Annotated in this window: 44 protein-coding genes and 1 riboswitch (2 of these 45 running past the window's edge); of the genes, 22 read left to right on the top strand and 22 right to left on the bottom strand. The window is 33.4% G+C overall.

The window, feature by feature from the left end; genetic code table 11:
• The 3 genes from ACIDC4_RS13810 to ACIDC4_RS13800 form a co-directional block, all read left to right on the top strand.
• Positions 1–1,465: the 3' portion of a TonB-dependent receptor plug domain-containing protein gene (locus ACIDC4_RS13810; RefSeq protein ID WP_412043083.1), read on the top strand. It extends 542 nt beyond the left edge of the window; 1,465 of the gene's 2,007 nt are visible here — the last part of the coding sequence; its start codon lies beyond the left edge, outside the window; its stop codon occupies positions 1,463–1,465.
• A 52-nt stretch (positions 1,466–1,517) separates the two neighbouring features.
• Complete coding sequence (locus ACIDC4_RS13805) at positions 1,518–1,859, top strand: heavy-metal-associated domain-containing protein (protein WP_412043084.1); 342 nt, start codon at positions 1,518–1,520, stop codon at positions 1,857–1,859.
• Between the two features lie 130 nt (positions 1,860–1,989).
• A complete protein-coding gene (locus tag ACIDC4_RS13800) occupies positions 1,990–2,670 on the top strand; it encodes a DedA family protein (protein WP_065449250.1) in 681 nt (226 codons plus the stop codon).
• A gap of 324 nt (positions 2,671–2,994) precedes the next feature.
• Here the strand turns inward: ACIDC4_RS13800 and rodA are convergent, their stop codons facing one another.
• The 6 genes from rodA to purH form a co-directional block, all read right to left on the bottom strand.
• Complete coding sequence (gene rodA, locus ACIDC4_RS13795; protein WP_412043085.1) at positions 2,995–4,230, bottom strand: rod shape-determining protein RodA; 1,236 nt, start codon at positions 4,228–4,230, stop codon at positions 2,995–2,997.
• Positions 4,231–4,244: 14 nt separating this feature from the next.
• Positions 4,245–6,197, bottom strand: coding sequence for a penicillin-binding protein 2 (gene mrdA / locus ACIDC4_RS13790; protein WP_412043086.1), 1,953 nt, complete (start codon positions 6,195–6,197; stop codon positions 4,245–4,247).
• Positions 6,194–6,700, bottom strand: coding sequence for a rod shape-determining protein MreD (locus tag ACIDC4_RS13785; RefSeq protein WP_412043087.1), 507 nt, complete (start codon positions 6,698–6,700; stop codon positions 6,194–6,196). Before ACIDC4_RS13785 ends, mrdA begins: the two co-directional genes overlap by 4 nt.
• Positions 6,693–7,517, bottom strand: coding sequence for a rod shape-determining protein MreC (mreC, locus tag ACIDC4_RS13780; protein WP_412043088.1), 825 nt, complete (start codon positions 7,515–7,517; stop codon positions 6,693–6,695). The genes ACIDC4_RS13785 and mreC overlap by 8 nt, the downstream gene beginning before the upstream one ends.
• A gap of 108 nt (positions 7,518–7,625) precedes the next feature.
• Positions 7,626–8,654, bottom strand: a complete 1,029-nt coding sequence (locus ACIDC4_RS13775; RefSeq protein WP_007804822.1) for a rod shape-determining protein — start codon at positions 8,652–8,654, stop codon at positions 7,626–7,628.
• 54 nt (positions 8,655–8,708) lie between these two features.
• The gene (purH, locus tag ACIDC4_RS13770; protein WP_412043089.1) at positions 8,709–10,235 is read right to left on the bottom strand and encodes a bifunctional phosphoribosylaminoimidazolecarboxamide formyltransferase/IMP cyclohydrolase; all 1,527 of its coding nucleotides are present in this window, start codon (positions 10,233–10,235) and stop codon (positions 8,709–8,711) included.
• A gap of 165 nt (positions 10,236–10,400) precedes the next feature.
• On the opposite strand from purH, the gene ACIDC4_RS13765 reads away from it, so the two are divergent.
• Entirely contained in the window at positions 10,401–11,648 is a 1,248-nt protein-coding gene (locus tag ACIDC4_RS13765) for an ABC transporter permease (protein WP_230034873.1), read from the top strand.
• A gap of 295 nt (positions 11,649–11,943) precedes the next feature.
• On the opposite strand, the gene ACIDC4_RS13760 is transcribed toward ACIDC4_RS13765, so the two are convergent.
• The 4 genes from ACIDC4_RS13760 to tamL all read right to left on the bottom strand — a co-directional run bounded on the left by ACIDC4_RS13760 (position 11,944) and on the right by tamL (position 17,318).
• On the bottom strand, positions 11,944–12,588 hold the full coding sequence (locus tag ACIDC4_RS13760) for a hypothetical protein (RefSeq protein ID WP_412043090.1): 645 nt from the start codon (positions 12,586–12,588) through the stop codon (positions 11,944–11,946).
• An 83-nt stretch (positions 12,589–12,671) separates the two neighbouring features.
• Positions 12,672–13,526, bottom strand: coding sequence for an acetyl-CoA carboxylase, carboxyltransferase subunit beta (gene accD / locus ACIDC4_RS13755; protein ID WP_056190173.1), 855 nt, complete (start codon positions 13,524–13,526; stop codon positions 12,672–12,674).
• Between the two features lie 110 nt (positions 13,527–13,636).
• Positions 13,637–14,704 (bottom strand): class II fructose-bisphosphate aldolase, encoded by a 1,068-nt coding sequence (fbaA, locus tag ACIDC4_RS13750; RefSeq protein WP_230034877.1) that lies wholly within the window; start codon positions 14,702–14,704, stop codon positions 13,637–13,639.
• 58 nt (positions 14,705–14,762) lie between these two features.
• Positions 14,763–17,318, bottom strand: a complete 2,556-nt coding sequence (gene tamL, locus ACIDC4_RS13745) for a translocation and assembly module lipoprotein TamL (protein ID WP_412043091.1) — start codon at positions 17,316–17,318, stop codon at positions 14,763–14,765.
• A gap of 37 nt (positions 17,319–17,355) precedes the next feature.
• On the opposite strand from tamL, the gene ACIDC4_RS13740 reads away from it, so the two are divergent.
• Positions 17,356–18,084 (top strand): TrmH family RNA methyltransferase, encoded by a 729-nt coding sequence (locus ACIDC4_RS13740; RefSeq protein WP_412043092.1) that lies wholly within the window; start codon positions 17,356–17,358, stop codon positions 18,082–18,084.
• 9 nt (positions 18,085–18,093) lie between these two features.
• Here the strand turns inward: ACIDC4_RS13740 and porT are convergent, their stop codons facing one another.
• The 4 genes from porT to ACIDC4_RS13720 all read right to left on the bottom strand — a co-directional run bounded on the left by porT (position 18,094) and on the right by ACIDC4_RS13720 (position 20,962).
• Positions 18,094–18,804: a type IX secretion/gliding motility protein PorT/SprT gene (gene porT / locus ACIDC4_RS13735; protein WP_230034883.1), complete on the bottom strand. Its 711-nt coding sequence runs from the start codon at positions 18,802–18,804 to the stop codon at positions 18,094–18,096.
• 1 nt (position 18,805) lies between these two features.
• On the bottom strand, positions 18,806–19,537 hold the full coding sequence (gene ubiE, locus ACIDC4_RS13730; RefSeq protein WP_412043093.1) for a bifunctional demethylmenaquinone methyltransferase/2-methoxy-6-polyprenyl-1,4-benzoquinol methylase UbiE: 732 nt from the start codon (positions 19,535–19,537) through the stop codon (positions 18,806–18,808).
• 584 nt (positions 19,538–20,121) lie between these two features.
• A complete protein-coding gene (locus ACIDC4_RS13725) occupies positions 20,122–20,604 on the bottom strand; it encodes a dihydrofolate reductase (RefSeq protein WP_412043094.1) in 483 nt (160 codons plus the stop codon).
• 13 nt (positions 20,605–20,617) lie between these two features.
• Entirely contained in the window at positions 20,618–20,962 is a 345-nt protein-coding gene (locus ACIDC4_RS13720; protein WP_230034886.1) for a 2TM domain-containing protein, read from the bottom strand.
• Between the two features lie 236 nt (positions 20,963–21,198).
• Between ACIDC4_RS13720 and ACIDC4_RS13715 the strand changes: the two genes are divergently transcribed.
• A complete protein-coding gene (locus tag ACIDC4_RS13715) occupies positions 21,199–21,495 on the top strand; it encodes an isoamylase early set domain-containing protein (protein WP_173970880.1) in 297 nt (98 codons plus the stop codon).
• Between the two features lie 191 nt (positions 21,496–21,686).
• Here ACIDC4_RS13715 and ACIDC4_RS13710 read toward each other — a convergent pair whose 3' ends face one another.
• The 4 genes from ACIDC4_RS13710 to ACIDC4_RS13695 form a co-directional block, all read right to left on the bottom strand.
• Entirely contained in the window at positions 21,687–22,538 is an 852-nt protein-coding gene (locus ACIDC4_RS13710) for a thymidylate synthase (RefSeq protein ID WP_412043095.1), read from the bottom strand.
• 74 nt (positions 22,539–22,612) lie between these two features.
• On the bottom strand, positions 22,613–23,236 hold the full coding sequence (locus ACIDC4_RS13705) for a bifunctional nuclease family protein (protein ID WP_042566126.1): 624 nt from the start codon (positions 23,234–23,236) through the stop codon (positions 22,613–22,615).
• Between the two features lie 165 nt (positions 23,237–23,401).
• Positions 23,402–24,370, bottom strand: a complete 969-nt coding sequence (locus tag ACIDC4_RS13700; RefSeq protein ID WP_412043096.1) for an electron transfer flavoprotein subunit alpha/FixB family protein — start codon at positions 24,368–24,370, stop codon at positions 23,402–23,404.
• A gap of 132 nt (positions 24,371–24,502) precedes the next feature.
• Positions 24,503–25,249 carry an electron transfer flavoprotein subunit beta/FixA family protein gene (locus tag ACIDC4_RS13695; protein ID WP_412043097.1) on the bottom strand — a complete coding sequence of 249 codons (747 nt, stop codon included), beginning with the start codon at positions 25,247–25,249 and terminating at the stop codon, positions 24,503–24,505.
• A 491-nt stretch (positions 25,250–25,740) separates the two neighbouring features.
• On the opposite strand from ACIDC4_RS13695, the gene ACIDC4_RS13690 reads away from it, so the two are divergent.
• The 5 genes from ACIDC4_RS13690 (at position 25,741) to ACIDC4_RS13670 (ending at position 33,424) form a co-directional block, all read left to right on the top strand.
• Positions 25,741–26,718 (top strand): pyruvate dehydrogenase complex E1 component subunit beta, encoded by a 978-nt coding sequence (locus ACIDC4_RS13690; RefSeq protein WP_072954767.1) that lies wholly within the window; start codon positions 25,741–25,743, stop codon positions 26,716–26,718.
• 72 nt (positions 26,719–26,790) lie between these two features.
• Entirely contained in the window at positions 26,791–29,292 is a 2,502-nt protein-coding gene (locus tag ACIDC4_RS13685) for a DUF5686 and carboxypeptidase-like regulatory domain-containing protein (protein WP_412043098.1), read from the top strand.
• A gap of 227 nt (positions 29,293–29,519) precedes the next feature.
• Positions 29,520–30,119: a DNA-3-methyladenine glycosylase family protein gene (locus ACIDC4_RS13680; RefSeq protein ID WP_412043099.1), complete on the top strand. Its 600-nt coding sequence runs from the start codon at positions 29,520–29,522 to the stop codon at positions 30,117–30,119.
• Positions 30,120–30,229: 110 nt separating this feature from the next.
• A complete protein-coding gene (locus ACIDC4_RS13675; RefSeq protein ID WP_065449271.1) occupies positions 30,230–30,760 on the top strand; it encodes an inorganic diphosphatase in 531 nt (176 codons plus the stop codon).
• A gap of 114 nt (positions 30,761–30,874) precedes the next feature.
• Complete coding sequence (locus tag ACIDC4_RS13670) at positions 30,875–33,424, top strand: sodium-translocating pyrophosphatase (protein ID WP_412043100.1); 2,550 nt, start codon at positions 30,875–30,877, stop codon at positions 33,422–33,424.
• Positions 33,425–33,628: 204 nt separating this feature from the next.
• On the opposite strand, the gene ACIDC4_RS13665 is transcribed toward ACIDC4_RS13670, so the two are convergent.
• Positions 33,629–34,243, bottom strand: coding sequence for a deoxynucleoside kinase (locus ACIDC4_RS13665; RefSeq protein WP_072954754.1), 615 nt, complete (start codon positions 34,241–34,243; stop codon positions 33,629–33,631).
• Positions 34,243–35,058 (bottom strand): hypothetical protein, encoded by an 816-nt coding sequence (locus ACIDC4_RS13660; protein ID WP_412043101.1) that lies wholly within the window; start codon positions 35,056–35,058, stop codon positions 34,243–34,245. The genes ACIDC4_RS13665 and ACIDC4_RS13660 overlap by 1 nt, the downstream gene beginning before the upstream one ends.
• A 222-nt stretch (positions 35,059–35,280) precedes the next feature.
• Here ACIDC4_RS13660 and ACIDC4_RS13655 point away from each other — a divergent pair, with 222 nt between their 5' ends.
• The 4 genes from ACIDC4_RS13655 (at position 35,281) to ACIDC4_RS13640 (ending at position 43,588) form a co-directional block, all read left to right on the top strand.
• Positions 35,281–36,168 (top strand): GLPGLI family protein, encoded by an 888-nt coding sequence (locus ACIDC4_RS13655; RefSeq protein WP_412043102.1) that lies wholly within the window; start codon positions 35,281–35,283, stop codon positions 36,166–36,168.
• Between the two features lie 47 nt (positions 36,169–36,215).
• Positions 36,216–38,903: a carboxypeptidase-like regulatory domain-containing protein gene (locus ACIDC4_RS13650; protein WP_412043103.1), complete on the top strand. Its 2,688-nt coding sequence runs from the start codon at positions 36,216–36,218 to the stop codon at positions 38,901–38,903.
• 92 nt (positions 38,904–38,995) lie between these two features.
• Positions 38,996–41,230 carry a hypothetical protein gene (locus tag ACIDC4_RS13645; protein WP_412043104.1) on the top strand — a complete coding sequence of 745 codons (2,235 nt, stop codon included), beginning with the start codon at positions 38,996–38,998 and terminating at the stop codon, positions 41,228–41,230.
• Between the two features lie 150 nt (positions 41,231–41,380).
• Positions 41,381–43,588 carry a hypothetical protein gene (locus ACIDC4_RS13640; protein ID WP_412043105.1) on the top strand — a complete coding sequence of 736 codons (2,208 nt, stop codon included), beginning with the start codon at positions 41,381–41,383 and terminating at the stop codon, positions 43,586–43,588.
• A 65-nt stretch (positions 43,589–43,653) separates the two neighbouring features.
• Here the strand turns inward: ACIDC4_RS13640 and ACIDC4_RS13635 are convergent, their stop codons facing one another.
• Positions 43,654–45,426 (bottom strand): DUF4153 domain-containing protein, encoded by a 1,773-nt coding sequence (locus ACIDC4_RS13635; RefSeq protein ID WP_412043106.1) that lies wholly within the window; start codon positions 45,424–45,426, stop codon positions 43,654–43,656.
• Between the two features lie 181 nt (positions 45,427–45,607).
• On the opposite strand from ACIDC4_RS13635, the gene ACIDC4_RS13630 reads away from it, so the two are divergent.
• Positions 45,608–47,074, top strand: coding sequence for a M28 family peptidase (locus ACIDC4_RS13630; RefSeq protein ID WP_412043107.1), 1,467 nt, complete (start codon positions 45,608–45,610; stop codon positions 47,072–47,074).
• 375 nt (positions 47,075–47,449) lie between these two features.
• On the opposite strand, the gene metK is transcribed toward ACIDC4_RS13630, so the two are convergent.
• A complete protein-coding gene (metK, locus tag ACIDC4_RS13625; protein WP_194615930.1) occupies positions 47,450–48,700 on the bottom strand; it encodes a methionine adenosyltransferase in 1,251 nt (416 codons plus the stop codon).
• Between the two features lie 531 nt (positions 48,701–49,231).
• Here metK and ACIDC4_RS13620 point away from each other — a divergent pair.
• The 6 genes from ACIDC4_RS13620 to ACIDC4_RS13595 form a co-directional block, all read left to right on the top strand.
• Positions 49,232–52,078, top strand: coding sequence for a TonB-dependent receptor plug domain-containing protein (locus ACIDC4_RS13620; protein ID WP_412043108.1), 2,847 nt, complete (start codon positions 49,232–49,234; stop codon positions 52,076–52,078).
• A gap of 573 nt (positions 52,079–52,651) precedes the next feature.
• Complete coding sequence (locus tag ACIDC4_RS13615; protein WP_412043109.1) at positions 52,652–52,846, top strand: hypothetical protein; 195 nt, start codon at positions 52,652–52,654, stop codon at positions 52,844–52,846.
• A gap of 121 nt (positions 52,847–52,967) precedes the next feature.
• A complete protein-coding gene (locus ACIDC4_RS13610) occupies positions 52,968–54,272 on the top strand; it encodes an O-acetylhomoserine aminocarboxypropyltransferase/cysteine synthase family protein (protein ID WP_412043110.1) in 1,305 nt (434 codons plus the stop codon).
• Positions 54,273–54,437: 165 nt separating this feature from the next.
• Positions 54,438–55,526 carry a homoserine dehydrogenase family protein gene (locus ACIDC4_RS13605; protein ID WP_230034926.1) on the top strand — a complete coding sequence of 363 codons (1,089 nt, stop codon included), beginning with the start codon at positions 54,438–54,440 and terminating at the stop codon, positions 55,524–55,526.
• 614 nt (positions 55,527–56,140) lie between these two features.
• A complete protein-coding gene (locus tag ACIDC4_RS13600; RefSeq protein WP_230034927.1) occupies positions 56,141–56,341 on the top strand; it encodes a hypothetical protein in 201 nt (66 codons plus the stop codon).
• Positions 56,342–56,530: 189 nt separating this feature from the next.
• Positions 56,531–56,639, top strand: a riboswitch (SAM riboswitch).
• A 77-nt stretch (positions 56,640–56,716) separates the two neighbouring features.
• Positions 56,717–57,671 carry the 5' portion of an alpha/beta fold hydrolase gene (locus ACIDC4_RS13595; RefSeq protein ID WP_412043111.1) on the top strand. Its footprint extends 29 nt past the window's final position, so the window shows 955 of its 984 coding nt (coding positions 1–955); it begins with the start codon at positions 56,717–56,719; the stop codon falls past the right edge of the window.

Below are 57,671 nucleotides of genomic sequence, written 5' to 3'. Positions count from 1 at the left end.
TGACAAGTGGGCGACAAGTTTATTTGTACACGGAAATGCGCGTGTGGCAAAAAATGACATGAATGATGATGGTTTTCTGGATAATCCTCTAGGAAAACAAATCAATGTTTTAAATCGTTATCAATATTATAATCCCGAAAGTGGTTTGGTTAGTTTTATCAATTTCAGGTATATGAATGATAAAAAACAAACCGGAGAAGTTGATTTCGATAAAGACAGAGATCGCGGAACTACAAACTATTGGGGATCAGAAATCAATACAGAACGTTTTGATGTTTCTACCAAGATTGGTTATGTTTTTAAAGATATGCCTTATCAGAGTATTGGCTTTCAGAATGCTTTTAACAGTCACAATCAAAACTCTTATTTTGGTTTGAATTTGTATGATATTAAGCAGAATAGTTTTTATTCGAATTTAATTTTCAATTCGATTATCAATAATACGATGCATAAGTTCTCAACCGGTTTAAATTTTACTTATGATCAGTATCAGGAATTTGTAAATGTAAATGACTACAGCAGAATCGATAATTCGGTAGGAGCGTTCTTTGAGTATACTTATGATAATGCAGATAATTTTAGTCTTATTTTAGGAGGAAGGGTAGACAATCATAATCGTTTAGGATTTTTTGTAACGCCTCGTTTGCATATGAGATACAATCCGTGGAAAGATGGTGTAATTCGTTTTTCTGCAGGAAGAGGAAAACGTTCAGCGAATATTTTTGCAGAGAATCAGCAGCTTTTTGCTAGTTCAAGAACGTTTTCGATTTTAGATACAAACGGAAAAATTTATGGTTTGAATCCTGAAATTGCCTGGAACTATGGAGTGAGTTTTTCTCAGAAATTTAAACTTTTTAATAAAAATGCCGAAGCCGGGTTTGATTTCTATCGTACCGATTTTCAAAATCAGGCAGTTGTAGATTTAATGCAAAGCCCGCAAGAAGTTTCTTTTTATAATTTAAAAGGAAACTCATTTGCGAATAGCTTTCAATTTGAGTTTAATTATGAGTTAATTCATAATTTGAATCTTAGAACGGCATATAAATATTATGACATTCAAACCGATTATTTAACGGGAACTTTTCAGCGTCCGTTGCAGGCAAAACACCGTTTTTTGGGAAATCTGGAATATGAAACAAACTTAAATGATGGTAAGCAGTGGAAGTTTGATTATACTTTTAACTGGTCAGGAAAACAGCAATTGCCTTACACGGCATCGAATCCTGTAGAAGATCAGTTTCCTGACTTTTCACCTTCATATGCTGTTATGAATGTTCAGGTTACAAGAGTTATTTCTCCGGTTTTAGAAGTATATGTTGGAGGAGAAAACATAGGGAACTATAAACAGCAAAAAGCAATTTTAGGTGCCGAAGATCCTTTTGGTCCTAACTTTGATGCTTCTATAGCATATGCTCCAATTTTTGGGCAAATGTATTATGCAGGATTACGATTTAAAATAAAATAAATTCAATATCAATTTCAAAAACAATTTCAATAACAGATAAATAATAAACAATATGAAAAATATAATTTTAATTGCAATGATCACTTTTTTAGGATTTTCGGCTCAGGCTCAAACTAAAAAAAATAAGAATTTAAAATATACTACAGAGGTAAACGGTAATTGTGAGCAATGTAAAAAACGAATCGAAAAAGCAGCTTTTGCTGTTCCCGGCGTTAAGTCGGCAACCTGGGATATTAGTTCACATCAGCTTGCAGTAATTTTAAATGAAGAAAAGTCATCTCCTGAAGATTTGAATAAAGCTATTGCTAAAGTAGGGCATGATACTAAGGATGTTAAAGCAACAGATGCAGATTATGAAAATTTACATTCTTGCTGTAAGTATGTAAGAGAATAATTATCTTACCGGCCCAAGTGTAAACTTGGGCTTTTAAATAGTTAATTTATCTTTAAAATATAGCAATTTATTGGTGTTGAAGCAAATTATTGTTAATTTCACGAACTTATAAATATAACCAAACGCATTTATGAATAATTTTGATTGGAGTCAATTAATTAACCCTGAATTTTATATTACATTAAGCATCGGAGGTGTTCAAATTGGTTTATTTATTGTCTTGTTTATAGTTTTTGCTGAAACAGGACTTTTTGCAGGTTTCTTCCTTCCGGGAGACAGTTTACTTTTCTTGGCGGGTATTTACAGCCGCGACTTAATGCTAAATGTAGTTGATATTCCGGCTGACTTTATAAATGTATTTGTACTTTCAACTCTTGTTGCTATAATGGGGGTTTTAGGAAATATGACAGGATATTGGTTTGGAGCCAAAAGTGGATATTATTTGTTTAAAAAAGAAGATTCATTTTGGTTTAAGAAAAAATACCTTTTGCAATCTAAAGATTTCTTCGAAAAGTATGGTGGAAAAGCTATTATCTATGCGCGTTTCCTTCCAATTTTCAGAACATTTGCACCAATCATTGCGGGTATTGTTTCTATGGATAAAAAGAAATTCATGTTCTATAATGTACTGAGTTCTTTCTTATGGTCATTTATCCTGATCTTTGCAGGGCATTATTTATACGGAGTGTTCTTGAAACAAGGAATTGATTTAAAACACCATATTGAATATATCATCATTATAATTGTTATCATCTCTACGTTCCCGGTTTTAGTAAAGCTTTTAAAGAAAAGACCAAGCGAAAAGATATAATTAAAATATAAAATACAAAAAAGTCCGAAGTTCTAAACTTCGGACTTTTTTTATGCCTGAATATTATTTTGTAAACATTGGCAACATTTAATGTTGAACACAATATTGTTTTATTATGATACGTATCTCAATTGAAGGGATATAGTTGTATGTTGAGATTATCCTTTAATTGAAGTTATTATGCCTTTTTAGCAAAGATTATATCGAAGCTGATCGAACGGCTTAACTTTAAAGATCTAAGGCCTCTGTTTGATAATCCAGCGAATTAACTAAGTTTAGAATTGGAATTTGGAATTTTTTATATTTGGAATTTGTCTCAAAAGCCTACCATTCATTTACCTTATTAGCATCCATTTTTAAGAAGATAAACAGCAAAATAGTGAATCCCCAAAGTCCGGAACCTCCATAAGAAAAGAAAGGAAGTGGAACCCCAATGGTTGGAAAAATCCCGATAACCATTGCAATGTTTACAAAAAAGTGAGTAAACAAGATTCCGGCAACACAATAGCCATAAACCCTGCTGAATTTTGTTTTTTGTCTTTCGGCTAAATAAATTACTCTTAATAGTAAGCCCACGAAAAGTGCAATCACTACTACTGATCCTGCAAAACCCCATTCTTCACCAACAGTTGTAAAAATGTAATCGGTATGTTGCTCAGGAACGAATCCTCCTTTGGTTTGAGTTCCTTCTAAGAAACCTTTTCCAATCCAGCCTCCTGATCCAATAGCAATTTCTGATTGGTTGGTGTTGTATCCAATACCTTTCATGTCGACAGTTTTTCCTAGTAATATATTAAAACGGTCACGGTGGTGCTGTTTAAAAATATTATCAAAAACATAATCTACAGATAAAACAAAAGCTGAGATAACAGCGAGTAAAATAGCACTTAAAAGAATATTTCTGTCAACAGCCCTGCCTTTAAAATGTATAATAATTAATACTCCTAAAGCAATTAAAATAACCGCGTAAGGTTCTAAAACAAGGGTTAAAACGAATAGTAAAATAGTAATAAAGCCAGTCCAGACATACCATGATGGTAGTCCTTCTCTGTAAAGAACCACAATAAAAATACTGTAGATCAAAGCACTTCCTGGATCGGGTTGAGGTAAGATCAATAATACCGGTAGAAAGACAATAGCCAAAGCCTGAACCTGTCTGTTTACCTCTTTCAGGTTAATCTGTGTATCACTTAAATATTTTGCTAATGCTAATGCTGTAGCAGCTTTTGCAAACTCAGAAGGCTGTATTGTAAAACTTCCAATCGCATACCAACATCTTTGGCCGGCAATGGTTTTTCCAAAAAGAAACAAACCGGCTAACGAAAGTAAAGAAACCCCAAAAATGATACTGGCATATTTTTCATAAAACTTTCCGTCAACAAAAAGTACGATGAAAATCAAAGGAATGGTACAGCCAATAAAAATTAACTGTTTTTGATAGGTTCCGTCGGTAGATAATAATGAAGAGGAATAAATGTTTAGCCACCCCAGTATTACCAACGCAGTGTAAATAAAAACACTTATCCAGTCAATGTTATTTTTTATACTTTGGTTTTTCATTTGAAATAATTGTATTAATTTTCTTGGGTGGTGTCTAAAGGTACTTTCTTAACTTCTACTTTGGGCAGCTTTGCTATTTTTGCGCTCATAACGGAGTCTTTCGGAGTAGATTCAATAGCGCTCGCTGCAGTCATTCCTCCTAATTTTGCATATTCACTTACAAGACTTTTGTTTAATACCCGAATTTCTAAATCAGTTCTTGTGATTTTTTTTCTTAAATATTTTTCGATCATCAAACTAGCAATTGGTCCTGCAACTGTAGCACCAAAACCTCCATTTTCAATCATAATCGCAATAGCAATTTTAGGGTTGTCTTTTGGTGCAAAAGCAACAAATATAGAGTGGTCTTTAAGCTGAGTTCTTTTTCCGTTAATTTTGGCAAAGTTTTCTGCCGTACCTGTTTTTCCGCAAATATCAATTCCATTTACCCTAAGTGAAGCAGCTGTTCCTTTATTGTATACATCAAATAAACCACTTATGACCGGTGGGAAATATTTTTGATCAATTGTAGTTACGTGTTTTGTTGTAAACTTAGCATCGATTTTTTTTCCTTCAATTTTCTTAATGATATGAGGCGTATAATAATACCCTTGATTGGCAACAGTTGCCATCATATTAGCAAGCTGAATAGGAGTCATTAAAACCTCACCCTGACCAATAGCGTTGGATACAATCGTTGAGCTTCTCCAGCCTCCGTTAGGATAGATTTTTTTGTATGTTTTAGAAGTTGGAATATTTCCTCTTTTACCAGTTGGTAAATCATAACCCATAAATTGGCCTAATCCAAAACTTTTTACGTGATCACTCCAAACATCTACTGCCTTACCCGGGTCTTTGTATTTATTAATAGTTAACATATACGCCTGGCCAAAGTATGTGTTGCAGGAAAGGTAAATTCCGTTATGCAATTGATGAGGTCCAAAGCCGTGGCATTTCATAAAACGACCACCACCATAACTAAAACCATGGTGACACATAAATGTAGTTTGTTCATTAACAACACCTTCTTGTAATGCAACCAGACCCGTCAGAATTTTGAAAGGTGAGCCGGGAGGATATTCTGCCAAAAGTCCTCTATCGTATAAGGGTTTTGCAATAGAATCATGATATAAAAGTGTATAGTTTTTAGATCTTTGTCTTCCCACCAAAATACCAGGATCATAAGAAGGAGCGGTAACTAATGCCAGAATTTCACCTGTTTTAGGTTCAATGGCAACAATTCCACCTCTTTTATTGATCATTAATTCTTCACCATATTTTTGAAGTTCAGCATCAATAGTCAGATTAATGTCTTCTCCGGCAACAGCGATAGTGTCGTATTTGCCCTCTTTATAAGAGCCAATTTCTCTATTATATTTGTCTTTCTGGATGTATTTTACACCTTTTATTCCGCGTAAAACTTCTTCGTAGCTTTCTTCAACACCTTGTCTTCCAATTAAGTCACCACTATTGTAATAAGGGTTTTTAGCAATTAGTTTTTCATTTACCTGTAGAATAGAGCCAAAAATATTGGCGCCATAATCTACTTCATAATCACGTAGAGAACGTTTCTGGAAATAAAAGCCTTCATACTTTCTGATTTTTTCCTGAAAAGCGGCAAATTCATTTTTGTTTAATTGCGGTAAAAATACAGAAGGTAATCTTGGACTGTATACTTTAGCTTTTGCAACCCTCCTGTCGTAGTCTTCTTTAGTAATATTTAATAATGCGCAAAATTCGCTAACGTTAAGATCGTCCTTAATCTCTCTCGGGATTACCATGATGTCATAAGAAGCCTGATTCGCAACTAGCAACTTTCCGTTTCGGTCATAAATATAGCCTCTTTCAGGATAGTCATACTGCTTCTTGATTGCATTATTATCAGATTTTAACTTAAAAGAATCGTCTATAATTTGCAAATAAAATACCCTCATCACAAGCAGAGATGCTGCGATAATAATTAAAGAGGGCAGCAGAATTTTTCTCATCGTTTATTGGGCTTAATAAGGTAAATTATGATAATTGAGGTGATTATTGTAAAGATTGAGCTAAATAATGTTCGGAGTAAAATATCCCAAATAAATTTAAACTGAAATGCTTCCAGGATGAATAATACGATATGATGTAATAAAACCGATACCATAATAAATGAAAATCGTTCAGGTGTTAACGAGTCATTTAACTTAATAGTCTGGTACTCATAGCTTAGTCCAAATGAGAATTTAAATATATAAGGTCTGTAATAGGCGAGGATAACGCAGGCTGTTGCATGAATTCCTCCTGAATTACAAAACAAATCCATAGTAAGACCCAGTAAGAAGCTAGAAAATATTAATCCGGCTTTATTACTGTTTACCGGATACAAAATAATGTATAGGATGTATGGGAAGGGACTTATATACCCTAAAAAATTCATATTATTAAAGATAACAATCTGAATTGCTAGTAAAATAATAAATCGAAAAATATTGACTAACAAAGCGCTATTCATCTTTTTTCTTTTTTTCTAAATTAATAAGTTCTTCTCTATCCTTGCTTTTTATAACATATACATGTCCTAAATTTGTCATATCATTAAATAGCTTAACGTCTATGACGTAATAACTGGTGCCTGTTTTAACATATATATTGTTGACTGTACCAATATTAATTCCTTCAGGGAAAATAACAGATTGTCCACCGGTAACAATGGTATCGCCTTTTCTGATAGAAGCTAGTCTAGGAACATCTTCAAGCTGAACAAATCCTGTGCTCTTTCCATTCCATGTTAATGAACCAAAATGATTTGACTTTTTTAGTTTTGCATTAATATGAGATTTCATATTCAAAATACTTACTACTGTAGAGTATCTTGGTGATGTGTTATCAATTACACCAATAATTCCTAAACTATTGATTACTCCCATATCCTGTTTGATTCCGTCATTTGATCCGGAATTTAAAGTAATGTAGTTTTCGTGCGTATTGTATGAGTTGTGAATTACTTTTGAAACTATAATATCCGCAGGTTTTACTCCTTTTACACTATCTGCTAAAGGAATTTTTGTAGTGTCTTCCTTATTGAATAAAAGACTTTTTAATCTTGCGTTTTCAAGTACAAGTTCGTCGTTTTCGGTTCTTAAATTCAAATATTCATTTACATGATTGATTTTTTCATAAACACCTCCGCTTAAAAAATTAGCTGAGCTGATTACTTTACTTCTATGAAAAGAATGCGATTGAATTGTGAGAGCCAACGAAATGCCTAAAAGCAGCAAAAACAGCAATCGATTACTGTTTCTTATAATGAAATTAAAAATTTGCTGCATTTCTTGTTTGGTTATTTTGTTTCAGGATATGCTATTAAGTTTCAAATTTTATAAGAGTCAAATAAATTCAATTTGACTCTTATAAAAACATATTGATTATTTAGAATCTTATTTAATTAAGATACTTTTAAATTTTGCAATATTTTTAAGTGCCATTCCGGTTCCACGAACTACAGCTCTTAACGGATCCTCAGCAATATAAACAGGTAAATCTGTTTTTTGCGAAATACGTTTGTCAAGACCTCTAAGCATAGATCCACCACCAGCTAAATAAATACCAGTGTTGTAAATATCTGCGGCTAATTCCGGAGGAGTTTGAGATAATGTTTCCATTACAGCATCTTCAATACGCTGAATCGATTTGTCTAATGCTTTAGCAATTTCTCTATAAGAAACATCAACTTGTTTTGGTTTACCGGTAAGTAAATCTCTACCCTGAACTGACATATCCTCAGGAGGACCATCTAAATCTTCGATAGCGGCTCCAATTTGAATTTTTATTTTTTCAGCAGTGCTTTCTCCCACAAAAAGGTTGTGTTGAGTACGCATATAATAAACGATATCATTGGTAAAAACGTCACCTGCAATTTTTACAGATTTGTCGCATACAATACCACCTAATGCAATAACTGCAATTTCTGTAGTACCACCTCCAATATCAACAATCATATTTCCTTTTGGCTGCATAATGTCGATACCAATACCAATTGCTGCTGCCATTGGCTCATGAATCAAATAAACTTCTTTTCCGTTTACTCTCTCACAAGATTCTTTTACAGCTCTCATCTCCACTTCGGTAATACCTGAAGGAATACATACTACCATTCTTAAGGCTGGAGTAAACATTCTTTTTTTCAATGCAGGAATACTTTTGATGAACATGTTGATCATCTTTTCCGAAGCATCAAAGTCGGCAATTACACCGTCCTTCAAAGGCCTTATGGTTTTGATATTTTCATGCGTTTTACCTTGCATCATATTGGCTTCTTTACCAACAGCAATGATTTTGCCTGATATTCTGTCACGTGCAACGATTGACGGACTATCAATAACAACTTTATCATTATGTATGATTAAAGTGTTTGCGGTACCAAGGTCTATCGCAATATCCTCGGTCATGAAATCAAAAAATCCCATAAGTTTTTTAGGGGTTTAAAATGTTATAAATTATTTTGAACAAAGTTAAACAAATTAATGTTTAAAATGACGTGTTCCTGTAAATACCATTGCAAGATTATTTTCGTTGCAATAATTTATGCTTAATTCGTCTTTTATTGAACCTCCAGGCTGAATTACAGCTGTTATTCCTGCTTTTTTAGCTAATTCTACACAATCCGGAAAAGGGAAAAATGCATCACTTGCCATAGAAGCGCCGGTTAAATCAAATCCAAAAGCTTTAGCTTTATCTACAGCTTGTACCAAAGCATCAACTCTTGATGTCTGGCCAGTACCTGAAGAAATTAATGTTCCGTTTTTTGCAAAAACAATCGTGTTTGATTTTGTGTTTTTACAAATTTTTGAAGCAAATATCAAGTCTTCTATTTCCTGAGCAGTTGGCTCAGTAGTAGTAACGGTCTTTAAATGCTCTTTAGTATCTGTAATATTATTTCTGTCCTGAATTAACAAACCGTTAAGACATGTTCTCACTTGTCTTGAAGGTAATTCAACTTCATTCTGAACTAATATAATTCTGTTTTTCTTTTCTTGCAAAACTGCAATTGCGTCATCATCATAACTAGGAGCAATTACTACTTCGCAGAATAATTTATTGATTTCCTGTGCTGTAGCCAAATCAATTTTAGTGTTTGCAATCAAAACTCCGCCAAAAGCAGAAGTTGGGTCGCAAGCCAAAGCTGCTAAATAAGCTTCACTAATTGTTTTTCTTGAAGCTAAACCACAAGCATTATTATGTTTTAAAATAGCAAAGGTTGGTCCGTCAGTTTTAAACTCATTAATTAAGTTTACTGCCGCATCAACATCTAATAAATTATTGTAAGATAATTCTTTTCCGTGAACTTTTTTGAACATCGCATCAAAATCTCCAAAAAAGAAACCTTTTTGATGTGGGTTTTCTCCATATCTTAAAACCTGACCACCTTCGATACTTTCTTTGTAGATAGTGTCGTCAGTATTAAAATAATTAAAAATCGCACCATCATAATGAGATGAAACGTGAAACGCTTTTGTAGCAAACAATCTTCTGTTTTCAAGAGTTGTTGCTCCGTTTTGCTCTGTAATTAAATCAAGAAGCAAACTATATTCGTTAACCGAAGCTACAATTACAGTATCCTTGAAATTTTTTGCACCGGCACGAATCAGTGAAATCCCGCCAATATCAATTTTTTCAATAATATCCTGCTCACTTGCGCCAGAAGCAACCGTTTTTTCAAACGGGTACAAATCAACAATAACCAGATCAATCTGAGGAATATCAAATTCCTTCATTTGTTGAACGTCACTTTCGTTATCTTGACGGTTTAAGATTCCACCAAAAATTTTCGGGTGCAAAGTTTTTACCCTTCCGCCAAGAATTTCAGGAAATGAAGTAATGTCTTCAACCGGAACTACAGGAATTCCAAGGTTTTTTATAAAATCCTCAGTTCCTCCAGTCGAATAAAGTGTTACGTTTTGTTCGTGTAATTTTCTAACGATTGGCTCTAGTCCATCTTTCGAAAAAACAGAAATTAATGCTGATTGTATTGTTTTAGTTGTGCTCATTGTGTAGTTATGATTTTCAGACTGCAAAAGTAGTTTTTTTAAATATTATTTTAAAGAAAATTAATGTAACATTATGCTAAAAAAATCTACTGATGAGTAAGTTAACTTTTATTAGGATTTTGATTTTAATTTATTGAATTTTACTTTTATGAAAAATACACGTATATGCTGGTTTATCTAAGGTTATTAAAAGAAAGTTTCCGCTTTGCCATAAACGCTTTGCGAAATAATAAATTGCGTACCTTATTGTCACTGTTGGGAGTTACGATTGGTATTTTTTCGATTATTGCTGTATTGGCAGCGGTAGATTCTTTAGATCGAAAGATTTCAAAAGATTTGAGCAGCTTAGATAAAAATACGATTTATTTAATGAAATACTGTTTCGGACCATCTGAAATTCCGCAATGGAAAAGAGAACAGTTTCCAAATGTCAAATATGACGAATATATAAGTTTAAAAAATTCCCTTAATAATACAGATCAGGTCGCTTATCAGCTTTTTGTAAATCATGAAACTTTAAAATACGATTCAAAAACTGTTAGCGATGTTAATATCGTTCCTTCGTCTAGCGAAATGGTAGATATCGAAGGATTGAGTTTTGATAAAGGAAGATTTTATAATGAATCTGAATCGAATTCCGGAAGTGCCGTTATTGTTTTGGGATATGATATTGCCGAAGGGCTTTTTGGAACAAGCGATCCTGTTGGAAAAAATATTCGTTTGTACGGACAACGTTTTACCGTAATTGGTGTAATCAAGAAACAAGGAGCAGGTTTTTTTGGCGATAGTAATGATACATCAGTTTATTTGCCAACGAATTTTTTACGCAGAATGTACGGTGATAATGATGCAATGACGCCGGTTATTGTTTTAAAACCTGTAAAAGGAGTAGACATGGAGGCGTATAAAGCCGAAGTTGCCCAAAAATTGCGAGCAATTCGCGGAATGAAAGCAGGCGAGTCTGATAATTTCTTTATAAATGTACTTTCGGGTTTTACTGATTTTGTAGATGGAATTCTGGGAAGTTTAAGATTTGGAGGAATATTTATTAGTTTCTTCTCTTTTCTGGTTGGAGGATTTGGAGTGGCCAATATTATGTTTGTTTCAGTAAAAGAGCGAACTAATTTAATAGGGATTCAAAAATCTTTAGGAGCAAAAAACCGATTTATATTGTTTCAGTTTTTATTCGAAGCGGTTATCCTTTGTTTAATAGGCGGAATGATTGGTTTATTGATTGTTTGGCTGATGTCGATGCTTTTGACTAATTTATTAGATTTTGAATTTGTTCTAAGTTTCTGGAATATAATTATCGGGGCTGGATTATCAATTTTGGTGGGAGTAATTTCAGGAATTCTTCCGGCTATTTCAGCAGCAAAATTAGATCCGGTTGAGGCGATTAGAACGGGAATGTAATTTAAGGATCTAAGATGCTGAGTTGCCTAAGATTCTAAGTTTTTTTTTTAAGGTTAAAAGAAATAAACATGGGAGTTCGTTGGTGATAAAGTTCCGAAGCAACGGTTTATATTGTATAAGCGGAATTATTCCGTTGAATGTGAAATTGCTTATATTGGATAGCCTCCAGCTTTAGCTGGAGATTTATATACAGATAAAGAATTAGGCTTTAGCCAAAGAATTTATGCTTCGTAAACTTGCGAAAGGTTTCTAAATAAAAAATCCCAAGAAAAATTATTTCTTGGGATTTTTTATTTTAATTCAATTTTGGACGTTTTACAAATTCTATATGTTTTGGAAATTTGATTCTCGTTTTATCCCATTTGATATTATCTGAACTGTAATAACTATTATTTTTTTTGTATTGAAGAACGGTATCTTCTTCTTGAGTTGTTCTTGCAATGTAATAGAAATCCCGATCTTTTAAAGATGACTTTAAAGCGGCAATTAAGTTGTAAAAACTTTCAGATTTTAAAGTGTCTAATTTTGATGAAACAAAAGTAAGGTTTCGAAAATCATCTTTATAATTCAGTTTTATAAAATCGGATATACTGTTGCTTGGAATTTCAATTAAATCTTTAGGTTGTAAATTTATAAAATGTGGAATGGTATCGTTTTCGGAGCCAGTGCCGCAAATGAATCCTAATTTCTCTCCTTGAAAGTAATATATTTTGGAATCAGAATCAATGATAAAGGTATTGGTTCCATAGGTTCGCCAGCCTGGAATAGGCGGTGGTGGGGGTGGGGGTGGGGTGTTATCTTTGTTTATTATATCTATCGTTTTTTTGGGTTTAATATCTTTTTGCGAAATTATATAAGGTGTATTGTGTTTAATATTTTCTTTTTTGGCACAATTCAAAAGAAACAGACAAATTACAAAGCCAATTAAAACTCTTTTCATAAAGTGAAGATTTAAAATAAAGATATAAAAAAATCCCATCAGCCGAAGCGAATGGGATTTTATATGTTTTAGAAGTTTGAAAACTATCTAATTGTATTATTCTGAATCAAATCGATATATAAGTTGATCTTATCTTTCAATTCTTTTCTTGGCGTGATAAAGTCAAGGAAACCGTGCTCTAATAAGAACTCAGCAGTTTGGAAACCTTCCGGTAAATCTTTACCAGTTGTGTCACGAACAACACGAGGACCGGCAAAACCAATTAATGCTCCAGGCTCAGAGATGTTGATGTCTCCTAACATTGCATATGATGCAGTTGTTCCTCCTGTAGTTGGATCAGTACAAAGCGAAATGTATGGTAATTTAGCTTCAGCTAACTGAGCTAATTTTACTGATGTTTTAGCTAATTGCATAAGCGAATAAGCAGCTTCCATCATACGAGCTCCACCTGACTTAGAAATCATTACAAAAGGTAATTTGTTTTTGATCGCGTGATCAATACCTCTGGCAATTTTTTCTCCAACAACCGCTCCCATAGATCCACCAATAAAGGCAAAATCCATACAGCAGATAACAAGTTCTTTTCCTTTAGATTTTCCCACTCCTGTACGCACAGCGTCTTTTAGGTGAGTTTTCTCCATTACATCTTTCAATCTTTCTGCGTATTTTTTTGTATCCACAAAATGCAAAGGATCTTTTGATGTCATGTTTTTATCCAATTCAACAAATTCATTATTGTCGAATAAAATTTCAAAATAGGTTGCGCTTCCAATTCTAACATGAAAATCATCTTCAGGACTAACAAATAAGTTTCTGGCTAATTCGTCAGCATCAATAATTTTTCCAGTAGGAGATTTGTACCACAATCCTTTAGGAACGTCCATTTTGTCTTCGGTCGCAGTCGTAATCCCTTTTTCTTGTCTTTTAAACCAAGCCATTTTTTTAATTTTAGAATGTAGATTTTAAAGTTTAGATTTTTCAATCTGATTCAAAATTTAGATTTCAGGCTTTTTTAGAAGTCTGAAATCTAAAATCAGAAGTCTAAAATTTAAAGTGTATTTACGTTATTCAAGTCAGCAAAAGCTTGCTCAAGTCTTGTATTGAATGTCACTTCGCTTTCACGTACCCATTTTCTTGGGTCATAATATTTTTTGTTAGGAACGTCAGAACCTTCTGGGTTACCAATTTGAGTTCTTAAATAGTCAATGTTTTTAACCATATAATCACGAATTCCTTCAGTATATGCAAATTGTAAATCTGTATCAATATTCATTTTGATAACTCCGTATCCAATAGCTTCTCTGATTTCTTCAAGTGTAGAACCTGAACCTCCGTGGAAAACGAAATCAACCGGGTTAGCACCAGTTTTGAATTTGTCTTGTACGAAATCCTGAGAATTTTTTAAGATTTTTGGAGTCAATTTTACGTTACCTGGTTTGTAAACACCGTGAACGTTTCCAAAAGCAGCTGCAATTGTAAATTTAGGGCTAATTTTAGATAATTCTTCGTAAGCGTAAGCTACTTCTTCTGGTTGAGTGTATAATTTTGAGCTATCAACATCAGAGTTGTCAACACCATCTTCTTCACCACCTGTAATACCAAGTTCGATTTCTAATGTCATTCCCATTTTGCTCATTCTGGCCAAATACTCTTTACAGATCTCAATGTTTTCTTCGATTGGCTCTTCAGACAAGTCGATCATATGAGAACTGAATAATGGTTTTCCTGTTTCTGCAAAATGTTTTTCAGAAGCATCTAATAAACCATCAATCCAAGGCAATAATTTTTTTGCACAGTGGTCAGTATGTAAAATTACGGTAGCACCGTAAGCTTCTGCCAAAGTATGAATGTGTTTTGCTCCGGCGATTCCTCCAGCGATTGCTGATTTCTCGTTAGCGTTAGATAATCCTTTTCCTGCGTTAAATTGTGCTCCTCCGTTTGAAAATTGAATGATAACTGGCGCATTTAGTTTCGCTGCAGTTTCAAGAACCCCATTGATTGTGCTAGACCCTGTAACATTTACTGCAGGTAAAGCAAAACCTTTTTCTTTTGCATAATTAAAAATTTCCTGTACTTGATCTCCTGTAGCTACTCCGGGTTTAATATTGTGTGCCATTGTAATTTTTTTTAGTTGTTTTTAGTTTTTAGGTTGCAAAAATAAGAATTAATTAGCATTAGAACGGATAATTTATCCCAAAATTTAAAACCGAATGACCAAAATTGTATTCTTTGAACCAGCGGTCTCCCTTCTCATGCGCCGGATTATAAGTCTTAAAGCCTAAATCTAAGCGAATAACAAAAAAGCTTAAATCGTAACGCAAACCAAATCCTGAACCCAAAGCAATTTCAGCTAAATCGTTTACGCCAGAGAATTTTGCCTTCTCGTCGATGACATTATCGAGTACATTCCAGATATTTCCGGCGTCTGCAAAGATCGCTCCCTTCACATCTCCAAAAACTTTAAAACGGAATTCTGCACTCAAAGCGATCTTCATATTTGCTTCGTTAAAATCGTTTGCTGCATTCGTACTTCCCGGACCCAAAGAGTAAGGTTGCCATGCGCGGTTATCGTTTGAACCTCCTGAATAATAACTTCGTGAAAACGGAATATAATCTGAATTACCAAACGGAATAGCTATCCCAAAAAAGCTTCTCACGGCCAGTACTTTTTCTTTTCCAAAATCCCAGTGTTTGATATAATCAAATTCGGTTTTTATATATTCCGAATATTCTAAGTTGAATATTTCATAGTTACCTCTGGAATTTTCAGGCAGCTTTGCAATGCTTGAAATGGCAGATAGTAAAGTACCTGCAGATTCTATTTTGGTTTTAAACTGATAAAAGGTATTATCGGCAAGATCTTTTTTAGTCGTTTTAGTAAAAGTGTAACTAGTGGCTAAAATAAAGTCATTTTCAGTCAGACGAATTCTTCTTTCTTCTATGCTTTGTACGTCTTTATATTGGCTATCTCCCGGTCTTAATACCGTTTGGTCTGTTAGTACTTCTTTTGTAAAGTTGTTTGCTCCCTCAGGAATAATTAGGTTTCCGCTAGTATCAACATTAGTGGATTCTATGTTATATGCGCTTGCAATGTTGTTTAATTCATTATATGAAGAAGTATAAACATTAAAATAATTATTAGGATTTAAATTTCGTACAAACTGGGCATTAAGCAATTCAAGTTTGGCTGTATTGTATCGTTTTGGAGACCAGTTATAGGCAAGACCTCCTGTAAAGTTTTCTTTGTCAAGACCTATGTTTCTTTGTTTAGAGAAACCTGCAGTAATGCTGGTAGAAGGAATCATTCTTTTCGGAATAATTTTTTCGGTACCAAAAGGCAATAAAATCCTTGGGAAATTCAGTTTTAAATCCAAGCCGTATTCTGATACGTTAAAGAAATTATCATTAGGATTTGCCATGTCTTTCGATGAACCTACATTTAAACGTGCCGAAATTTCCAGCGTTTCGGCCCTATTAAATACATTTCGAATCGTTTCAGAAATACTGGCTCCAATACCAAAATCCTGAATATTAGAATGGGTTACATCAAGAGAGGCACCAAAACTATATTTCTTTCTTGGTGTCAGATAAACATTTGCAATTAAGGATTGTGCCGTTGAGTCGCGTTTATCAACTTCATATTGAATCGAAGGATAGTTAAAGATTTTTAAGTTGTTTAAATATCTTGAAGAAAGTGTTGTTCTGGTGTCAGAAAAATAATTTCCTTTAGTAATAAAAACGGCATCGGTAATTGCTCGCGGTTTGTATTTTAATTTTTTGTGACTGTACAGATTAAAGTTATTGTACGTCGTGCTGTCTGTTATTTTAGTTTTTGCATTTGCCGGAGAATAATCCGTGTAAATGTTAACATCGCTTATCTTGTATAATTTAAAAGGCTCTGTTCTGCTGGAATCTCTTTCCTGAATATTATTGTTGTTGATGATTAAAGTTACATCAGCTTTGTTCTTTTTGCCAATAGTATCAATGTCAAAAGTTACATAAGTAGGTTGAAAGAAATAAGCACCGTGATTTCTAAAGTAAGTCGTAAGACGGTTTTTTTCATCTTCAAAATCAGCAGTTTTATATTGTTTTCCGGATTTTAAAAACGAAGGTTCGTTGTTGGTTCTGTATAATGAATCCAGTGCCGGAGTCTTGATATTCGTGTTAATAGTGTCCAGAGTATAAGCCGGGCCAGTAGTAATGAGGTAATTTATTTTAGCTTTTTTTCTGGCAACACTATCAATACTATAATCTGTCGCTACATTAAAATAACCATTATTAAAGTAGTAGAACTTTAAACGTAAAAGAGATTTTTTTGTCTTTGCAGTATCAATAACCACAGGAGGTTCGCCTGTACTTTTCAGGAATTCATGAATACCTTTGTACAGAAAAGATTGTCCAAGTCGGTCGACTTGCTTTGCAGATAATATTTTGGCCTGACGCTCGTATAAACCAGGATGATTTTTAAATTTAGCCTGATAAGTAGAATCAGGATTTAAGTTGGCTAAGTTGTATAAATTTAAACGTAAACGATATCCTAACAAAGTACCATTTGGTTTTTGGTACATTTGGTTAGAAGCTATTTCGTCGTTCGTAGCCTTTCCATTTACAAGAATAGTATTTTTTACAAGAAGGTTTTTTCCATCTGGAACTCTTTTTACAGCATTACAACCGCAAATAAATATTGCTATTAGAATAAATGCTGTTATTTTTGTGGAATTCTTTTTCAAGTGTTCTTAAATATTTAATTCAAAAGTACATTATTTTATGGTTAGTAAAAACCAAATAAAACTTATATCAAGTTTACATCAAAAAAAGCAACGTTTTGCAAATCAATTATTTTTTGCCGAGGGAGTAAAAGTAATTCAAGAATTGTTGTTATCCAATTTTGAATTAGAGCATTTATACACGACTCTAAATGATTTTGAAGAAGTTCATTCCTCAAAACGTACGCTTATTTATGAGCAGGACCTTAAAAAAATTAGTGCCCTATCAACTCCAAATTCGTGTTTGGCAGTTTTTAAAATTCCATCCGAAAATAAAATTATCAACTCAGGTTTGATTTTAGCGCTTGACGATATTCGCGATCCCGGAAATCTGGGAACGATTTTACGTCTTTGTGACTGGTTTGGTATCAAACAAATTATTTGTTCTAAAGAAACTGTCGATATTTATAATCCAAAAGTAGTTCAGGCAACTATGGGGTCTATTGCCAGAGTAAATGTGAATTATGTTGATTTGAAAACTTTTATTGCTGAAGCCAATGTTCCTGTTTTTGGAACTTTTATGGATGGCGAGAATATTTATCAGTCTAATTTACCTCAAAGCGGAATCATTATCATGGGTAATGAAGCCAATGGAATATCATCAGAGATTGAAAAAATAGTGACAAGCCGACTCACAATTCCAAGATTTGGAGAGCTGCAAAAAACCGAAAGTTTAAACGTAGCTACTGCAACAGCAATTATTCTTAGTGAGTTTAAACGAAATAGTTAGGTATTTGTTTTAATGAAAAGTAAAATTAATTAAAATAGCCCTGGATTTCATAGAATCAATATTATCTGTCCATGGGCTTGGTCCTTTTGCAGGATTGTCGCGAATTAATTCATCTGTAATACCAAACATACCTCTTATAGAAGGTGAGAAGATAAAGTATTCAGAGAAAAAGTCAATTCCAAAACCTACTTCGTAAGCAGCGGTCCATTGTTTTACCCTGAATTTCCCTTCAAAATTATCATCTTTTGATTTTGCGTTGCTGGATAAATTCAATGTTGTAGACATTCCTCCAACAAGATAGGGGCGAATGTTTCCTGTACGCAGTGAAGAAAATTTTAATAATAACGGGAAGTGAATATAAGTACTGTTTACTTCTCGTAAATAATCTTTTTCTAAAGGTAAATTTGGATAATACAAATCACGTTTAGTATAATACAAACCTGGCTCAAAACGCAAATTGATGTATTCCTGTAGTCTTAAATCGGCTACAACACCTACATTAAAACCAGTAGTCTTTTTTACCTGAATATCCGGACCGGGAGTTTTGTAGTCAAATTTAAAATCGAAACTATTAAAACCTAAATAATAACCAAAATACAGGCGTTGTTTTTGCCAGTTTTCAAGATTTATAATAGGATCCTTGCTAAACATGCTTTTCGCAAATTGAGAATATCCGTTTGTCGTTAAGACTAATAAAAGTAAGACTACAGTTTTTTTCATACTATTTTTTAGATGCAGAATAAATGGTGGCAACCCCAAAAGTTTGAGGCATGGATACAACATCTATAAACCCAATTTTTCTTAAAATATTGTTTAAAGCTTCTCCATAAGGAAAAACTGCAGCAGATTCAGATAAATAACCATAAGCAGAATTATCTTTAGAAAACAATTTACCAATGATAGGAAGTATATTTTTGCTGTAAAACTTATAACCTTGTTTATAAGGAGTTTTGTCAGGAACCGACGTTTCCAGAATTACAAAAACACCATTAGGTTTTAGAACTCTTAAGATTTCAGCAAAACCTTTTTCTAAATGCTCAAAATTTCGAACCCCAAAACCAACAGTTATAGCATCGAAATAATTGTCTTCAAAAGGAATTTTTTCAGAATCTCCTAAAACCATATCAATTAAATTTGATAATCCTTTTTCTGCGATTTTCTTTTTTCCAACTTCCAGCATACCTGCAGAAATATCCAGACCAATTATTTTTTCGGCATTTGTTTGCGCCATCAAAATGGCAAGGTCTCCAGTTCCGGTTGCGATATCAAGAATAACTTTGGGTTTTTTATCCGAAACTATTTTTAATACTTTTTTTCTCCATTTAATATCGATTCCAAATGAAATTACGCGATTCAAATTGTCGTAGTTCCCTGAAATGTTATCAAACATTTGGGCAACTTGCTCTTTTTTACCTAAAGAAGAGTCTTTATATGGGGTTATTTTTTCAGACATTTTTTTTATTTACGCAAATATAATACAATCTGACTTAACTGTAATTGAGTTTTTGAATTTGTAAATTAATTGTTTTAACTGTAGATGTTTAATTATCGTTTGATATTGGATTTTGGCCATCACCAAAAGTGGGTATTTTGAAAAAATCACCAAAAGTGGGTATTGTGGGACGTGGATTTTATGACCAACTTTGCTACAGTTAAAAAGATAGAATTTTAATGATTGATTGAATTAATGACTTGAATCAAATGAATATTTTTTTTGCACTGGTAATTTCATTTGTTCTTGTAAGTAGTTTTGAAAGTATTGTTCTTGGGGCCAATACTCTTTAAAGTGCGAAATACGTTCTTAGGATTAAATTTGTTTTTGGAAATTTTAATTTTCTTGCCTTTAATATCTTAGTGGTATTTGTTATTAAAGGCTCTTTGAGATTCGTTCTCATTTAACATTAAATGTTATTCAGTTATTCAAATGTTTCTAACATTTGTGATTTTTTTTACCAAAACCATTACTCGAATGAGTCAGATTTAAAAATCAATCGTTTTAAAAAACATCCTTCACAAGAGGATGTTTTTTTTGTTTTATTACTTTCTAATATAGGTTTCGTACGTATAATCAAAAAGATGTTTGTCATCTTTAAAGTTTTCTTCAGCTTCTACCAGTTGCCATTCACTTTTGCTGATTTTTGGAAAAAAAGCATCTGCTTCAAAAGTATGGTGCACTTTGGTTATCTCAATAATATCGGTATAAGGCAACGCGAGATTGTAAATTTCGCCTCCGCCAATGATATACGAATCTTCATTTTCAGGACAAGCAGCAATTGCTTTTTCGATACTGTCGACTACAATGCAGCCTTCCGGATGATAATCTTTTTGACGTGTTATTACAATATGAACTCTGTTTGGAAGTGGTTTAGGGAAACTTTCAAAAGTTTTTCTTCCCATAATAATATGATGATTCGTTGTAAGCGATTTGAATCTTTTAAAATCATTTGGTAAATGCCAAACTAATTCATTGTTTTTTCCAAGCTCGTTATTTTCGGCAACAGCCGCTATCATTATAATCATAGCAATCTAGTAACTAAATTTTATTTTCGGTATCCTCAATTATTCTGGATTCTAATTGACTAATTCTTTTTTGCTGTAAGCCAACAAGTCTGTCAATTTGTTCTCTTTCCCATTTTTTATTCATGAATCTGTCTGTAATGTACACCTTTATAAAGTGTAAAATAAAGATAAAGAACCATATCGTAATTCCCCAAACACACCAGTTTTGATCTGTGTTAGCGCCAAAACCAAAAAATCTGTTGGCAATAAATAAAAATAAACTTCCTAGCAGAAAAAGTACAAAATGAAAGTATAAGATCTTTTTCTGTCTAAGTCTTCTTCGGGCATATTCGTATTGTTCGTGCGCTTCTTTTTCCATAAGATATAAATGAGGTCATAAAGTTAAAATTTATTTTGTAATCACCCTATTTAGATGCTGGAATATTTCTTTTAAAATGGGCTGAGAGTTTGAATTCCAAAATTTTACACAGATTTAATTATTAAATAGATAAAAAAATAATCGGTTTTTGATATTATGATAAATCGGTTGTGAAGGTATCGAAAAATCATCTGAATTTGTGTAATTTAGTCTATGAATCTAAAAACTAAATAGTTATGTCTTTAAAGAAACAATTTATTAAAACGAAGCCGGTAGTTAAAGTTACATTTTCTATTGATGCTAAAGACGCAAGTTCGGCTGCGGTTGTTGGCGATTTTAACAACTGGAATGTTGAGGAAGGAACTTTGAGTAAGTTAAAAAACGGTACTTTTAAAGCTACTTATGACTTGGTTAAAGATGCAATTTACGAGTTTAAGTACGTAATTGACGGAAGTTATGTTAATGATCCTGAAGCAGATTCTTATAAATGGAATGATTTTGCAGGAAGTGAAAATAGTGTTTTAGTAGTATAAAGTAAAACCTTTAGATAGACAAAAAAATACCACAGCGAACGCTAAGTCTACTCTTAGCTTTATAAAAAAGGAAAAGTTCGCAAAGCTTTGTATTGATTTAGCTTTGCGAACTTTTCTTTTTGTATGATATCTTAGGGTAAAAATCTTTGCGTTCTTTGCTGTAAAGCATTAGGTTTTAAAACTAATAGTTATTATACGGCAACACTTCCTTTTATTCCCGCATGCGGTTCATAATCTACAAGTGTAAAGTCATTATAATCAAAATCAAAAATGTTTTTAATCTCTGGATTTAATCTCATTTTTGGTAATGGTTTTGGCTCACGGGTCAATTGCAATTCTAATTGTTCAAAGTGATTGTTATAAATATGTGCGTCTCCAAAAGTGTGAATGAATTCTCCATTCTCCAGATCGCAAACCTGAGCAATCATCATCGTTAATAATGCGTAAGAAGCAATATTAAATGGAACTCCTAAAAAGATATCAGCACTTCGCTGGTACAATTGGCAGGATAATTTTCCTTTTGTTTCTCCTTTTTCTAGATCAGGACTGCTTACATAAAACTGAAAAAAGGCATGACATGGAGGTAAGGCTGCTTTATTGTTGGCCACATTTTCTTCAAATGACTTTTTTGTATCAGGTAAAACCGATGGATTCCATGCTGAAACCAGCATTCTTCGGCTATTAGGATTTGTTTTAAGTTCTGTAATCAAATCAGAGATCTGATCAATTTCTTCGCTATTCCAATTACGCCATTGGTGTCCGTAAACAGGGCCTAAATCTCCATGAGAATCTGCCCAGGCGTCCCAAATTTTTACCCCATTTTCCTGAAGATATTTTATATTGGTATCCCCTTTTAAGAACCAAAGAAGTTCATAAATGATCGATTTTAAGTGTAATTTTTTGGTTGTTACCATTGGGAAACCTTCACTTAAATCAAAACGCATCTGGTAACCAAAAACACTTTTAGTTCCCGTTCCTGTTCGGTCTCCTTTTTGATTGCCGTTTTCTAAAACATGTTTTACTAAATCTAAGTATTGTTTCATTGTGGTTATTCGGTTGTTCGTTTAATTGTTTAATCGATTTAACGAATAAACAAATCAACGATTAAACAATAATTTTATCTTTTCGAGATTTCGTCTCTAATTTTTGCTGCTTTTTCATAGTCTTCCTGAGAAACCGCCTGATCTAAAAGTTCATTTAGTTCCTGCAAACTATGTTTTGCGTAAACATCTCCGGATTGATTACTTTCTTCTTCATGTCCAAAAGTTTCCGGATTAGAAAGTACATCATCAATTTCCTGAGAACCCTGATCAGTTTCTGCAGTATTCGATTTTAAATAGATACCGGCCTTGTCTAAGATATTTTTATAAGTAAAAATCGGAGCATTGAAACGCAAAGCCAATGCAATTGCATCAGAAGTTCTGGCGTCGATAATTTCTTCGATTTTATCTCTTTCACAAATTAAACTGGAGTAAAAAACGCCATCGACAAGTTTATGAATAATGACTTGTTTTACAACGATATCAAATCTTTCAGCGAAGTTTTTGAATAAATCGTGCGTTAGCGGGCGTGGAGGTTTAATTTCTTTTTCTAAGGCAATAGCAATCGATTGGGCTTCGAAAGCGCCAATAACGATTGGTAATTTTCGTTCGCCATCAACTTCATTCAAAATTAAGGCATAAGCGCCATTTTGAGTTTGACTGTATGAAATTCCTTTTATGGATAATTTTACTAGACTCATATATGTGGGTAAAAAAGGGCAATTATTGCCTCATTTTAAGACTTTTTTTGATTGAAAAATAAAGGTGCAATTTTAATCAAAAAATATGGAACAAAAAAGCCACCTAAAACAAAGATACGATTATCTTGTTTTTAGGCAGCTATATTTTTATAGAGAATTTTTAAATTAAGAATGTTGTGCTTTAAAAGCTTTTAATTTCTCAGTTAATTCCGGAACAATTGTAAAAGCGTCTCCAACGATACCATAATCAGCAACTTTAAAGAAAGGAGCTTCAGGATCGTTATTGATAACCAATTTTACTTTTGATGAGTTAATACCTGCAATATGCTGTATAGCACCAGAAATTCCTACTGCAATGTATAAGTTAGTTGCAACTGGTTTTCCTGTTTGCCCAACGTGTTCGCTGTGAGGTCTCCATCCTAAATCAGAAACGGGTTTAGAACATGCTGTTGCAGCGCCTAAAACAGCCGCTAAATCTTCGATTAATCCCCAGTTTTCAGGACCTTTTAGTCCACGTCCGCCAGAGACTACGATATCAGCATCAGCAATAGATACTTTTCCGCTTACTTTTTCTACAGATTCTACTTTTACTCCAAAGTCATTATCTCCAATTGATGGACTAAAATCTTCTTCGGTTGCAGATCCTGCACTTTCGAAAATTCCGTAAGAGTTTTTAGCAAGTCCAAGAACTTTTACATCAGTATTGATTTCTGTAATGTTGAAAGCTTTGTTTGAGAAAGCATTTCTTTTTACCTGAAAAGGAGAAGTACTAACTGGTAATCCAACAACATTTGATGCGAAACCGGCATTTAAAGCCACGGCAACTAATGATGAAAGATAAATACTGTCTGTAGTCGAAGAAAGTAAAACTACTTTTGTTCCTTCTTTTTCGGCAGCTTGTTTGATAACATCGGCGTAAGCCTTTGCTGTAAAACCATTTAATTTATCGTTGGTAACTTTTAATACTTTATCAACTCCGTATTTAGCTAATTCACTAACATCACTCGTGTTTACAGTTAAAGCTGTAACAGTTGTTCCTAGTGATTCTGCTACTTTTTTAGCGTAAGAAGCTAATTCAAAAGCAACTTTTTTAAATTTTCCTTCTGCAGATTCTGCATATATTAATATTGACATGATAATTTTAGATTTTAGATTTTAGATTTCAGATTTTTAAAATTGAATTCTAAAATGGTTGTTATTTTAAATTAACGATTTAAGTTGGTTTTAGATTTTGTATTGCCGTTCAGCAATCTAAACTCTACAATCTTAAATCACCTTTGCCTCGTTGTGTAATAAATTGATTAACTCATCTAAATTATCAGGAGAAATTAATTTTACTGCTGATTTTGGAGCTGGTTTTTCAAATTTTACCGCTTTTGTATTTACAGGAGCATCAACCGGCTCAAGAATAGTAAGAGCTTTTGTTCTTGCTGTCATGATTCCTCTCATGTTCGGGATACGAAGATCTTTTTCTTCAACAAGACCTTTTTGACCACCAATGATTAAAGGTAAAGAAGTGCTTACTGTTTCTTTTCCACCATCAATTTCACGAACCGCTTTTACGTTGTTTCCGTCAACAGTGATAGCTGTACAAGAGTTTAAAAAGTTAGAGCCAAGAATTCCTGCAATCATTCCAGGAACCATTCCTCCATTATAATCAAGAGATTCTTTTCCTGCAATTACAAGATCATAACCTCCGTTTTTAATTACTTCAGCCAATTGTTTTGCAACAAAAAAACCATCAGTAGGGGTAGCATTTACACGAATAGCTTCATTTGCACCAATTGCTAAAGCTTTACGTAAAGTAGGCTCAGTATCTGGTCCTCCAACATTTACTACAGTTACAGTAGCGCCTTGTTGTTCCTGAAACCAAATGGCACGTGTCAAACCAAACTCGTCATTAGGATTAATTACATATTGAACACCGTTGGTATCGAATTCTGAGTCACCATTGGAGAAGTTGATTTTTGAAGTAGTATCAGGCACGTGGCTGATGCAAACTAATATTTTCATAAGTATATATTTTATATTTATAATATGCTTCTACAAATTTAGAAATTAAAATCGGAATAAAATACTATGCATGCATAATATTATTTAAAAACTATTACGATTTCGCAGATTCTGAAATTTAGAGGCCGTTTTGTTATGTCTAAAAATAAATAATGCAGTCATTTCGATTGATTCTTAGGAATTTTACAAATCAGGCAATCCGGGCAAGTGTTAAATTTTAGACTAATTTATACTACTTTTTTAGTTCTTACGTTTTAGTGAGAGAATTTTATGAAATAAAAATTAAACAAAAAGAGTTGAGTTTGTAAGATAAGCACTTTATGAAGGGAATAATGGCAATTATATCGATTTCGTAAATGTCACAATAATTTTTAAAAAGTTAAAAGCGCAAGGTATAAGGAAGATCATGTGATTTTAAATCTAATTTATGCTTTTAAGTTATTTAAAATATTTATTTTTGCTCTTCAGAAAATTCAACATACAATATAAATATGAGAACAATACAATTTAGAGAGGCCATTTGCGAAGCGATGAGCGAAGAAATGCGTCACGATGAATCCATATATTTAATGGGCGAAGAAGTTGCAGAATACAACGGAGCATACAAAGCTTCAAAAGGAATGCTTGCTGAGTTTGGCGAAAAAAGAGTAATCGATACTCCAATTGCTGAGCTTGGTTTTACAGGAATTGCAGTAGGATCAGCTATGAACGGTTGTCGTCCTATTGTGGAGTACATGACTTTCAACTTCTGTTTAGTAGGTATTGATCAAATTATAAATAACGCTGCTAAAATGCGTCAAATGACAGGAGGACAATTTAATGTGCCTATCGTTTTTCGTGGACCAACTGCTTCTGCAGGTCAATTAGGAGCTACTCACTCACAAGCTTTAGAAAACTGGTTTGCAAATACTCCGGGTCTTAAAGTTGTTGTGCCTTCAACTCCTTACGATGCAAAAGGACTTTTAAAATCTGCAATTCGCGATAACGATCCTGTAATTTTTATGGAATCTGAGCAAATGTATGGTGACAAAGGTGAAGTGCCGGACGGAGAATACACAATTCCGTTAGGAGTTGCTGATATCAAACGTGAAGGAACAGATGTTACTATCGTTTCTTTTGGTAAAATCATCAAAGAAGCTTTTATTGCAGCTGATGAATTAGCTAAAGAAGGTATTTCTTGCGAAATTATCGATTTAAGAACAGTTCGTCCTATGGACAAAGACGCGATCTTAAAATCAGTTAAAAAAACAAACCGTTTAGTAATTTTAGAAGAAGCATGGCCATTTGCAAGTATTTCATCTGAAATCACTTATATCGTTCAGGAACAAGCTTTCGATTTTCTTGATGCGCCAATTCAACGTATTACAACTGCAGATACTCCTGCGCCTTATTCGCCAGTATTATTAAAAGACTGGTTGCCAAATGCAGGTGATGTAGTAAAAGCAGTTAAAAAAGTGTTATACAAATAATACACATTTAAAATACTCACAAAACTTCATCATTCATAGTTAATTGATGAAGTTTTTTTTTTGCTCAGATAAATGAAAAAAATAATTTTACTCAGCCTATTTTTTGTATTCGCATTTGCGGCTATTGCTACTGCACAAACTAAAGTGAGTGGAATTGTTTTGGACAAATCGAATCAGCCTGTTCCGTTTGCCAATGTTGTTTTTAAAGGATCAAATACAGGAATAGTATCTAATGAAGATGGTCGTTTTTATCTGGAATCGCCAACAACTTATACCGCTTTATTAGTAAGTTCTGCGGGATTTTCAGATAGAGAAGTTCCTTTAGAGAAAGCTGTAAATTATGATTTTAAAATAGTCTTAAGCGAAGCTGAGGCATTGAATGAAGTAGTAATTTTTACCGGAAAAACATCTAAAAAGAATAATCCGGCATTAGACATATTGAGAAAAATCTGGGAACGAAAACGTAAAAACGGTTTGTACCAATTCAATCAATATCAAATGCAAAAGTACGAGAAAGTTGAGTTTGATATGAACACAATCGATAGTGCTTTTATGAAAAACAAACTCTTTAAAGGAATGGAGTTTGTGTTTAAGCATGTTGATACCTCTGATGTTACGGGTAAAACCTATCTTCCAATTTTTATCAACGAATCTGTTTATGATGTTTACGGTGATAATAAATTAAAGAAAGTAAAAGAGAACATTACTGGAAATAAAATGTCTGGTTTCAACGGAAATCAGCAGATTCTTTCCTTCGTAAAAGATCTTTATTCAGATTATAATATTTACGATAATCACCTTAAGTTTTTTGATAAAAGTTTTACAAGTCCGCTTTCAAGAACCGGAATTGACGTTTACAATTATGTCCTAAAAGACAGTGCTTTTATTGATAAAAAATGGTGTTATAATATTGTTTTTTATCCAAGACGTAAAAACGAATTAACCTTCAAAGGGGATTTTTGGGTAAACGATACCACTTTTGCTATCAAAAAAATTAATATGGGCGTTACTAAAAGTGCCAATATTAACTGGGTAAAAGATATTTATATCGAACAGGAATTTGAAGTAGAAAATGATTCAACTTTTTTGTTGACCAGGGATTATATGATGTCGGATTTTGCTTTAAATAAAAAAGAAAAATCAAAAGGAGTTTACGGAAAACGAACGACTCTTTATCGCAATCATAAATTTAATATTCCAAAGCCGGAGAAGTTTTATAAAGAAGAAGTCAATTTTATTGATAATGCTGTTTATGACCGACCGCCTGAATTCTGGGAAGAAAATCGTTTTGAGAAATTAAATAAAGACGAAGCCGGTATTTACAAAATGCTGGATACCCTGCAAACCGTTAAGCGATTTAAACAATTATATAGTCTTGTCTCGATTTTAGGAAGCGGTTACGTCGAATTTAAAAACTTTGATTTCGGGCCAATATTCTCGACATTTGGTTATAATGAGGTCGAAGGTTTAAGGATTAGAGCAGGAGGAAGAACCTATTTTGGACCAAATGATCCTTGGCGTATACAAGCGTATACGGCTTACGGATTTGATGATAATAAATTCAAATACGGAGTTTCAGGAAAATGGATGGTCGACAAGAAAAAACGAGTTATTATTTCCGGAGGAAACAGGCGCGACATCGAGCAAATTGGTGCCAGCTTAACCACAACAAATGATATTTTAGGTCGAAGTTTTGCTTCATCAGCCTTATTTACAACAGGAAGCAACGGAAAATTAACCAATATTAACCTAAGCAACGTTTCGGTCGAAATGGAGCCTTTGAAAAACTTTGTTGTTCAGGCAGGTGTTTCATACAGGACATTAGAATCTGCTTCGCCAACATTTAGTCTGGATTATTATACAACGCTGCCAACGGCCGCAAATCCTGCAGGAGTCATACAAAGTGCAGTAAAACAGTTTGAAGCCAATGTTCAGTTTGAGTTTATGCCCAATCGTAAAACTATTGGTTTTGGTGTAGAGCGTAGCCTTGTAGACAGTCCGTTTAGTCATTTCTTTGTTAACTTTAGTTACGGACTAAAAGGAGTTATGCAAAGTGATTTTGCTTACGAAAAAATACAGTTGTTTTACAAACAGCCTATTATAATTGGACCCCTAGGAAGATCAAATATTATCCTTGAAACCGGAAAAACTTTTGGTACAATTCCGTTAGGATTAATGAGTGTAATTCCGGGTAACCAGACTTATTTTACCATCGAAAACACGTTTAGTAACTTAAATTTCTACGAATTTATTACCGATCAATATACAACTCTGCAATGGAATCATGATTTTGGAGGAAGATTATTCGCGAGAATTCCATTTATGAGAAAACTCAACTGGAGAGAATTCGTTGGAGTAAAAGGAGTTTACGGAACCATCTCAGATGCAAACAGAGCAATCAATGCATCGGCGCAACCCTATAATGCACCAGAAAATGTGTATTGGGAATACAACGCCGGAATCGGAAATATCTTCAAAGTATTCCGTATCGATTTCTCCTGGAGAGGTAGTTATTTAAATACTCCGGATGCCAATAAATTTGCAGTAAAAGGATCGTTCGGATTCTATTTCTAAGATAAAATAAATTGCCACAAAGACGCCAAGTCGCTAAGTTTAATTTCTAGCAACTTGGCGTTTTTTATTGATTAAAATTATTTCACGCAGATTTTGCAGATTTAGGCAGATCAATAAAATAGATTGAAAAATAAATCTGCTCTATCTGCAAAATCTGCGTGAAAAAAAACTTTACGACTTTGTGAGATTCTTTTTTATTTAATTTTGAATAGACTTAAAATAAAGCCATGCAGGAAGCAATCGATTTTCTATCAGTCAAAAATCCAGTTTTTCTTGAAATCATAGAAAAATACGGATTACCACCGATCCCGAAACGCCCGCAAGGTTTTGAAACTTTAGTATTATTGATACTCGAGCAACAAGTCTCTATAGATTCGGCGAAAGCCACCTTCTTAAAAATAAAAGCCTACAACACTTGCAATCCCGAAACAATGTCTGTTTTATCAGATGAAGAGTTTCGCACTTTAGGTGTAAGCCGTCAAAAAACAAAATACATTAAGATATTGGCGGATGCCGTTTTAAACAAAGAATTAGATATTGAAAGTTTAGCAGCAAAAACCGCAAAAGAAGTTCGGGAAGAGCTCATAAAATTAAAAGGAATAGGAAACTGGACGATCGATATTTACTTAATGTTTTGTCTTCAGGAACCCGATTTGATTCCGTTAGGTGATATTGCAGTTTTCAATACAATCAAAGAATTACTTGATATTCATGACAAAAACGAAATGGAAATTCATGCGCAACAATGGAGTCCTTACCGATCTTATGCAACATATTTGCTGTGGCATTATTACTTAAATAAGAGAAACAGGAAAATTACATATTAACTGTCTGTTATTTAAAAGAAAAGTAGGCATATTAATGAAGTTTTTTATTGTAAAAAAGGATTGTTTAGTTACTTTTGCAATCGAAATTATAGAAATAATAAAAAACGAAAATGACCGCAGACAAATTAACAACTTTCGATGTATTAATCGAAATACCACGTGGAAGTAGAAATAAATACGAGTACGATTTTGAAATCAAAAGAATGCGTTTCGACAGAATGTTATTCTCTTCGATGATGTACCCGGCAGATTACGGATTTATTCCTGAAACTTTAGCACTTGACGGAGATCCTCTTGATGTATTAGTTTTAATAAACGAGCCAACTTTTCCTGGATGTGTTATTGAAGTAAAACCAATTGGAGTTTTCCATATGGCAGATGATAAAGGACCAGACGAAAAAATCATTTGTGTACCGGTTTCAGATCCAATCTGGAATTCACTAAATGACCTTTCAGATATTAACGGTCACTTATTGAAAGAAATCGAGCACTTCTTCCAGGTTTACAAAGATCTTGAAAACAAACAAGTAGATGTAGAAGGTTGGGGAGATGTAAACGAAGCATTTGCAATTATTGCTGAGTGTACAAAGCGTTTTGATGATATTGAAAATAAACCAGAGGGATTATTTAGTATTAAATAATTTTTACCCTATTCTATTATAAAAAAAGCAATACGGCCGTCAGGAGTATTGCTTTTTTGTTTAAATTCGTTTTACATAGTATATTGAATATTAACCAATAACCATTATAATATTATGAACGAATTTATGATTTACTTGCCAATTGTTATGGCAATTGTAGGATTAGTCTTCATGGCGATAAAAAGGACTTGGGTCCTAAAACAAGATGCTGGCGATGGCAAGATGAAAGAGATCTCAGATTACATCTACGAAGGCGCATTAGCATTTTTAAAAGCAGAATACCGATTACTGACTTTTTTCGTAATTGGTGCCAGTATCGTTTTAGCCGGAATTTCTTTTATTGTTCCTACTACACATATATTAATAGTAGTGGCGTTTATTTTTGGAGCATTTTTCTCGGCTTTGGCTGGAAATATGGGAATGAAAATAGCCACTAAAACAAATGTTAGAACCACTCAGGCTGCCCGTACAAGTTTGCCGCAAGCCTTAAAAGTTTCTTTTGGCGGTGGTACCGTAATGGGACTTGGAGTTGCAGGTTTAGCTGTTTTAGGTCTAACAGGATTTTTCATTGTTTTCTTTCAAATATTTATGAATGGCGTTTGGACTTCATCTGAAGATATGACTAAGGTTTTAGAGACTTTAGCCGGATTTTCATTGGGTGCAGAATCAATTGCTTTGTTTGCCAGAGTTGGTGGCGGAATCTACACAAAAGCTGCCGATGTTGGAGCAGATTTAGTAGGTAAAGTAGAAGCCGGAATTCCGGAAGATGATCCTCGTAATCCTGCTACAATTGCAGATAACGTAGGAGATAATGTTGGAGACGTTGCCGGTATGGGAGCAGATTTATTTGGTTCGTATGTAGCAACAGTTTTGGCGGCTATGGTTTTAGGAAATTACGTGATCAAAGATATGGGTGGAAACATTCAGGATATTTTTGGCGGTATTGGTCCAATTTTATTGCCAATGGCGATTGCCGGTTTCGGAATCTTATTCTCTATTATAGGAACTACGTTAGTAAAAATATCCGATGATAATGCCAAAGAAGCACAAGTACAAAAAGCATTAAATATAGGAAACTGGGTTTCAATTGTTTTAACTGCCATTGCCTGTTTCTTTCTGGTAAAATACATGTTGCCGGAAACTATGCAAATGAGTTTTTTTGGCGAAGGTTCTAAAGACATCTCATCAATGCGTGTTTTTTATGCCACTTTAGTCGGTTTAGTAGTGGGTGGAGCTATTTCATCTGTTACCGAATATTATACAGGATTAGGTACAAAACCGGTTATGGCAATTGTACAAAAATCATCTACAGGTGCAGGAACAAACGTTATTGCAGGATTGGCAACCGGAATGATTTCTACTTTTCCAACTGTAATTTTGTTCGCAGCAGCAATTTGGATTTCGTATGCCTTAGCAGGTTTTTACGGAGTAGCTTTAGCAGCTTCAGCCATGATGGCAACTACTGCTATGCAATTGGCAATTGATGCCTTTGGACCAATATCTGACAATGCAGGAGGAATTGCCGAAATGAGCGAATTACCAAAAGAAGTTCGTACCAGAACAGACATTTTAGATTCAGTAGGAAATACAACTGCAGCAACCGGAAAAGGATTTGCAATTGCATCTGCAGCTTTGACATCATTGGCTTTATTTGCAGCGTATGTAACATTTACAGGAATTGACGGAATCAATATCTTTAAAGCACCTGTTTTAGCCATGTTATTTGTGGGTGGAATGATTCCGGTAGTATTTTCAGCTTTGGCTATGAATTCTGTTGGAAAAGCCGCTATGGATATGGTGTATGAAGTACGTCGTCAGTTTAAGGAGATTCCAGGAATTATGGAAGGAACCGGAAAACCGGAATACGGAAAATGTGTAGAGATTTCTACAAAAGCCGCTTTACGCGAAATGATGTTACCTGGAATTCTTACGATTGGTTTTCCAATTGCAATTGTACTTTTAGGAAAATTAGTTTATGCAGATAACAATCAGTTAATTGCTGAAATGTTAGGAGGATATATGGCAGGAGTTACCGTTTCTGGTGTACTTTGGGCAGTTTTTCAAAACAATGCCGGAGGTGCCTGGGACAATGCTAAAAAATCTTTTGAAGCAGGAGTTTTAATCAACGGAGAGATGACTTACAAAGGTTCTGATGCACATAAAGCAGCTGTAACCGGAGATACAGTAGGAGATCCGTTTAAAGATACTTCAGGGCCATCAATGAACATCCTGATCAAATTAACTTGTTTGATAGGATTGGTAATTGCGCCTATTTTAGGTGAAGGACATGCTACAGCTGGTTTGGCTGAAAAAGGTTCTTGTTGTGCTAAAACTGAAATGCATGCAGGAGGAGTTTCTAAATGTGGAGATTTATCTGGCATGACCAAAGAAGAATGTATTAAAATGTGCAAAGAAAAAGGATGCACGGCTGAAGAAACAGCAAAATGCCTGGCGCATTACGATGCAAACGGAAAATATGCATACCAAAAAACAGATTGTTTTGATACTACTAAATACAGTAAAAACAGACTTGAGGTAAATTTGTCTACGGTTAATGGGGTTACAACCGGAACCGTAACAAAAACAGAAAATGGCAAAACAACTACCGAAGTTTATGAAGGAACAGAAGCTGAAGTAAAAGCAAAAATCGAAGCTGCGAAGTAAAAGATAATATCCGTCTTTTTGTCATCCTGAGGAACGAAGGATCACACTAGTTAATCGACAAAGATTGGCGATTTTGAATGCGGAGTTTCTTGCGAAGATCCCTCGTTCCTCGGGATGACAAGATTGCGGTTATATTTATAATAAAAAATGCCTCTAAAATTTTTAGAGGCATTTTTTATATATTAATCAGTGTAATCTGTGTTTCTAAAACAACCCATTCAATTCAGCATCAATTCTATTAATGATGTTTCCTAAATCTTCCGGATTATCAACGAAATTAATATTATCAACATCAATAATTAATAATTTTCCTTTAGTATAAGTTTGTACCCAGGCTTCGTATCTTTCGTTTAATCGGCTTAAATAATCAATAGAAATAGAGTTTTCGTAATCACGTCCGCGTTTGTGAATTTGCCCTACTAAATTAGGAATAGAGCTTCTTAGGTAAATTAATAAATCAGGCGCTTTTACTAATCCTTCCATTAATTCAAAAAGCGAAGTATAGTTTTCGAAATCACGGCTCGTCATTAATCCCATCGAATATAAGTTGGGCGCAAAGATATAGGCATCTTCATAAATCGTTCTGTCCTGAATGATTTTCTTTCCGCTTTCGCGAATTTGCAATACCTGACGGAAACGGCTGTTAAGGAAATAAATCTGCAAATTAAACGACCAGCGCTCCATTTGATGGTAAAAATCATCTAAATACGGATTATCAACTACATCTTCATAATGAGGTTCCCATTTGAAATGTTTGGCCAATAATTTAGTTAAAGTTGTTTTTCCTGCTCCTATATTTCCTGCTATTGCTATGTGCATTACGGTGTTACGATTTTATAATTTATTATTTCTTTAGCTGTAAAAATAGATAAAATTTGGTCTTTGTAGCAGAATTTGTCAAACGATTTTTCTAAAATTTCAATTTCAGAAAATGCATTTGAATTTGTACTTGTAATGTCTTTAAAATACAACAAATTAGCTTTGCTAAAAAGATATTGATGATTATTGATTATTTCGATTGCATCAAAATCAGACACTTTTCCTAACGAAGTTGTTTTCCCGAAAATATCACAGGAAAACCAATTGTTTTTTTTATCAATCCAATAAAAGGTATTGAAGTCGGTTTGATAATATTTTATGGTTTCTATTAATGGAGTAGAAACGGTTTTGTATTCATTTTTTAAATAATCAAAAAGACTAATTTGCTGGTTTAAGGCATTGTAAATCCAAAGCTGATTTTGTGTAGACATTCCGATTGCTGAAACAACAATGGGTGTATTGTTGAGAGAAAAATTAATCTCTGTAACCTTATTAAGCTGATTGTCTAATAATACAACGGTATTAAAATCTTCATAGAATAAAACAATCTTAAGCGGATTTTGTAAATCGACTTTGGTAATTTTTCCTAATGAAACATTCTTGTATTCAAATATTTCTTTGCCTTTAATTTTACTGAAAACATTATTTTTTATCTGATAAGAATATCCAAAAGAGTCGTAACCTGAAAAATCATCAGCATCAGTTGAGAGACGAGAAACAGAGGTTGCTTTTATTTTTTGGTTTTGCGAAAAAACAGCTGAAAAAGAGCAGGCAATAAAAAGAAAATATAAAAAAATATGTGCCGTTTTGCTCATAATACTTGGTTTCTAAAGAGCCAAATTACAAAAAACTAAAGTAGAAATTACTTAAAGATAAAGATTTAGTTCTTTAGTCCTGTTATATCGTAATAGTCTAAGCAATAGTCGATTTTGTCTATATCTTCTCGCTATTGATATATTTAACTTTCGGAATTTTAAAATAAACGATACATTTGAGTGTAAGTTTTATCGGCTTTACACAATTTTAAAGAAAACGAAATGAAAAAAGTAATTTATTATATGTCTTTGCTGTTTGTATTTACTCAAGTGCAGGCGCAAAAAGATTTTCAGGGAATGGCTGTTTATGAGTCAAAAACGCAAGTGCCAAAATTTGAAGGCATGCGAGGCAATCGTGATATCACGCCGGAAATGCAAAAGAGCATGGAAGAAAGAATGAAAAAAATGCTGGAAAAAACTTTTATCCTGAATTTTGACAAGTCGGCCTCTATTTATAAAGAAGAAGAAAAACTGGAAGCTCCCGGACAGCAAGGTGGTTTTCGCGTTATGGTGAGTTCGATGATGGGAGGCGGAGGCACTTTCTATAAAGATGTTAAAACAAAATCATATACGGTAGATAAAGAATTTATGGGCAAGGAATTTCTGGTTATAGATTCGCTGCCAAAATTAAATTGGAAATTAGAGCAGGAAACCAAACAAATTGGCGGGTACAATTGCTACAAAGCAACCGTGGTAAAAGAACCAAGTAAAACCGATTTTAGAAACTTTAGACCTAAAAAAACCGATGATAAAAAAGAGGAAGCTAAAAAAACTTCCGGAGAGACTAAAACCAATTTTGAAGATAATTTTGAGTTGCCAAAAGAAATTGTTGTTACCGCCTGGTATACGCCTGAAATTCCTGTAAGTCAAGGTCCTGAAAATTATTGGGGACTTCCCGGTTTGATTTTAGAAATAAATGATGGAACTACTACAATTTTATGTTCAAAAATTGTTTTGAATGCTAAAGATAAAGCAGATATCAAGCCTTCTAAAAAAGGAAAAGTAGTTTCACAGAAAGATTATGATGAAACGGTAGTAAAAAAAATGGAAGAATTTAGAGAAATGAATCGTGGTCGTTCAAGCGGACCGGCACAAACAATTGGAAGGTAGATCTTCTGCTTCAAAGTTTTATTTATTCTTATTTATTCATTCTATCAATGAACAAAACACTTTTTATATTCGCCTTTTTATTTACTTCTATATGCTTTTCTCAAAGTGTTCGTTTTGACGGATTTATTCAGGATGAGCAAAAGAATCCGTTAGAGATGGCCAATATTATGGCTGTAAATACTGCTACAAAAGCAATGGATTCTTATGGAATTACCAACGACAAAGGAAAATTTCAGCTTACATTAAAGCCCAATACTTCTTACTCCATTAAGGTGAGTTATCTGGGAATGAAATCGAAAGAAATTACTATTTCTACCCAAAGCGCCAACATCGTTCAGAACATTGTTATGGATGATGCCGGAATCGAACTTCAGGGTGTTGAAATTGTACGCGAAATGCCGGTTTCTATAAAAGGAGATACTATTGTGTACAATGCTGATTCGTTTAAATCCGGAACCGAAAAAAAACTGGAAGATGTACTGAAAAAATTGCCAGGAGTTGAGGTAAATGCCGATGGAGAAATTGAAGTGGAAGGTAAAAAAGTAAGTAAGTTAATGGTTGAGGGAAAGGATTTTTTTGACGGAGATACTAAACTCGGCGTTAAAAATATTCCTGCCGATGCGATTGATAAAATTCAGGTTTTAAGAAATTACAATGAAGTAGGCGCTCTAAAAGGTTTAGGAAATGATCAGGATAATGTAGCGATGAATATTAAACTGAAAGAAGGTAAAAAGAACTTTTGGTTTGGAGATGTAACAGCCGGAACCGGAGTTGGCGAACTCGATAGCCGCTATATTATTAATCCGAAATTATTTTATTACAGCCCGAAATACAGTATTAATGTAATTACCAATTTTAATAATATTGGCGAACTACCGCTTACAGCTCAGGATTATTTTAAGTTCACAGGAGGATTTAAAAATATGATGCAAAAAGGCGGAAGTAATTTTAATGTCTCATCAAACGACTTGGGAATTTCGATTTTAAGAAACAATCGCGCTAAAGAAATTGAAACGAAATTTGGAGCAACAAATTTTGCTTATTCCGTTACCAAGAAATGGAACATAAGCGGTTTCGGAATTTTATCAACTTCAAAAACAGATCTGGAAACGAAATCGCAAACGACGATTTTAGAATCCGGAGATGAGCAAAAGAGAGAAGAAGAAACACATCAAAAAAATAATCTGGGACTTTTTAAACTGAGTTCAACGTATAAACCCAATGATAAATTTCAGTTTGATTATGATATTTTAACGAAATTATCCAAGCAAAATGAAGATACCGATTTGTTGCGCGAATCTGTGGTGAATAAAGTTTCGACGTTAGAAACTATCCTTACGGGTAAAAAACAGGATCCAACATCTATAAAACAAGATTTGAGTTTGTATTATACGCAAAGCGATAAAAATATTTTTGCTTTTGAAATGCAGCATTTATATCAGGACGAAAATCCGTTTTATAATGCCAATTTGCGTACACAACCTTTTGACTTAGCAGGTTATACCTCGGGGCAGGAAAGAAATGACCTCAATCAGAATCGATTTGTAAAAACAAATAAGTTAGATGCAAAACTGGATTACTATTATATGGTAACACCAAAAAGTAACATCAATATTACACTTGGAAATACATTTTCATATCAGGATTTTAATTCCCATATTTTTCAAATGTTGGATAACGGAGACAGAAATGATCTAAATGATCCCGACAACAATAATAAGGTAAACTATAATTTTAATGATGTATTTCTGGGATTTCATTATAAAATTCTGGCAGGAAAATTTACTTTAACTCCGGGTGTTAGTGTGCATTCCTATAACATGAAAAACACGCAGCTGGGAACAGATTATTCTCAGAATTTCATAAAAGTGCTGCCTGATTTTTTTGCTTTATATCAAATCAAAAAATCAGAAACGTTGACGTATAATTTCTCTCTGACCAATGATTTTACAGATATTAATCAATTAGCTGCGGGTTATGTTCTGTCTGATTACAGTAGTTTGTTCCGCGGAAATCGTTTGTTAGAAAATGCCACTTCGCAAGTTCATACGCTTCGTTATTTCAAATACAATATGTTCAATTTCGAGAATATTTTTGCCAATGCAACTTATACTAAAAAAGTAGATGCAATTAAAACAGAAGCTGATTTTAATGGAATTAACCAATCGTCATCACCTTATAATTCAAATTTAGCCGATGAAACTTTTAGCGGAATGGGAAATTACGGGCGTTCGTTTTTAAAGAACTACAAAGCGTCTGTAAATGCGAGTTTCAATTGGTCTAAATTCAATAATATCCAGAATAATGAATTGGCCACTACAGAAAGTTTTGTGCAGAGCTACACCGTAAAAGCATCAACAAATTATAAAAACATGCCTAATATCGAGTTTGGTTATAATGCTTTGATTAACAAATATAGCGGCTCAACTTATTATACAGATAAACCTTTTGCAAGATTGGATTATTACTTCCTGAATAGTTTTTCGTTTGTTTCAGAATATGAGTTTTACCATTATTACAATGGCAATAAAACGGTCGATAACGAATATGACTTTTTAAGCGCAAGTTTAATTTATCAAAAAAAGGATAGCAAATGGGAGTACAAAATATCGGCTACCAACTTACTAAACACTAAATATCTTAATGATGACAGCTTCTCGCAGTTTTCTACAAGAGTTTCGCAATATACTGTACAGCCCCGTTATATTATGTTTTCGATGAAATACAATTTATAGTATTTTAATTACAATGCATTGTTTTTTAAATACTTTTTTTAAATAAGAAAGAAATATCTTTGTTTGAAATAGTAACAACTAAAATTGTAAGCATGCGTAATTTTATATGGAGTTTCTTAGCTTTCCTTTGTTTAATATCTGTTTCTTTTTCTCAAACAAAAAATATTGAAAAAGGATCTTATTTATCAACCAATAAAGGGCAAAAAATCAAACTGAATTTATTAGACGATAATAAATACGAGTTGGTTTTTTATTCTGGTAATTATGAAGTCAAAGGCGATTCATTAGTATTTACTCCAAGTGCAAAAGCAGATAGTGGTTTTGACCTTGCTTTTAAAAATGATAAAAAAGCAAAAAAAGTAAAAATAAAGTTTGTTGATGCTGTTTACTACTACTCTTTTTACATTGGTACACAAAAAGGTTCGGGCGATGTCGAATATCAAAGATTATCGGATATTAAAACCAGAGTAAATCCTGAAGAGGATAAAACTGATGTAGATTTTGAGATTGATAAAGCAGATTATTTGTATTTGGTTTATGAAGAATATGGAGGAAATAGCAAGGTTTCTAAATTTGCTTTGCCAAAAGATGTTTCAGAAGTTACCATTAAATATCAAGTGGATGTTGTAGGCGATTTAAAAATTGCCGGTTTTTTTGATCAGAAAACAAACGAGTTAATGATTTCTGAGCAATCAGGAAATAATCCTTTGGTATTTCGTAATGCAAAAGATGCTCAGCCGGAAACGAGTTCAAAAATAATTCCGTTAGAAAATAAAACAGTTGCAAATTGGACATATGCCGGGAAAGAACCTCTGGTAAGTGATGATTTTGGTGTTGCAGTAGATTCTACTGTTGTAGGAGTAGATTCATATCCTCCAACATTTGATTTTAAATTAAAAATCGAGAATAGTCTTAAAAATGCGCTTTCATCAATTAAAGACAGTAAAACTAAATTTTTAGTAGTTGGTGTTGACAGTAAAAATGCTTCGGCAAAAACTGATTTTGATGCCTTTATTAAAGATCAGGAAACGCAAATTGCTTATAATATGTATGATGCGTACCATCCTGAATATGATTTGTATAATTATTATTTGGCTACAGCCGATGATAAAAAGTGGCTTAAAACGAATAAAGTTACAGCTGATCCAAGTGTGATTATCCTGAATAATAATGGAGAGATTTTAGCCACTGCAAAATCTAATTTTAAGGACAAACAATATCAGTTTAATTATTACGATGCTCTTTATAAAAAATTGCAAAGAACAGATGGATTGTTGACTTTTAGTAAAACATTAAAAAACAAAAAAGCAACAGATGCTGATTTGATTCAGGCTTTTAATAAGGTGGCAATTCTTGAAACATCGTATGATTATGAAGCAGATTATACGGTAACAACTGATGATAATGCTTCGGAATTTAAGTTTGCAAATGCAGCCTTAGATAAAAAAGAAGTTGCTCAGGTTTGGAAAAAACTAATTGAAGCGCATCAAAAAGATACAAAACCGAATATGTATTTGGTTGAAACTATTTTGAAAGAAATTAAAAATCAGGGATTTTCGAAGCAGTTTTTTAAAGATGATAAAGTTTTAAATGATACTGATTTTCTTGCAATAGATTATGTGATAAAACACTACGATGCGATTGATGCTGAACGTGCTGCTTTTACTGCTAAAGAAGGAGAAACGCATGCTATAGGAAGCTTAAATACGGAGATTGCGACAGCTTTACAGCAAAATAATTATGTCGTCGAAAATAATGCTTCGGGAGCAAAAGATGACAGCAAAACGATTTCGGTTTATAAAAAAATAATTGCTGCAGGAAAAGGCAATTTTGAATCTTATCAAAATTATTTTACTTATTTGGCTGAGATACAAGATAGAGACGGCTCAAATACAAATTATCTAAAAGAGTTTAGTACTTATTTTAATGCTAATCTTGCTACAGATAAAGGAAGCGTTATCGAAAAACTAGATACAATGTTTACTTCGATCGATCCTAATTCTGAGTATTCATATAATGGATGGAATGCTTTTAAGGAATACCATTCGAACTTGTGCAATGAAGCGGCATGGACCGTAGTTTCAAAACCCGGCAATACTGGTTTTATAAAGTCAGCAATTACATGGTCAGAATATAGTTTGGTGGTTAGTAAAAACAATCCATATTATCTAGACACTCTGGCGCAGTTGTATTATAAAGACGGACAAAAAGATAAAGCGATATCAACACAAACTCTCGCTGTTAAATATTTAACCGATTACGTAGAGGAAGAAACTGCTACAGACATTCGCGAAACATTATCTAAAATGCAAAACGGAACTTATTAAGTATTTAAAAAATACAAATAATAAAAAAGCCTGACAGTTTATAATTGTCAGGCTTTTTCATTTGTAATTATTTAGTTACAAATGCTTTGATAGCATATTTTAATCAAATACATTTGTAAGAATTATATGTATTTTTTTAATAAGTTAGCTATGCAGAATTATTGGTCGTTTTTGTTACTTTTTTTATTTTTAAGTGTTCCATCTTTTGCCCAGCAAGAGACTTTAAAAAGTAAATCATATTATTCGCTTGATGATTCAGGCCGAAGAATGAAATTAAATTTATTGGATAATAATAAGTTCGAATTGGTACTTTCTTATGGAGATTATGAAGTAATAAACGATTCGTTATTGTTTAAAAACAAAGATGGAGATAAATCTGTTTTTGAAGTTCAATATATAAAAAACGCCAAAATTAAGCGAGATAAAATTAAGGTTAGTTTTGAGGAAGATAGTTCATTATATGGTATTTATATTGGTACACAAAATGGTACAGATTCTATTCATTATCAAAAAGTATCAGATCTGACAGCTTATGATTCAAATGGTGATTTCAATGAAAGTTTTGAAATGAATCGTGCTCAATATTTTTATTTCGTAAATGAAGGATTTGATTATGAACCAAGAAAAATATTTAAATACGAAATACCAAATGCGATAACAGAACTAAAAGTAAAGGTAAACTATGTATTGCCTAATATACCGATCAAAGGTTATCTAGACAGTAAAAAAAAGGAACTGTCGATCGGTGAATATGATAATATAACTGTTTTTTATAGCGACGAGCCCATCGTTGACCCAGATAAATCAATAATTCCGCCTTTAGAAACAAAACAAGTTTTAAGTTGGACTTACCCCGGAAAAGAAGAAACAGATGGAGATGCTGTCGCTCCTGAAGAAAGTGCTGATTTGCCTGCAACAGATTTTAAAATTGAAATTGCAAAATCGCTTCCGGAAGCTTTACAGCAAACAAAGACTGATGGAAATAAATTTTTAGCCGTATATAGTGATCCAAAAAATGCAGAAGCACAGGCTGAATTTGATAATTTAATAGAAAAACAACAACGCTACATAGGATATATTTCAAGTACTTATGAGCCTCAATATGATCCTTTTAATTTTTATCTAACATCGAAAGAAGATGAAAGCTGGCTGAAAAAGAACAAAATGACAGATTCGCCAGTTTTAATGGTTTTAGATGAAAAGGGAACTATTTTAGCATGGGCAAAATCAAATTTATCTCCTGACAAAACAGATAAGTTTATGTATTATGATTCTTTTAATGGTAAACTCAAAAGAACTTATCTAAAAAATAATTTTGCTCAAACATTAAATACTAAAAACTCAAAAGATGTCGAACTAGTACAAGCATTCTATGATGTTTCGGCACTGGGGCCATTGGGCGATTATGATTATGAATATAGTGAGGAAGATGGAAACAAAGACGATTTTAAGTTTGTTAAATTCGACTTAGACCAAAAGAAAGCCAGACAGGTTTGGAAAAAAGTGATAGAAACACATCAAAATGATATAAGTCCGGATATGGTGCTCGTTCAGGCAATTTTGCAGGAAATAAAAAGCGTTGGCTACACCAAACAAGTTTATTTAAAAGATAAAGTTTTAGACGAAGTAGATTTTAAAGCTATCGATTATCTAATAAAACATTACGATGCAATTGATGCAAAACGAAGAGCTTTTAATGAGCAGGAAAATGCTCCAATTCAAATAGGAAATTTAAGCACAGAGATATCAAATGCATTACAAAATTCAACCTCTATATATAATAATGACGGCAGTTATATAAAATCTGACCAAAGAAAGATTAAAGAAGCATATGAGAAAATAATGTCGATTGATAAAGGGAATTTTCAATTTTATAGCAATTATTTCAATTATCAGGCTGATATCGCCGAAAAGACTAATGATAATACTGTTTACATACAAGAGTTTGAAAAATACTTCGGTAAATATTTAGTAAATAAAGACAGTATGGTTCAAAATCTGGATCAATTATTTGATAATGCCTTTGACTCTAATTCATTACATTATTATGACTGGAAGGAGTTCAAGGAATACCATTCTAATTTATGTAATGAAATATCCTGGTCGGTTGTATTGGATTCAAAGAATCAGTCTTATATAAAGAAAGCTATAAATTGGTCTGAGTGCAGTTTAGTTTTAAACAAAAACAATCCTTACTATCTAGACACTCTGGCGCAGTTGTATTATAAAGACGGACAAAAAGAGAAAGCGATTACAACACAAACTCTCGCTGTTAAATATGTAAACGAAGATGTTGAAGAACAAACTGCTACAGATATTCGCGAAACATTATCAAAAATGCAAAACGGAACTTATTAAGTTTTAATATTAATATGAAACAAAAAATAAAACCCGAGAAGATTTTAATCTTGTCGGGTTCTTTTTTACTTTTTAATAGCAACCATTACTTTAATCTCGTAATTGTCTAAGATTTTCTTTTTTTCTTCGATAGAACCATTTGCACTAATATAATTCAAAGTGATGGCATATTTTTGATGGTCTATTTTTTGTACCACGCTTTTATTGGAGTGATTGTTTCTTCTAAAATTGGAGTTTTTATTGACAAATTCATTTATTTTTAATGGAATAATGTCCTGATTGATTTGCAGATCCAGACCATAATCGGTTTTTACTGATTTTATACTATAGGTTTTTCCTTCTATCGAAGTACAGTTGTTACAATCAAAATTGTTATAGCTGGAGATTGAAAACAAAAAGTCGTTTCCATGAATATTTTCTACTTTATTATTGTCATTTCCATAATAATAAAAATAAAAAGTGTTGTCTGTATCATTTCTCAGATCATATTCTGAACGATATTCATATCCTAAGCTTTTCATTATTTCATAATAACCAGGAGATTTGTCTTTTTTAAGAAGCGCTTCCAGTTTTCCTTTAGCATAAGGAATCATAACTGCTGCACCATAATTATCATCTAAAAATGAAACGATACTGCTTAAATCCTGTTCTTGTTCGAAAGTTAATTTTTGATTTGATTTTTCCATATAAAATTCAAATCGGGATAACTGACTGTATTTAGATATAGAATTAGCGCTTTGCGGACCAACAATAGAAAGCAGTCCGGCCAGACACATACTTATAGGTATAAACTTAATTTTAGGATTTTTTTGAATTAAAAAATACCCCACAACAATAGACAGCCATATCGATAATAATATAACATAATAACGTTCGTGCGTAAAGCCGTAAAGATTAATTCTGTACAAAATCGCCCAAAAAAGTAATCCTAATAAAGGAATCAAGAGAAAATAAAACCAACGACTGAAGGTTCTCATCCAAAGATTGGCAGTTTCAGTCGCGATGGGATGAATTAATAAAAAAGACAGAATTCCGAAAATGGCAAATACTAAAACCAGATACGAAACCCAGCCCACAGGCAATGAAAGTGTGATAAGAATTTTTGCTTCGTAACAGATTAAAATCACCAGATATAGACTTATTAGCGGTAGCAAAACATATTGAGTAAAGTTTTTAAGTCCTTTAGGATATTTTAAAACCAACGGATTTTGACTGTTATTGGTTTCCGGAACACCATTTAAAAAGAAAATAGTATTAAAGATTCCCGCAATAACAAAAAAGATATGAAGATAAATATCATTATAAAATTTAACCTTAAACAACTTATCAATAGCTAAAATCGCCAGTGCCAGACCGCAATAAAGTACAATACTATACAATCCGGAAGTTAAAATTCGAAGAAAAAGCTGCTTGTTGAATTCCCAAAATTCATCCTGATTATAGGTTCTTGGTAGAAAACCTGCAAATGAAACCAACAAATGCAAAGCAATGTTAAGTACTAAAAATTGCTGTATTTCTATTTCTGTAATCCGTTGATGAAAACCAAAAACAAAGAGCACAATGAATGCACCCAAAACGATACTGGTAACGAAACGCAGAATAGTATTTTTTTTTGCAGCGATAAAAAATAAGCTCACAGAAAGAAATAAAACCAAACACAATGAAGAGCTCATTAGGGCTTTTTGATAAAATTCTTTGTTAGGATCCTGATATTCTAGTTCGTTAAGGATAATGGCAAAAATGGTTCCTGAAATCGCAGTTATGATTTCGAGTGGAAATCTAAGAATGGTATTTAATGTTGCGTTTAGAACGTTTTGTAACGATGGAAGTCGGCTCATTTTTTTAATCAGTTATTTTGTATAAAGTAAGCTAAATTGTAAGGGATAACCAAATAAAAATAATAATGCAAAAAAAATGTTCCTGTGATTTTATTGATTTAGCATTTCAGTAGTATTTCAAATCCAAATAAGCTTTTTTTTCTCTATTAATTACTAAGTTTGGGATACTAAATTAAAACGTATGAAAAATAAAATGATACTCGTTTTGATTGCTTACGGAGGAGTAGTTTTTTCGCAGGCAATTAAAAAACCGCTAGTTTCAGCAATTACAGACAAAGACCTTAAAACCGATATGTACCAGATGGCTGGTGATCATTTTAATGGTCGTGAAGCAGGAACTCTTGATGAGTTAAAGGTGTCGATGTGGCTGGCCAATAAAGCGAAAGAAGCAGGAATGGCTCCGGCTGGTGATGACGGAACTTATTTCCAGTTTTTTGATATGTACAGGCATCAGGTAACTCCTAATACAAAATTTAAAATTGGACAAAAAGAATATAAATTGTGGAAAGATGTTCTCGTAGCAGAAACTACCAATATAAAAGTAGATGCGCCATTAGTATATCTGGGAGCCGCAACAAAAGAAGAGATTGAGAAAGCAGATGTAAAAGGAAAAGCGGTTGTTGTATTAGCTTCGAAAGAAGGAATTGCAGATGATATTTCGCTTTTTGACAGACGTTATCCGGGTCTTGTTCGAAGTAAATACTATGAGCTTGTATCAAAAAAAGGAGCGTCAGCACTTATTTTTGTAGCAGATGCATTGGCAGAAGAAAGCTGGTCTCAGGTAGAACCACAAATGACAAGAGGTGTTTACGGAATTGAAGGAGTTCGCGATAAAATTGGATCAACTATGCCGGTTTTTTGGGTGCATAATGATCAGTTAGCCTATTTAAAAACAACGAAAGATCTTTTGTCTACAGAAGTAATTTCTGAAACTTATAAATATCCATCAGTAAACGTAGTTGGAATAGTAGAAGGAACAGATCCTAAATTAAAAAAGGAATATGTTCTTTTTAGCGGACACCAGGATCATGATGGTGTAAGACAAAAATACGGTCAGGATTCTATTTATAATGGAGCAGATGATAATGCGAGTACTTGTGTAGCCATGTTAGCTATTGCAAGAGCTTACAAAAAACAACCAGGAAAAAGAACTTCTTTGTTTGTATTTCACGGTGCAGAAGAAAGAGGCCTGTTAGGATCAAGATGGTACGCGTCGCACCCAACAGTTCCGGAAAAAGATATCATTGCAGTTTTAAACGGTGATATGATTGGTCGGAATAATGTAAACCAAGCCGCTCTTTTAGGATCGAGTTCTCCTCACGAAAACTCATCAGATTTGGTAGCGATTGCCAAAAAAGCCAATGATGAAGGTCCTAAATTCGATTTGGATAAACTTTGGGACAGACCAGAACATCCGGAATATTTTTATTTCCGTTCAGATCATTTGCCTTATGCAAAAAGAGGAATTCCATCGGTTTTCTATACCAGTGTTTTGCACAGTCAATACCACACGCCAATGGATGAATCTGAAAATATTGATTTCGTGAAATTGCATAAAATGACAGAGTGGATGTACCGTACAGGATGGATTTTATCAAATGATGCTTCTCGTCCTAAGACATTACCAAATGTACAATTAGAGCGATAAATTCTGTTTTATTAGTATTGAAATTTAGACGCAGATAAAACGGATTCGCTACCGCGAAAACGCAGATAAAAACGGATTCTATTTGAGAATTATTGAATTTGCTAAAAATAAAAGAAGGGTTTCTATAATTTTAGAAACCCTTCTTTTTTTGCTAGATGCATTTTAAAACTAGATTACAATCAACAGTAATGATTATGCATTCCGTCCGAAACAAAAAATAAGCCAGGAAAAAAAATCCGTTTTTATCCGCGACTTTACGAAGTAAATCCGTTTTATCCGCGTCGAATTTAGCTACAGATAAAAACTAACCAAAAATAAAAGAGGCTGCCTAAAATGAATAGACAGCCTCTTTTTATATGTAAATTTTAGATTGAATTACAATCCAAATTCTGCTTTTACTTTGTCTACGAAATCAAGTTTCTCCCAGGTAAATAACTCAACAGTAACTGTTTTTACATTTCCTCCCGGAGCAGAAAAAGTTTTAGTTACCACTTCCGGTTTACGTCCCATGTGTCCGTAAGCAGCAGTTTCGCTATAAATTGGGTTTCTTAATTTCAAACGTTGCTCGATAAAATAAGGACGCATATCAAAGATAGCTTCTACTTTTTTAGCAATTTCACCATTAGTTAAGTTTACTTTAGAAGTTCCGTAAGTATCAATAAAAATACCCATTGGTTCAGCAACTCCAATTGCGTAAGAAACCTGAACTAAGATTTCGTCAGCAACACCTGCAGCCACTAAGTTTTTAGCGATATGACGAGTTGCATAAGCAGCACTTCTGTCTACTTTACTTGGATCTTTTCCAGAGAATGCACCACCACCGTGAGCACCTTTTCCACCGTAAGTATCAACAATGATTTTTCTTCCTGTTAAACCAGTATCTCCGTGAGGTCCTCCAATAACGAATTTTCCTGTTGGATTAATATGGTAGTTGATTTTATCATTGAATAAATGCGCGTGAGTTGGATTTTTAGCAATGATTCTTGGAATCAAAATTTCGATGATATCTTTTTTGATTTTAGCCAACATAGTAGCCTCTTCATCAAAATCATCGTGTTGAGTCGAGATTACAATCGCATCAATACGAGTTGGTTTGTTATCATCACTATATTCTAAAGTTACCTGCGATTTTGCATCAGGACGTAAATAAGTGATTTCGTTATTCTCACGTCTTAAAATTGCTAATTCCTGTAATAATTTATGAGATAGATCAAGTGCCAGTGGCATGTAGTTTTCAGTTTCGTTAGTTGCGTAACCAAACATCATTCCCTGGTCTCCTGCACCTTGCTCTTCTGGCTTAGCTCTGTCAACCCCTTGATTAATATCTGCAGATTGCTCATGAATTGCTGAAAGAATTCCACAAGAATTTGCTTCAAACATGTACTCGCTTTTTGTATATCCAATTTTACGGATTACATCACGGGCAATTTGCTGCACATCAAGATAAGTATTCGATTTTACTTCACCAGCTAAAATTACCTGACCTGTAGTAACAAGAGTTTCGCAAGCTACTTTTGAGTCAGCATCAAATGCCAAAAAGTTATCAATTAATGCATCCGAAATTTGATCTGCAACTTTGTCTGGATGCCCTTCACTAACAGATTCTGACGTAAATAAATAAGCCATAATAATTTATTAAATTAAAATTAAGTGAGGAAAAAAATTGCTTAAAAAGGGCTAAAGGAGATAGTCTGCTTTAGCATTTTTTAATGCCGAAATTTATCTTTCGGCATTCATAACGAACCATTTCATTATGAAGAGGTTGCAATCAGTTCAAATTTTTCCTCCGTATTCGGGTGCAAAAGTACAAAACCATTTTGATTTGCAAATTAAAGTTCAACTTTTTTTATTTTTTATGGCATAAATTTAACAGTAATATACTAATTTGATAGGGTAATAGAAAATATTTCAGTTTTTGTTTGGCTGATAAAAAAATAGTTTGCAAATTTGCCTCACGAAAATTAAAAAAAATGAAATTTACAGTTTGCAATATGATGTCTTGTAAGATGCCGGAGTTCTCCGCAGAGACGCTATTGTAATTTTTTTTCAAAAATATAAATAGAAACCTCTGCAGATCGCAGAGGTTTTTTTTTGTCCCGATAAAAAATAACTGCAAATACTTTTTAAGCCAAAACCACTAAATTAATCTTAAAAGCAATGAAAAAAAATGTACTAATCGCTTTAGGTCTGCTCACGTTTTCAGGTGTTTATGCTCAGGAAAATAAAAAAGAACAGGATAGCCTGAAAAATAATGAATTGTCTGAAGTAACAATAGTAGGATCCAGAAGTAAAAATCGTGTAAAAACCGATGTTCCTGTTCCTGTAGATGTTTTTAATATTTCAGATATTACAAAAGGTTCTCCGCAAACAAGTGTTACTCAGATCTTAAATTACGTTGCACCTTCATTTACCAGTAACGCGACCTCTACCGCAGATGCTACAGATCACGTAGATCCGGCGCAATTAAGAGGTTTAGGCCCTGATCAGGTTTTGATATTAGTAAACGGTAAACGCAGGCATTCAAGTGCTTTGGTAAACATAAACGGATCTCCGGGAAGAGGATCTGTTGGAACAGATTTAAATGCAATTCCGTCATTTGCTATCGAAAGAATCGAAGTTTTACGTGACGGTGCAGCAGCTCAATACGGCTCAGATGCTATCGCTGGGGTTATTAATATTGTACTGAAAAAGAATGCTAATTTTATTTCGGGAGGTATTCAATATGGTACCAACTTATCTTCAGGATCTAATAATTTTAAAGGCGGAGCTGACGGACAAACCGTACAAGTAGATTTAAACTACGGAACCTCTTTAGGTAAAGAAGGAAGTTTCCTGAACGTTACCGGAACTGCTGTAACCAGACAGGCAACAAGCAGAGCGGGAATTAGAAATAATGGAATTTTTAACGCTTATAATGCTGTAGAAAACAGAGCAGCTCAAAATGGTGTGGCTATCAATTCATTGTTCAGTAATATTAACAATACTTCAAATTCAGCGCAAATTATTAGTTCATTACAACAATATGCACCACAAGTAAGTTATTTTACACCGGCTCAGCAAACTGCAATTTCTTCTGCAACAACATTGGCTCAAATGCAAACTGCTTTGAATTTTGATGTTACTAATAATGAACTTGCTTACAGAGGTCAGGAAAGAAGTGATTATAATATGAGTGTTGGTCAGTCAGAACTGGCTTCAGGACAACTATATTATAATACAAAATATCCATTATCTGATATTACATCTTTGTATTCTTTTGGTGGAGTTTCGTATAGAAACGGTAAATCTTATGCTTTCAACAGATTACCAAACGGTTCTGGTACTTTCACGCAAGTGTATGAAAACGGATTTCTACCAGAAATAGAATCGTCTATATTAGATGCGTCCGCGGCACTTGGAGTTACTACCAATATATTGGGTTTTGATACTGATTTAAGTACCAACCTGGGGTCAAACTCTTTTCAATACGATGTAAACAATACCATCAATGCAACTTTAGGAGTAAATTCTCCTTCTAGTTTTGATGCTGGTAAGGTTTCATTTTTGCAAAGCACAACCAATTTGGATTTCAGTAAAAAACTTGATGTTTTAGAAGGACTGAATGTTGCTTTTGGTGGAGAGTTCAGATATGAAAACTATCAGATTAAAGCAGGAGAAGAAGCTTCTTACGGATTGTATGATACAAACGGAAACATAGTTCCTGGAATTTTGCCAAGTAACTCACCTTTAATAGTGACAGACTTTTTTGGTAACAAGCGTGGAGCAGGAGCACAGGGATTCTCAGGATTTCAACCATCTGATGCTAAAGAAAAAGACAGAAAAAGTGGTGCAGCTTATCTTGATTTAGAATTGAATGCCACTAAAAACTGGCTTTTGAACGGAGCTGTTCGTTATGAAAATTACTCAGATTTTGGAAGCACGGTTATTTTTAAATTAGCTTCTCTTTTAAAAATAAATGATAATATCAACTGGAGAATTTCAGGACAAACGGGTTTTAGAGCGCCATCATTACAACAAAAATATTTTGAATCAAGTTCTACTCAGTTTATAAATGGAGCACCTTACCAAGTAGGTTATTTTACAAATGATTCTCAGGCCGCAAAAAGTATTGGAGTTGAAAGTCTAAAACCTGAAAAATCTAAAAGTATTAGTACAGGATTTACATTTAAAATTCCTGATGCGAACATTACGATTGCAACAGATGCCTACTTTACAAGAATCGATGACAGAGTGGTGCTTACTGGACAATATTCAAGACCAACAGATGCTCAGATAAATGCAGCTACATCTGCTACACAAAAAGACGCATTGACATTGTTTCAACAAGCATTTGATTTAAAAGGAGTTGAAAGAGCTTCGTTCTGGACCAACGGAATCGATTCTGAAACAAAAGGTATAGATGTAGTGATTTCTCAAAAATACGATGTAATCCAGGATTTTACCATCAGAAATGATTTTGCTTTAAGTTATAATACAACCAAAAGAGTAGGGAAATTAAATGTTCCTCAGTCTATTATCGATGCCGGTGGAGATCCTTATGTGTATTCATTTTTCCCGGAATCGAGCAGAGTTTATTTAGAAGAAGCGATTCCTAAATTGAAAGCGAATTTGATGACGACATTCAGCATCAAAAAACTGGATATTTATTTAAGAAACAGTTATTTCGGAAAAGTGACTGATCCGGGAGCGACAGATGTAAATTTAGACGGATCATCATCAGTTTACGAGCATCCGGAATACAGTGCGAAAATTGTTACCGATTTATCTTTAGGATATCAAATCAATGAGAAATTCAGATTTACAATTGGTCTTAATAATATAGGAGATGTTTATCCGGATAGAAACAATCCGTCAACTCCGGCATTTACCAATACAACGCCAACATTGTCTCCTGCGCCAAGTACAGATTTGACGAATGCAAATCAGTTTGCTTATTCAAGAGCGGTATCACAATTTGGATTGAACGGAAGATTTGGTTTCGCCAGATTAAGTTTCAAATTCTAAAAACAGAAGATTGGCCCAAGGGTTTTACGGATTTGAGCGGGTTTACGCGGATTTTTTTTGTAATCATTTAAACTGTGGCTTAACTTTTTTTATTTTGGTTTCAATTAAAAATGCCACAGATTAAAAGATTTTCACAGATTTTTTTAATCGTTTTAATCCTTTAATCTGTGGCTAAATTTTTTAAGTAGAAATTGAAAGATAAAAGTATTCCGCGTAAACCAGTTCAATCCGTAAAACCCGTGGGCTAATCTATAAAGAGAAACAGCACTATTTATAAGGCTTCGAAAAAAAAATGTGTTAATTATCAATTTTTAATTTGGTAGATCTAAAAATAGTTTATATATTTACTCTATCGAATTAGTCGAGTTTAAAAAAACAATTAATTTAAATAAAATAAAATGAAAACAATAGCGAATAATATGATGATATGTTGTGAGATGATGCAAATGTGCATCCCAATTCGCTGTTGCCAAAAGTAAAAGATAAAATCTTTGTTATAGTTAGAACTATAAGCCCTTTTGGTAGCCATCCTAAAGGGCTTTTTTTTATTTCAACACTTTTAAATTTTATATTATGAAAACATTAAACTCAATTGCAGTAGAATATTTATTGAGAAACGATTCTCAAAAAAACAATAATAAATCCGAAGACATAACAAATGAAGTTGCAAGACTAAATGCAGAGCAAGCTGTAATAAGAAGTCAAAAATCATTGCTGCTCCTAATGTATAATCTTGAAGAAGAAGGAGAAGATTTTTTTATTCAATAAATATCAATTTCAATAATAATTTCAAAAATCAATTTTAATTGCGATTTCAAATAACGATTACAATCAGAAATCAATTTCAATAACAATATATAGTATTAACAATACCTAAAAAACTAAGATCATGAGCACACAAAAATTCGCAACAAACGCACTACACGCAGGACACGATGTTACTAAAAATGCAGGAACCAGAGCGGTGCCTATTTATCAGACATCATCATATGTATTTAACGATTCAGATCACGCTGCCAATTTATTTGGTCTTGCTGAAGCCGGATTTATTTACACGAGATTAAATAATCCAACAAACGATATTTTAGAACAACGACTGGCGGCACTCGAAGGCGGAATTGGAGCTGTAGTTACTGCATCCGGAGCATCGGCAATTTCTACAACATTATTGACTTTGCTAAAAGCGGGCGATCATATTGTGGCTTCGAATAGTTTATACGGAGGAACTTATAATTTGCTAAATGTAACTTTGCCTCGTTTAGGCATTACAACCACTTTTGTAGATCCTTCTAAACCGGAAAATTTTACAAAAGCAGCTAAAGAAAACACAAGAGCCTTTTTTGTAGAATCTTTAGGAAATCCAAAATTAGATGTATTAGACTTAAAAGGAATTTCGGCGGAAGCCAAAAACTTTAAAGTACCTTTTATTGTAGACAATACGGTTGCTACACCTTATTTATTGAATCCAATTGAGTACGGCGCAGATATCGTAATTCACTCTTTAACCAAATATATTTCAGGAAACGGAACTTCATTAGGAGGTGTTATTATAGATGCAGGAAAATTTGACTGGTCAAACGGAAAATTCCCTGAATTTACAGAACCTTCTGCAGGATATCACGGATTAGTGTACCATGAAGCCTTAGGAAATGCAGCTTTTATAGCAAAAGCAAGAATCGAAGGTTTACGTGATTTTGGAGCAGCTTTAAGTCCGTTTAATGCTTTTCAGATTATTCAGGGATTAGAAACTTTACCAATCCGAATTCAGAAACATAGCGAAAATGCTTTGGCTCTAGCCTCATGGTTAGAAAAACAAGATGAGGTAGTTTGGGTAAATTATCCAGGTCTTAAAAACAATAAATATTATGATTTAGCCCAGCAATATTTACCAAAAGGACAAAGTGGCGTGATCACTTTTGGACTAAAAGGTGGTTTTGATGCCGCTAAAAAAGTGGTAGATCAAACTAAATTGTTCTCGCTTTTGGCCAATATTGGTGATACAAAATCACTAATTATTCACCCGGCAAGTACAACGCACCAACAATTGTCTGATGCTGACCAACTGGAAACAGGAGTTTCAAAAGATTTAGTTCGACTTTCTGTCGGAATTGAAGATATCGAGGATTTAATAGCTGATTTGCAAGCCGCTTTCGCAAGCGTTACCCAATCGCAATACAGTATTAATAAAAATTAGGTTTTTTTGTTTTTTGTTTGAAAAATTGCCTTTAGTAGCGTGAGTTCTGCTAGAGGTGATTTTTTATAAAAAACTATCAATATAAAAGTTTTTTACCATATATGTAGAGGCGCTCAGCAGTGCGTCTATCTCATATGGGTTAATTAACCCCAAAAAATTAAAATTATGTCAAAGCTTAAAATAAATATCATCCTTTTTGGAATTGGAAATATAGGAAGTACTTTGATCAATCAGATTATCGAAAGTCAGGAGTTTTTTCTCGAAAGTAAAAATATCGATTTTCATTTTCCAATTATAACCAATTCAACAGTAGCTTTTTTCGAGAAAGAAGGCGTGGGATATGCCTGGGAAACCAATTTCTTAGAATTGGCCGTTCCGTTTAAAGTGCAGGATATTATTGAATTTGCCAAAGAAAACGAATTTGAGAACTTAATAGCCGTTGATGCTACAGCAAGCGACGAGCTCATTCATCATTACAATACTTTGATCGAAAACGGATTTAACATTGTAGCGGTAAATAAAAAAGCCAATACACTGCCCATTGATTTGTATAAAGAAATCAGGGCAAATCTTAAAAAATACGACAAAGAATTTTTGTATGAAACATCAGTAGATACGGGTTTTCCGGTATTGCAGACCTTAAGAGATTTGTATTACTCTGGCGAAAAAATCACCAAGATACGAGGTGTTTTCTCTGATAATCTGAGTTATGTCTTTAATCGTTTTGCGAATGAAGAAGCTACTTTTTCATCTCTTTTAAAAGATGCCAGTTTATTAGGTTTAATGAGGTCTACTTTTAAAGAAGATTTATCTGGAAATGATACAGCAAGAAAATTACTGATTCTGACAAGGGAAATTGGGAAGGATTTTGATTTCTCTGATATAAAAATCAATTCGCTTATCACAGAAGAACATCTGCAGAAAAACGGAATTCTTAATAAAGATGCCATCGACAAATCATTTAAAATTGCCAAAATAACCCAGGCAGACAATCATGTGCTGAGATATGTAGGCGAATTTGATTTGCAGAAAAATACCCTGGAAGTCAAATTAGTTTCAGAACCAGTTTGGTCAGCTATAGGTCAGCTAAAAGGTTCAGATACCATTTTTGAAATCTACACACAATCGTATGCAGATGTTCCAATAGCAATTCAAAGTGCTTCGGCATGTAAGCAGGCCATTTCAAGAGGGATAATAACTGACATTTTAAAAGTAGCCGAGAAAATTAAAAATAAAGAAGCAGTTTGGCTGTAAGTGGTTTCGAATAGTAGTTAGTTGTTCTTTGATATAATGAAACAGGAAAGTTCATTACGTATTTTTTTGTAGGTTTTAACGCTCATATTTTTAAATCTTAAATTTGTAAGATGTTTTTTAACGTTAAAATGATGTTTTTTAACGTTTTTTAGGATTAATTTGCTGATCCTCACTTGCATAATTGAAAAAATATTCGCACATTTGTAATACCTCAAAATTACCAGAAAAATAAACTTAATATTCTGAAAATAGTTATGTCGATCGGGACAAAAGTTGAAACAACTTTATTTCTTAATTGATTTAAAAAAGAAGATAAAAGTAAAATATTTCGGCAGTTTCCGGGAAGCTTATTAAAATAAAACAAATGCAAGAATTTTTTAAAATAGCAAGTAAATCCAAGATGAATAAATCCCTACAGATGAACAAGATGTTTAACGTCGCACGTATTTGTGTACGCGTCTGTTGATACTAAAAGTATATATAAGTTGTATAAAACTTAAACCCTTTTGGTATTGTGATCCAAAAGGGTTTTTTTATTCCATTTGGTTGCCATAACAAAAAATTAAACAAATAATAAAGATTATAAAACGCAAACTAACATAAACTTAAATATCATGAGCAAATTAAACTACATAACAAGAACATTTTCTACTTTGAAAAACTTAAGAGCTAAAAGAAATAATCCGCCCCCAGCAAATGAATTGGTACACCCAAGATTTGGAATCACGGAGGCTGATAAAATAGCAGAGAAAAAAGAACCAAATTCATTATTGTTTTTGATGTATTCAAAAGAAAATGAAACACTTTTTATCTAAATCAAAAAGTATCATAAAATAGGGGAATACCTGCTTAATTTTACTGGGCAAATTGTTCGGTAATTTTTTGCGTACAATAGTTTTTGGTTGAATTATGTTTAAGAAATTAAGCAATCAGTTTCGATAAAATTTGTTAGTTTAAGAAATAAGTAGTTAATTTGCACCTTTAAGTTCAAACACGTATTGAAAATGTTATAAAGAAAGGACGAGGGATTAGACCCGATGAATCCTTAGCAACCCTTCGTTAAATCGAAGAAGGTGCTGCATTCTACCACGCCCAAACGTGGAAAGATAACAACAAGAATTTTCTAGTTTCACTCTAGTACTTTCTTTCTAATATTTCCACATACAAATCAATAATAAAAAGATTTGAAATTGGAAAATATACCAAGTCCCATTATAATTCAAGATTTCATCACAGAAAGTGGTGCATCATATCCATTATTGCCATTGAGTTTTACGCTTTCTGGTTTACCATTGCATAGCGCGCCTATAATTTTGGTCAATCATGCTTTGACCGGAAATGCTCAGGTTACTGGCGAAAATGGCTGGTGGAATGACTTAATTGGCGACGAAAAAACAATTGATACCCTTAAATATACCGTATTAGCATTCGACGTTCCCGGAAACGGAAACGATTCGTTTGTAATAGAAAACTATCAGGATTTCACCACAAGAGATATTGCCAGAATTTTTATAAAAGGTGTGGAGGCATTAAATATCGCCCAATTGCACACCATTATTGGAGGTTCTGTTGGCGGAGGAATTGCCTGGGAGATCCTTGCATTAGAACCTAATATTACTCAAAATTTAATCCCGATTGCCACCGACTGGAAATCGACCGACTGGATGATTGCTAATTGTTATTTACAAGAGCAAATACTGAACAATTCTTCGAGACCTATAGAAGATGCCAGAATACATGCCATGTTGTGTTACCGCTCTCCTGAATCATTCAAAGAAAAATTTCAACGTACGATAAACGACAAGCTTTCTATTTTTAATATCGAAAGCTGGCTGGCGCATCACGGTGAGAAATTACAAAAGAGATACCAATTGTCATCGTATAAACTGATGAACCAATTGCTCAAAACCATAGATATAACCAGAAATAGTGACGATTTCGAAACTTTATTGTCCAGAACAAATGCAGCGATTCATATTATCGGAATCAACTCTGATTTGTTTTTTACACCAAAAGAAAATCGCGAAACTTTTCAGGAATTAAAGAAGTTCAAAGACAATGTTTTTTACAGCGAAATAGATTCGGTTCACGGACATGACGCTTTTTTAATCGAGTACAAACAATTAGATCATTTACTTGCCGATA

This window comes from Flavobacterium sp. C3NV, from assembly GCF_046825355.2.
In the GTDB taxonomy this organism is placed as follows: domain Bacteria; phylum Bacteroidota; class Bacteroidia; order Flavobacteriales; family Flavobacteriaceae; genus Flavobacterium.
This window is presented reverse-complemented; position numbering and strand designations above follow the sequence as displayed.

Coding starts and splice junctions, on each gene's coding strand:
- ACIDC4_RS13805 (WP_412043084.1), top strand. CDS start 1,518: ATGAAAAATATAATTTTAATTGCAATGATCACTTTTTTAGGATTTTCG.
- ACIDC4_RS13800 (WP_065449250.1), top strand. CDS start 1,990: ATGAATAATTTTGATTGGAGTCAATTAATTAACCCTGAATTTTATATT.
- rodA (WP_412043085.1), bottom strand. CDS start 4,230: ATGAAAAACCAAAGTATAAAAAATAACATTGACTGGATAAGTGTTTTT.
- mrdA (WP_412043086.1), bottom strand. CDS start 6,197: ATGAGAAAAATTCTGCTGCCCTCTTTAATTATTATCGCAGCATCTCTG.
- ACIDC4_RS13785 (WP_412043087.1), bottom strand. CDS start 6,700: ATGAATAGCGCTTTGTTAGTCAATATTTTTCGATTTATTATTTTACTA.
- mreC (WP_412043088.1), bottom strand. CDS start 7,517: ATGCAGCAAATTTTTAATTTCATTATAAGAAACAGTAATCGATTGCTG.
- ACIDC4_RS13775 (WP_007804822.1), bottom strand. CDS start 8,654: ATGGGATTTTTTGATTTCATGACCGAGGATATTGCGATAGACCTTGGT.
- purH (WP_412043089.1), bottom strand. CDS start 10,235: ATGAGCACAACTAAAACAATACAATCAGCATTAATTTCTGTTTTTTCG.
- ACIDC4_RS13765 (WP_230034873.1), top strand. CDS start 10,401: ATGCTGGTTTATCTAAGGTTATTAAAAGAAAGTTTCCGCTTTGCCATA.
- ACIDC4_RS13760 (WP_412043090.1), bottom strand. CDS start 12,588: ATGAAAAGAGTTTTAATTGGCTTTGTAATTTGTCTGTTTCTTTTGAAT.
- accD (WP_056190173.1), bottom strand. CDS start 13,526: ATGGCTTGGTTTAAAAGACAAGAAAAAGGGATTACGACTGCGACCGAA.
- fbaA (WP_230034877.1), bottom strand. CDS start 14,704: ATGGCACACAATATTAAACCCGGAGTAGCTACAGGAGATCAAGTACAG.
- ACIDC4_RS13740 (WP_412043092.1), top strand. CDS start 17,356: ATGGTTAGTAAAAACCAAATAAAACTTATATCAAGTTTACATCAAAAA.
- porT (WP_230034883.1), bottom strand. CDS start 18,804: ATGAAAAAAACTGTAGTCTTACTTTTATTAGTCTTAACGACAAACGGA.
- ubiE (WP_412043093.1), bottom strand. CDS start 19,537: ATGTCTGAAAAAATAACCCCATATAAAGACTCTTCTTTAGGTAAAAAA.
- ACIDC4_RS13725 (WP_412043094.1), bottom strand. CDS start 20,604: ATGATTATAATGATAGCGGCTGTTGCCGAAAATAACGAGCTTGGAAAA.
- ACIDC4_RS13720 (WP_230034886.1), bottom strand. CDS start 20,962: ATGGAAAAAGAAGCGCACGAACAATACGAATATGCCCGAAGAAGACTT.
- ACIDC4_RS13715 (WP_173970880.1), top strand. CDS start 21,199: ATGTCTTTAAAGAAACAATTTATTAAAACGAAGCCGGTAGTTAAAGTT.
- ACIDC4_RS13710 (WP_412043095.1), bottom strand. CDS start 22,538: ATGAAACAATACTTAGATTTAGTAAAACATGTTTTAGAAAACGGCAAT.
- ACIDC4_RS13705 (WP_042566126.1), bottom strand. CDS start 23,236: ATGAGTCTAGTAAAATTATCCATAAAAGGAATTTCATACAGTCAAACT.
- ACIDC4_RS13700 (WP_412043096.1), bottom strand. CDS start 24,370: ATGTCAATATTAATATATGCAGAATCTGCAGAAGGAAAATTTAAAAAA.
- ACIDC4_RS13695 (WP_412043097.1), bottom strand. CDS start 25,249: ATGAAAATATTAGTTTGCATCAGCCACGTGCCTGATACTACTTCAAAA.
- ACIDC4_RS13690 (WP_072954767.1), top strand. CDS start 25,741: ATGAGAACAATACAATTTAGAGAGGCCATTTGCGAAGCGATGAGCGAA.
- ACIDC4_RS13685 (WP_412043098.1), top strand. CDS start 26,791: ATGAAAAAAATAATTTTACTCAGCCTATTTTTTGTATTCGCATTTGCG.
- ACIDC4_RS13680 (WP_412043099.1), top strand. CDS start 29,520: ATGCAGGAAGCAATCGATTTTCTATCAGTCAAAAATCCAGTTTTTCTT.
- ACIDC4_RS13675 (WP_065449271.1), top strand. CDS start 30,230: ATGACCGCAGACAAATTAACAACTTTCGATGTATTAATCGAAATACCA.
- ACIDC4_RS13670 (WP_412043100.1), top strand. CDS start 30,875: ATGAACGAATTTATGATTTACTTGCCAATTGTTATGGCAATTGTAGGA.
- ACIDC4_RS13665 (WP_072954754.1), bottom strand. CDS start 34,243: ATGCACATAGCAATAGCAGGAAATATAGGAGCAGGAAAAACAACTTTA.
- ACIDC4_RS13660 (WP_412043101.1), bottom strand. CDS start 35,058: ATGAGCAAAACGGCACATATTTTTTTATATTTTCTTTTTATTGCCTGC.
- ACIDC4_RS13655 (WP_412043102.1), top strand. CDS start 35,281: ATGAAAAAAGTAATTTATTATATGTCTTTGCTGTTTGTATTTACTCAA.
- ACIDC4_RS13650 (WP_412043103.1), top strand. CDS start 36,216: ATGAACAAAACACTTTTTATATTCGCCTTTTTATTTACTTCTATATGC.
- ACIDC4_RS13645 (WP_412043104.1), top strand. CDS start 38,996: ATGCGTAATTTTATATGGAGTTTCTTAGCTTTCCTTTGTTTAATATCT.
- ACIDC4_RS13640 (WP_412043105.1), top strand. CDS start 41,381: ATGCAGAATTATTGGTCGTTTTTGTTACTTTTTTTATTTTTAAGTGTT.
- ACIDC4_RS13635 (WP_412043106.1), bottom strand. CDS start 45,426: ATGAGCCGACTTCCATCGTTACAAAACGTTCTAAACGCAACATTAAAT.
- ACIDC4_RS13630 (WP_412043107.1), top strand. CDS start 45,608: ATGAAAAATAAAATGATACTCGTTTTGATTGCTTACGGAGGAGTAGTT.
- metK (WP_194615930.1), bottom strand. CDS start 48,700: ATGGCTTATTTATTTACGTCAGAATCTGTTAGTGAAGGGCATCCAGAC.
- ACIDC4_RS13620 (WP_412043108.1), top strand. CDS start 49,232: ATGAAAAAAAATGTACTAATCGCTTTAGGTCTGCTCACGTTTTCAGGT.
- ACIDC4_RS13615 (WP_412043109.1), top strand. CDS start 52,652: ATGAAAACATTAAACTCAATTGCAGTAGAATATTTATTGAGAAACGAT.
- ACIDC4_RS13610 (WP_412043110.1), top strand. CDS start 52,968: ATGAGCACACAAAAATTCGCAACAAACGCACTACACGCAGGACACGAT.
- ACIDC4_RS13605 (WP_230034926.1), top strand. CDS start 54,438: ATGTCAAAGCTTAAAATAAATATCATCCTTTTTGGAATTGGAAATATA.
- ACIDC4_RS13600 (WP_230034927.1), top strand. CDS start 56,141: ATGAGCAAATTAAACTACATAACAAGAACATTTTCTACTTTGAAAAAC.